Origin of the sequence: Cellulophaga sp. F20128 (genome assembly GCF_023015805.1) — a bacterium.
Classification (GTDB): domain Bacteria; phylum Bacteroidota; class Bacteroidia; order Flavobacteriales; family Flavobacteriaceae; genus Cellulophaga.
In genome coordinates, this window is record NZ_JALKBA010000007.1 from 115343 (window position 1) to 173013 (window position 57671).

The 57671-nt window shown below is 35.3% G+C and carries 46 protein-coding genes (2 of these 46 running past the window's edge); 22 read left to right on the forward strand and 24 right to left on the reverse strand.

All coding sequences use genetic code 11. The features are described from left to right. The 5 genes from MWU65_RS09005 to MWU65_RS09025 form a co-directional block, all read right to left on the reverse strand. A protein-coding gene (locus MWU65_RS09005; RefSeq protein WP_247077154.1) for a TolC family protein crosses the window boundary here: on the reverse strand, positions 1-898 show its 5' portion. It extends 476 nt beyond the left edge of the window; 898 of the gene's 1374 nt are visible here — the first part of the coding sequence; the start codon lies at positions 896-898; its stop codon lies off the left edge, out of view. Between the two features lie 20 nt (positions 899-918). Next, positions 919-4146 carry an efflux RND transporter permease subunit gene (locus MWU65_RS09010; RefSeq protein ID WP_247077156.1) on the reverse strand — a complete coding sequence of 1076 codons (3228 nt, stop codon included), beginning with the start codon at positions 4144-4146 and terminating at the stop codon, positions 919-921. Further along, complete coding sequence (locus tag MWU65_RS09015; RefSeq protein ID WP_247077158.1) at positions 4146-5273, reverse strand: HlyD family efflux transporter periplasmic adaptor subunit; 1128 nt, start codon at positions 5271-5273, stop codon at positions 4146-4148. Before MWU65_RS09015 ends, MWU65_RS09010 begins: the two co-directional genes overlap by 1 nt. Before the next feature lie 110 nt (positions 5274-5383). Further along, the gene (locus MWU65_RS09020) at positions 5384-6262 is read right to left on the reverse strand and encodes a leucine-rich repeat domain-containing protein (protein WP_247077159.1); all 879 of its coding nucleotides are present in this window, start codon (positions 6260-6262) and stop codon (positions 5384-5386) included. A gap of 155 nt (positions 6263-6417) precedes the next feature. Continuing rightward, the gene (locus tag MWU65_RS09025; protein ID WP_247077160.1) at positions 6418-8328 is read right to left on the reverse strand and encodes an ABC-F family ATP-binding cassette domain-containing protein; all 1911 of its coding nucleotides are present in this window, start codon (positions 8326-8328) and stop codon (positions 6418-6420) included. Between the two features lie 63 nt (positions 8329-8391). On the opposite strand from MWU65_RS09025, the gene MWU65_RS09030 reads away from it, so the two are divergent. Next, positions 8392-8775 carry a DUF983 domain-containing protein gene (locus tag MWU65_RS09030; RefSeq protein ID WP_247077161.1) on the forward strand — a complete coding sequence of 128 codons (384 nt, stop codon included), beginning with the start codon at positions 8392-8394 and terminating at the stop codon, positions 8773-8775. On the opposite strand, the gene MWU65_RS09035 is transcribed toward MWU65_RS09030, so the two are convergent. From MWU65_RS09035 to MWU65_RS09075, 9 genes are all read right to left on the reverse strand, one after another. After that, the gene (locus MWU65_RS09035) at positions 8756-9820 is read right to left on the reverse strand and encodes an FAD-dependent oxidoreductase (protein WP_247077162.1); all 1065 of its coding nucleotides are present in this window, start codon (positions 9818-9820) and stop codon (positions 8756-8758) included. The genes MWU65_RS09030 and MWU65_RS09035 overlap by 20 nt on opposite strands. 105 nt (positions 9821-9925) lie before the next feature. Next, entirely contained in the window at positions 9926-10825 is a 900-nt protein-coding gene (gene gldN, locus MWU65_RS09040) for a gliding motility protein GldN (RefSeq protein ID WP_247077163.1), read from the reverse strand. Positions 10826-10899: 74 nt separating this feature from the next. After that, positions 10900-12459 (reverse strand): gliding motility protein GldM, encoded by a 1560-nt coding sequence (gene gldM / locus MWU65_RS09045; protein ID WP_247077164.1) that lies wholly within the window; start codon positions 12457-12459, stop codon positions 10900-10902. 55 nt (positions 12460-12514) lie between these two features. Further along, positions 12515-13168, reverse strand: a complete 654-nt coding sequence (gldL, locus tag MWU65_RS09050; RefSeq protein WP_247077165.1) for a gliding motility protein GldL — start codon at positions 13166-13168, stop codon at positions 12515-12517. Positions 13169-13225: 57 nt separating this feature from the next. Continuing rightward, a complete protein-coding gene (gene gldK, locus MWU65_RS09055) occupies positions 13226-14587 on the reverse strand; it encodes a gliding motility lipoprotein GldK (protein WP_247077167.1) in 1362 nt (453 codons plus the stop codon). A 115-nt stretch (positions 14588-14702) separates the two neighbouring features. Further along, positions 14703-15860, reverse strand: a complete 1158-nt coding sequence (locus MWU65_RS09060; RefSeq protein WP_247077169.1) for a formimidoylglutamase — start codon at positions 15858-15860, stop codon at positions 14703-14705. Between the two features lie 2 nt (positions 15861-15862). Then, a complete protein-coding gene (gene topA / locus MWU65_RS09065) occupies positions 15863-18364 on the reverse strand; it encodes a type I DNA topoisomerase (protein WP_247077171.1) in 2502 nt (833 codons plus the stop codon). A gap of 118 nt (positions 18365-18482) precedes the next feature. Continuing rightward, positions 18483-19709 carry a hypothetical protein gene (locus MWU65_RS09070; RefSeq protein WP_247077173.1) on the reverse strand — a complete coding sequence of 409 codons (1227 nt, stop codon included), beginning with the start codon at positions 19707-19709 and terminating at the stop codon, positions 18483-18485. Positions 19710-19847: 138 nt separating this feature from the next. Next, positions 19848-20606: a hypothetical protein gene (locus tag MWU65_RS09075; RefSeq protein WP_247077175.1), complete on the reverse strand. Its 759-nt coding sequence runs from the start codon at positions 20604-20606 to the stop codon at positions 19848-19850. A 145-nt stretch (positions 20607-20751) separates the two neighbouring features. Between MWU65_RS09075 and miaB the strand changes: the two genes are divergently transcribed. From miaB to groL, 7 genes are all read left to right on the forward strand, one after another. Then, entirely contained in the window at positions 20752-22185 is a 1434-nt protein-coding gene (gene miaB, locus MWU65_RS09080) for a tRNA (N6-isopentenyl adenosine(37)-C2)-methylthiotransferase MiaB (RefSeq protein WP_247077177.1), read from the forward strand. 6 nt (positions 22186-22191) lie between these two features. Further along, a complete protein-coding gene (locus tag MWU65_RS09085; RefSeq protein WP_247077179.1) occupies positions 22192-23469 on the forward strand; it encodes a sigma-54 dependent transcriptional regulator in 1278 nt (425 codons plus the stop codon). Positions 23470-23471: 2 nt separating this feature from the next. Continuing rightward, positions 23472-23999, forward strand: a complete 528-nt coding sequence (locus tag MWU65_RS09090) for an LptE family protein (protein ID WP_247077182.1) — start codon at positions 23472-23474, stop codon at positions 23997-23999. A gap of 3 nt (positions 24000-24002) precedes the next feature. After that, positions 24003-24887, forward strand: coding sequence for a hypothetical protein (locus tag MWU65_RS09095; RefSeq protein WP_247077184.1), 885 nt, complete (start codon positions 24003-24005; stop codon positions 24885-24887). Between the two features lie 3 nt (positions 24888-24890). Next, on the forward strand, positions 24891-25247 hold the full coding sequence (gene secG / locus MWU65_RS09100) for a preprotein translocase subunit SecG (protein ID WP_247077186.1): 357 nt from the start codon (positions 24891-24893) through the stop codon (positions 25245-25247). 135 nt (positions 25248-25382) lie between these two features. Further along, the gene (locus MWU65_RS09105) at positions 25383-25661 is read left to right on the forward strand and encodes a co-chaperone GroES (protein WP_247077189.1); all 279 of its coding nucleotides are present in this window, start codon (positions 25383-25385) and stop codon (positions 25659-25661) included. Positions 25662-25692: 31 nt separating this feature from the next. After that, entirely contained in the window at positions 25693-27330 is a 1638-nt protein-coding gene (groL, locus tag MWU65_RS09110) for a chaperonin GroEL (RefSeq protein ID WP_247077191.1), read from the forward strand. A gap of 87 nt (positions 27331-27417) precedes the next feature. On the opposite strand, the gene MWU65_RS09115 is transcribed toward groL, so the two are convergent. The 5 genes from MWU65_RS09115 to MWU65_RS09135 all read right to left on the reverse strand — a co-directional run bounded on the left by MWU65_RS09115 (position 27418) and on the right by MWU65_RS09135 (position 32863). Next, positions 27418-28494 (reverse strand): DUF3179 domain-containing protein, encoded by a 1077-nt coding sequence (locus tag MWU65_RS09115; RefSeq protein WP_247077192.1) that lies wholly within the window; start codon positions 28492-28494, stop codon positions 27418-27420. A 5-nt stretch (positions 28495-28499) separates the two neighbouring features. Beyond that, complete coding sequence (locus MWU65_RS09120; RefSeq protein WP_247077193.1) at positions 28500-29465, reverse strand: hypothetical protein; 966 nt, start codon at positions 29463-29465, stop codon at positions 28500-28502. Between the two features lie 249 nt (positions 29466-29714). After that, positions 29715-30071 carry a heavy-metal-associated domain-containing protein gene (locus MWU65_RS09125; RefSeq protein WP_247077194.1) on the reverse strand — a complete coding sequence of 119 codons (357 nt, stop codon included), beginning with the start codon at positions 30069-30071 and terminating at the stop codon, positions 29715-29717. Between the two features lie 24 nt (positions 30072-30095). Beyond that, the gene (locus MWU65_RS09130) at positions 30096-32333 is read right to left on the reverse strand and encodes a TonB-dependent receptor (protein ID WP_247077195.1); all 2238 of its coding nucleotides are present in this window, start codon (positions 32331-32333) and stop codon (positions 30096-30098) included. Between the two features lie 119 nt (positions 32334-32452). Then, a complete protein-coding gene (locus tag MWU65_RS09135; RefSeq protein WP_247077196.1) occupies positions 32453-32863 on the reverse strand; it encodes a hypothetical protein in 411 nt (136 codons plus the stop codon). 115 nt (positions 32864-32978) lie between these two features. Between MWU65_RS09135 and MWU65_RS09140 the strand changes: the two genes are divergently transcribed. The 6 genes from MWU65_RS09140 to rodA all read left to right on the forward strand — a co-directional run bounded on the left by MWU65_RS09140 (position 32979) and on the right by rodA (position 40765). Then, positions 32979-33431, forward strand: a complete 453-nt coding sequence (locus MWU65_RS09140) for a GAF domain-containing protein (RefSeq protein ID WP_247077197.1) — start codon at positions 32979-32981, stop codon at positions 33429-33431. Between the two features lie 96 nt (positions 33432-33527). Next, complete coding sequence (gene purH, locus MWU65_RS09145) at positions 33528-35060, forward strand: bifunctional phosphoribosylaminoimidazolecarboxamide formyltransferase/IMP cyclohydrolase (protein WP_247077199.1); 1533 nt, start codon at positions 33528-33530, stop codon at positions 35058-35060. A gap of 56 nt (positions 35061-35116) precedes the next feature. Then, the gene (locus MWU65_RS09150) at positions 35117-36145 is read left to right on the forward strand and encodes a rod shape-determining protein (protein ID WP_247077201.1); all 1029 of its coding nucleotides are present in this window, start codon (positions 35117-35119) and stop codon (positions 36143-36145) included. A gap of 62 nt (positions 36146-36207) precedes the next feature. Then, complete coding sequence (gene mreC / locus MWU65_RS09155) at positions 36208-37020, forward strand: rod shape-determining protein MreC (protein ID WP_247077203.1); 813 nt, start codon at positions 36208-36210, stop codon at positions 37018-37020. Positions 37021-37525: 505 nt separating this feature from the next. Then, positions 37526-39406 (forward strand): penicillin-binding transpeptidase domain-containing protein, encoded by a 1881-nt coding sequence (locus MWU65_RS09165; protein ID WP_247077208.1) that lies wholly within the window; start codon positions 37526-37528, stop codon positions 39404-39406. 75 nt (positions 39407-39481) lie between these two features. Beyond that, on the forward strand, positions 39482-40765 hold the full coding sequence (gene rodA, locus MWU65_RS09170) for a rod shape-determining protein RodA (RefSeq protein ID WP_247077210.1): 1284 nt from the start codon (positions 39482-39484) through the stop codon (positions 40763-40765). Here the strand turns inward: rodA and MWU65_RS09175 are convergent. Both MWU65_RS09175 and MWU65_RS09180 read right to left on the reverse strand, forming a co-directional pair. Beyond that, positions 40762-41562, reverse strand: coding sequence for a DNA/RNA non-specific endonuclease (locus tag MWU65_RS09175; RefSeq protein WP_247077212.1), 801 nt, complete (start codon positions 41560-41562; stop codon positions 40762-40764). The two genes, rodA and MWU65_RS09175, sit on opposite strands and share 4 nt — an antisense overlap. 92 nt (positions 41563-41654) lie before the next feature. Beyond that, complete coding sequence (locus tag MWU65_RS09180) at positions 41655-43817, reverse strand: carboxy terminal-processing peptidase (RefSeq protein WP_247077214.1); 2163 nt, start codon at positions 43815-43817, stop codon at positions 41655-41657. 219 nt (positions 43818-44036) lie between these two features. Here MWU65_RS09180 and surE point away from each other — a divergent pair, with 219 nt between their 5' ends. From surE to MWU65_RS09210, 6 genes are read left to right on the forward strand one after another with little or no spacing between them, the layout of a single operon-like run. Further along, a complete protein-coding gene (surE, locus tag MWU65_RS09185) occupies positions 44037-44819 on the forward strand; it encodes a 5'/3'-nucleotidase SurE (RefSeq protein ID WP_247077215.1) in 783 nt (260 codons plus the stop codon). Continuing rightward, entirely contained in the window at positions 44809-45093 is a 285-nt protein-coding gene (locus MWU65_RS09190) for a hypothetical protein (protein ID WP_247077216.1), read from the forward strand. Before surE ends, MWU65_RS09190 begins: the two co-directional genes overlap by 11 nt. 12 nt (positions 45094-45105) lie before the next feature. Continuing rightward, complete coding sequence (gene lpxB / locus MWU65_RS09195) at positions 45106-46242, forward strand: lipid-A-disaccharide synthase (RefSeq protein ID WP_247077217.1); 1137 nt, start codon at positions 45106-45108, stop codon at positions 46240-46242. Between the two features lie 44 nt (positions 46243-46286). Beyond that, a complete protein-coding gene (locus tag MWU65_RS09200; RefSeq protein WP_247077218.1) occupies positions 46287-46826 on the forward strand; it encodes a C40 family peptidase in 540 nt (179 codons plus the stop codon). Between the two features lie 2 nt (positions 46827-46828). Beyond that, a complete protein-coding gene (locus MWU65_RS09205; RefSeq protein ID WP_247077219.1) occupies positions 46829-48838 on the forward strand; it encodes a ComEC/Rec2 family competence protein in 2010 nt (669 codons plus the stop codon). A 13-nt stretch (positions 48839-48851) separates the two neighbouring features. After that, entirely contained in the window at positions 48852-50426 is a 1575-nt protein-coding gene (locus tag MWU65_RS09210) for a glycerol-3-phosphate dehydrogenase/oxidase (protein WP_247077220.1), read from the forward strand. A gap of 59 nt (positions 50427-50485) precedes the next feature. Here the strand turns inward: MWU65_RS09210 and MWU65_RS09215 are convergent, their stop codons facing one another. Then, positions 50486-52063: a peptide MFS transporter gene (locus MWU65_RS09215; protein WP_247077222.1), complete on the reverse strand. Its 1578-nt coding sequence runs from the start codon at positions 52061-52063 to the stop codon at positions 50486-50488. A 251-nt stretch (positions 52064-52314) separates the two neighbouring features. Here MWU65_RS09215 and MWU65_RS09220 point away from each other — a divergent pair, with 251 nt between their 5' ends. Both MWU65_RS09220 and MWU65_RS09225 read left to right on the forward strand, forming a co-directional pair. Continuing rightward, entirely contained in the window at positions 52315-53634 is a 1320-nt protein-coding gene (locus tag MWU65_RS09220) for a hydroxymethylglutaryl-CoA reductase, degradative (protein ID WP_247077224.1), read from the forward strand. Beyond that, positions 53627-54550 carry a GYDIA family GHMP kinase gene (locus tag MWU65_RS09225; RefSeq protein ID WP_247077226.1) on the forward strand — a complete coding sequence of 308 codons (924 nt, stop codon included), beginning with the start codon at positions 53627-53629 and terminating at the stop codon, positions 54548-54550. Before MWU65_RS09220 ends, MWU65_RS09225 begins: the two co-directional genes overlap by 8 nt. A gap of 54 nt (positions 54551-54604) precedes the next feature. Here MWU65_RS09225 and MWU65_RS09230 read toward each other — a convergent pair whose 3' ends face one another. After that, positions 54605-56707, reverse strand: a complete 2103-nt coding sequence (locus MWU65_RS09230) for a peptidylprolyl isomerase (RefSeq protein ID WP_247077228.1) — start codon at positions 56705-56707, stop codon at positions 54605-54607. 91 nt (positions 56708-56798) lie between these two features. Further along, positions 56799-57671 carry the 3' portion of a hemolysin family protein gene (locus tag MWU65_RS09235; RefSeq protein ID WP_247077230.1) on the reverse strand. The gene runs 417 nt beyond the window's last position, so the window shows 873 of its 1290 coding nt (coding positions 418-1290); the start codon falls outside the window, past its right edge; it ends in the stop codon at positions 56799-56801.

Genomic DNA, 57671 nt, shown 5'->3' on the forward strand with positions numbered 1-57671 from the left:
AGTCTAAAGTTGGCAAGTAACCCGACTTGCTTACTTTGATATCATAATCGTTAATTGTTAAATTACTTTTTGCCTGCTGTAAACTCACGTTATTCACTAATGCATTTTCTACATAGGAATTAAATGTTAATCTGGGTAAAAAGGTAACAATGGTATCTGCCCTGAATTTGGTCTCCAAATCCTGATTTAAAATCACATTTAAATCGCGTTTCGCAGTGCTTAACTGCAAATTATTATTTAAAACATTAATGCTATCGTTGGTTAAATCTACCTGCGCATTTAAAATATCTAACTTGCTATTTTGTCCGTATTCAAAAGCGTATTCTGCTCTGGTTACACGCTGACTAGATATTTGTAGTGTTTCGGTTAAAACTTGTTCGTTTTCTTCCAAACGAGCTATTTCATAATACACACTAAACAATTGCAGCAATGTGTTTTCTATTGTTTCACGCGCTTGTAATTCACTTAATTTATACTGCTCCTTTAAACGCTGGTAGTTATAATGCCTTCCTAAACCATCAAATAAGGTGTAGGAGAGATTTAATCCCGAATTATAACGACGTGCCTCGGCCTCATTTATTTCAGCATCTGGTCTAGGCTCACCGCCTTCTAAAAACTGTCCAGGATATTCAAAATTACTATTGGTATTACTATAATCTGCAGCTGCCGTTGCTGATAATGATGGGAGGTAACCAGAATTTAAAACAGCGGCATTATTTTCAGCTATTTCAATATCATTAGCGGCCATTTGAATGCCAAAATTACTTTCTAATGCCAATGTGATAGCAGCCGACTTTGTAAGAATAGGATCTTGTGCAAAACCGATCTCGACCACAAAAAAACTCACCAGAGATAAGAAGTAATATTGAAATATGTATTTATTAAGTTTATTCATCATATTAAAAATTATGCTACAATCTATACGTCTTTTTTAATGTTAAGACCCTCTAAATGGGTGGCTTCTTTTTGTTCTTTGATTGCACGTTCTACTTCCTCCTTAGTAACATCTTCACCTGTTGCCAACCATTTACTACCCACTTTAATGGTATTGCTAAAGGACAAAAATAACGGTAACAAAATCAAGGTAAGCACCGTAGCAAAACCAATTCCATACGCAATGGAGATTGCCATAGGCTTTAAAAATTGTGCTTGCCTACTCTTTTCAAGCATCAAAGGCGCTAAGCCGGCTATAGTTGTTACAGAAGTTAAAAATATAGCTCTAAATCTTGTTCTACCCGCTTCGTACAAGGCATCATCAAACTTTAGACCTTCTCTAAGGTTATTGTTAAATTTACCGATAAGCACCAGTCCATCGTTCACCATAATCCCAATTAAGGCAATTATCCCTAAAGCAGAGAGCATATTTAATGGGAAATCATGAATCCAGTGTCCCCAAGCAACAGCTGTTAAACTAAATGGCACTAATAGCATTAATAATAAAGGCTGACTAAAGCTTCTAAATGTAAATGCTATGGTAATATAAATAAGAATCAGCACTGAAAAAGCCACAAAACCAACGGAGTCTGTCATTTTTTGACGCTCTCTATTTTGCCCTTCATATGAAACGCTCACTGTTGGGTATTTAGAAAGAATATCTGGCATCACATCTTTACGCAAACTAGCCATAATATCTACCGCTGTTGTTGTTTTATCATCTTTGATATCTGCAGAAACCTCAATTTCCCTTCTTCCATCCAAATGATTTATGGCAACATCACCCCTTTCAATAGTATAAGTAGCAATTTCTTTTAAAGGAATTTTATCTCCACTAGGCGTTTCAATTCTCATTTCATCCAAATTGGTAATGGAGGAACGATCTTCTCTATCATACCGTACCCAAACTCTAATCTCATCTTGCCCCCGTTGAAAACGTTGCACTTGTGCACCAAAGAATCCGGCACGAACTTGACTCATTACACTTCTTAAATCGAGCCCTAAGAGATAGGCATTATCTTTTAATTCTAATCGAATCTCTTTAATCCCTGCTGGATCATTATCCGCTACATCTTTTAAAAGAACATTGTTTAACAAGGCGTCCTTTACTTCTTTTTTAGCGCCTTTGAGTTCATTGATATTATTCCCCAACAAGGAAACCGAAACTGGACTCCCTCCAAAATTACCGCCAGAGCCATATATTAAACTCTCTACCCCTATTACAGGACCCACCAACTCTTCTAACCTGTTGGTAACAATATTAGATTGTATCGCATCTGGACGTTGTTCTCCTGGCAATAAGCTAATTTGCAATTCGGCACTAGAGGAACCAGGACCCAAGGTCTTAATGAGGTTTACAAAAAGTACTTTATCTGTTCCTTGCAAATATTTTTCAGTGAGTTCCTTATTGACAATTTTAGCCTTTTCTTCTATTAGACTAATAATTGAGTCTGTAACCTTCTCATTGGTGCCGTTAGGCATGGTCAAGGTTACCCGGGCAGAATCACTTGCCGTTCTTGGAAAGAACGCAACCCTTACAATATTCCCCATAGTAGACCCAATGGTCAATAACAACATGGCTACAAAAATTGAAAACGTCAAGAATTTATTTTTAAGAGAAAAGTGTAAAACAGGACTGTACAGCTTATCTCGAAGCCAAACCATTATTTTATCTCCAAATACATTAATGACCCTAAGTTTACTAAATAAGGCAGCAATGCCTTTCTTAGGTTCTTTATCTTCAGGTTTCAATGCTTTGGAATGTGCCAAATGCGCTGGCAAAATAATTAAAGCCTCCACTAAGGATACAACCAAGGTTAATATCACAATGATGGAAACCTCACCAAAAAACTGCCCTATTCTACCATCTAAAAATAAGAATATAGAAAAGGCTAAAATTGTAGTTACTACCGCTGCTATAATAGGAGGGATTACTTCCATAATCCCATCAATAGCCGCTTCAATTGGGTTTTTTCCTTTCTCGTAATGTTGGTAAATATTTTCTGCTATTACAATACCATCATCCACTAAAATACCAATTACTATAATCATCCCAAATAAGGATAGTACATTGATGGTTACATTAAAAAACCCAGCAAAAATAAACATCCCTAAAAAAGCAACAGGCAATCCAAAAGCAACCCAAAAAGCAAGTCTCGTATTTAGGAAAAGTGATAAAAATATCAAGACTAGAATGATACCACTTATGGCATTTTCTATTAAAAGTGTGGTCCGTTCGTTTAGAGTTACCGATCTATCATCAACCACATGCAATTGAATGTGACTATTTTTTTCGTTATACTCTTTAATATACGTCTTTATTTTTTCGGCCGATGTTAACAAATCTTCCGTATTGGTACTTGTAATCTCCGCGTAAACCGCTATTTCTCCATCAAAATATAAGGCATTAGGAGTTTCTGAAAATCGATCTCTAGTGGTAGCCACATCTTTTAAACGAATGGTAAGCCCAGATGGATCTGCTCTAACAATTAAATTAGAAAGTTCATCCCCGTAGTAGGATTTGTTATTGGCTCTAATTAAAAACTCTTCTGTACTGGTTTTAATAGTACCCCCAGTAGTAAGAATATTTGAATTAGCAACAGCTTGTGCTACATCATCAAAGGAAAGATTATAGGCCAATAATTTACTCTCATTTACGGCAATTTCAATTTCTTCTTCAGGATAACCTGATATTTCAATTTGAGATATGCCATCCATTCCCCTAATATCATTTTCTATCTGTCTCCCAATATGTTTTAAAGTCGTTAAAGGAACATTTGCTCCACTAATAGCAAAACTTATCGTTTCTCTTATTATTTCTCTTTTTGAAACTACCAAAGGTTCCATGCCCGTAGGAAAAGAGGGTACTCTGTCTACCGCGTTTTTAACCTCCAAGAGCATAAAGTCTACATCTCTACCCCTTTCAATTTCTACATTGATGGTTCCACTATTTTCTCTAGACGTAGAAGTTACCCTGTCTATGCCTTGCAAGCCTTTTAAATTATCTTCAATTTGTAGAACAATACCTTCTTCTACCTCTTGTGGAGAAGCTCCTGGGTAAGCAATACTAATCGTTATATTTTGAGTTTCTGATAATGGAAAATAGGACGATTTTAAGTTGAGCGCCCCTACCACACCAAAAATAAAAAATGCAATCACAATAACATTTACGGCAACGTGATACTTGATAAAATAAGCTACTAGATTTCTCATTATTTGGCAGCTTTAGTTTTTCCTTCATAAATACTCACCAACATGCCTGCATAAGCTCCTACCACAGGCTTAGAAACGATTACTTCTCCATCTGGCACATTTTTAAGTACTACTTTTTTATCCGTAAAATAAATAGGGTTTACATCTATATAGTCTAAAACAGAATCTTTTACAACATATATTCGGTTGTTTTCTAACAACAAACCGCGATCAATTTCAATAGCGTCTTCTTCTTCTTTAGCATTTAAAGTTGCTTCCAAAAACATTCCTTCGCGCAAACCATCATTTGCCACCTCTATAAAGGCAGTAATGGTCTGTGATGCCTGATCTACTCTTCCGTTTATTCTGGCAACTTTACCGGTGTAGGTTTCTGTTTTGTTCAGGTTGGTTAAAGCTACTGGTTTACCTATACGTAACAAATCGCTATAGGTTTTACCTATAGCTACTTCTAACTCATACTCATTGGTATTAATAAATTCACCAAGTTTTTGACCCGACCGAACCAAGGTACCTTCGGTAACTAAAGCTTCAATTAAAATACCATTATATGGTGCCTTTATCTGGTATTTTGCAAGGCGTTGTTCTAGGTTTTTAACATTGTAATAATTGGTGAGTATCCCTTTGCCCGAAATAAAGAACTTTTCCTTTTCAGAGGTCATTGCTGGCAATTCTGGTGTCCCTTTATTTATGTCAAAATCTGTGAGATATTTATTCCATTTCTCAAACACTAACGGATAGTCTAGCCTTAAGTCTGGCATTATAGACGTTATTAAATTATAAAGATTACTTTTTGCAGATTGTACACTGGCATAGTATTCCGCAGCATCGATACTAATAATTGTTTCTCCTTTTTTATACTCTTGCCCTTCTTTAAATAACTTTCTACCTGTTTTAAAAACACCTTGGACTTCGGAGTACAACGCCAACCTTCTTTTTGCAACTAAATTCCCATTGGCTTCTATCATAATAGGAATGGTCCCATTTTTAACAGTATCAACAAAAACAGTTTTTATTATTTTTTTTGGTTTTGGAATTTCTTTCTTACCTCCACCCGCAATTGAATAAGAAGCTAGAATAGCTAAAGCTAGAATAACTACTCCTAAAATTATCAATATATTTCTACGCATCCTTTTTTCAACAAAACTAGGGATTTTAGCCCCTATTAAATTGTTAAATTAATCATAAAAAAAGAGCACCATTACGTGCTCTTTTAAAATAACCAACTTATACTAACTAACTAATTCTCTTTATCCTCTTCAAATTCTGTTTCTGCAACACCCGTTTTTGCCGCATTTATATCTCTAAACTTAAACCCAGGCTCTTTACCATCAAAATCAAAAACTAAGATCTCTTTTGAGTTTATAAAGTCTAAACTTTTAAATGAATTGAATTTATTATTTTGTAGTTGTAACACCTGTAAATTTACCAACTGCCCAAATTCTTTTGGAATGTCTCCCATTAATTGATTATTGGCAATAACCAACTCTTTTAGTGCAACAAGATTCCCTATTTCTGAAGGAATAAAACCAACCAAGGTATTTTCAAAAAGTCCCAAACTTTCTAACTTAGATAAAAGCCCTAACTCATCAGGGATCCTTCCAACCAATTTATTACTAGAAACGTTGAGTTCTTTTAAATTATGTAATTCTCCTATACTTTCAGGAATTTCTCCGGTAATTAAATTGTTAAACAACACCAAACTTTCTAACTGGGTTAATTTTCCAATTTTTTGAGGCAATTCGCCACCGAGCAAATTCATTTCTAAATTTAACTTTTTTAATTCTGTTAATTTACAAATTGTTTCAGGGATATTACCCTCCAGCCTATTAAACGCTAGATTTAAACTCTCTAGGTGTTTTAATTTATGAATACTCTGTGGAATTGTACCTTGAAGATTATTGCGAAATAATTTTAAACCTACAACGCGATCCTCTTTTACAGTAACTCCTTTCCAAGTAGCTACAGGAGCATTTAAATCCCATGTATTATTCCATTCACTACCATTGGTAGCATTGTATAAATCTACTAAAGCTTGTTCCTCCTTATGACTAATCTGGCCAAACGCTTGAACTATACCAAAAAATAGCGCAATTAAAACTATAAATCCTCTCTTCATTTTTACTTAATTTAACAAGTATTGTTGTACAAAGAGAAGATATAATTAGAGAATGAGCAAAAATATTAGTTCAAATGCTGTAAAAACGGTAATATTTGTTGCGAAACACACAATTTAGGTGGTATATTTCCTACATGATAGGTGCTATTTAAGACCTATAGCCCTTCTAAATCTATTGTAAGGGTTTCCCAGGTACTCATTAATTGTTTCAGTTTTTTCTTTTTCGCTTCATACTGGTCAAAGAAATTAGGCTTTGCTATGGTGGCATCGTAATTTAGCAAAAGATCTTGGTCTATCTTTTTTATTTCTTTTTCCAAACTAGAAATATCACTCTCTACTGAACTTAACTTATTCTTCAAGGATTTAATCTTTTTTTGATCTTTATACTCTACCTTTTTGTTTTCGTCTTTTTTCTCAGCCTTCTTTACTTTTGTCTTTTTTTCAATAGCTCTAAAGTTTTCTACTTTACGCGCATCAAGGTAGTAATCAATATCGCCTAAGTATTCTTTGATTTTACGATCCTTAAACTCGTATACCTTGTTTGTTAATCCTTGTAAGAAATCTCTATCGTGCGATACCAAGATCAAAGTTCCTTCAAAGTTTTGCAAGGCTTGTTTTAAAACATTCTTCGACTTAATATCTAAATGGTTTGTAGGTTCATCCATAACCAAGACATTTAAGGGCTGAAGCAACATTTTAGCCAAGGCCAAACGATTGCGTTCTCCTCCTGACAATACTCTTACATACTTATCTGCTTCATCTCCTCGAAACAAAAAGGACCCTAAGATATCTCTTACTTTACTCCTATTGGTTTCATTAGCAGCGTCAATCATTGTATCCAAAACGGTTTTACTCCCATCCAAATACTCGGCTTGATTTTGAGCAAAATATCCTATTTGAACATTATGACCTAGTTTTAAATGTCCCGTATATTTGATATCCCCAACCATTATCTTGGCAAGCGTAGATTTCCCTTGCCCGTTTTGTCCAACAAATGCAGTTTTACTATCCCTCTCAATTAATAAATCGATGTTTTGCAATACATGGTTATCTCCATAACTTTTAGACAGGTCCTCAATCTCTGCAATTATTTTACCTGGGGTTACAGAAATAGGAAAGCGTAAGCTCATAACACTATTATCATCTTCATCAACCTCAATTCTATCTATCTTGTCTAATTTTTTTATCAACGATTGGGCCATTGACGCTTTTGAGGCCTTGGCTCTAAACTTTTCAATCAGTTTTTCTGTTTGTTGTATCTGCTTTTCCTGATTTTTCTGGGCACTTAATTGTTGCGTCTTTAATTCATTCCGCTGAATGAGATATTTAGAATACGGTTTGTTGTAATCATAAATTCTACCCAATGAGATTTCAATGGTTCTATTCGTGACATTGTCTAAAAACATTTTATCGTGTGATACAATAACCACCGATCCTGTATACCCCTTTAAAAACTGCTCCAACCAAATAATAGATTCTATATCTAAGTGGTTGGTAGGCTCATCTAATAGCAATACATCGTTAGTTTGCAGTAACAGTTTTGCCAATTCAATACGCATTCGCCAACCCCCAGAAAAGGTTTCCGTTTTTTTATCAAAATCCTCTCTTCTAAACCCCAGTCCTTGAAGTACTTTTTCCGTTTCTCCTTGGTAATTATACCCTCCTAATATTTCATAATGATGTGTGATATCATTTAAGTCTACTATAAGCTGACTATAACTTTCACTTTCGTAGTCTGTACGTTCTGCCAATTGATGGTTTATAGAATCTAGCTTCCCCTCTAACTCCTTAATCTCTTCAAATGCCTGATACGATTCTTCAAGTACAGACCTTCCTTCCACAAAGTCGATATCTTGTTTTAAGAATCCTATTTTCACATCCTTGTCTGATGCAATTGTACCACTATCCAAGGGCATTTCTTTAGATAGTAATTTTAATAAGGTGGATTTTCCAGCACCATTTTTTCCTATCAGTCCAACACGGTTTCCCGGGCTTAGTCGAAACGATATTTCTTCAAATAAATATTCTCCTCCAAAAGAGACAGATAGGTTGTGTATATTAAGCATATTTTATAACTATTATTAGCTTTTAAATTCATCAAAATGATACATTTGTAAAAACTTTTGCAAATGTTAAAAAAAGGAAACAAACTCTATAGTATTTTAACAGGAACTTGTCCAAAATGCCATCTAGAAAGTATGTATACGGACAAAAATCCGTACAGAATGGCAAATATATTTAATATGTTCGAGCGTTGCTCACATTGCAACACTAAATATAAAATAGAACCGTCTTTTTTTTATGGTGCAATGTACGTTAGTTACGGAGTAGGGATTGCTTTTTCAGTTGCCGCCTTTATGATTTCATTTTTATGGATTGAAACGAGCTTATTTGTCAGCTTTTTGTGTATTGTTGGAACCTTAGTCGCTTTTATGCCAGTCATTATGCGGTTATCAAGAAATATTTGGATTAATCTGTTTATTCATTATGATCCTACTGCTGTAAAGAAGTAATATATCTTTTCAGAAAGCGTTTACAATCTATTTCTGAAGCAATTGGGGTCTTCTGCTCTATAAAATTATACAACTGAAGGGCTGCATAAGGTCCGGTCATCACCCCTCGTGAACCAAAACCGTTTAAAACAAAGACATTTTTAAATTTTGGGTGCTCTCCAACCAATGGTTTACGATCTGCAACTGTAGGCCGTATACCAGCTTTGTGATCTACAACCTCATAGGAACACTTTAAAAATGTATCTAATTTTTTTAAGAGTTCTTCTTTTGCCTCCGCAGACACATTATTGGTTTTATCATCCCTATTATATGTAGCTCCAATTCGGTACAAATCATTCCCCATTGGAATAATAAAAACGGATGATTTTACCACCTTATTTTCTTTTAGCTCTGGTGCCTTAATGGTTAATAACTCACCCTTGGTTCCATGTAGCGGTAAATAATTAAAATACGGATTGCCTTGTAATCCAAAACCTGTGGCAAATACTATTCTTTTAGCTATAATACCTTTGTATGAAACACTGTGGTTTTCTACTTTTAATTCTGAAAACTCAAAAGTTTCATTGCACAACGCTTCCTTTCTTTCAAGGTATGCCTTATAGGCCAATAAAAGGGTCTTGGTATCTATCCTTCCTGTGTCTAAAACTTCACCGTAGCCAAAGGGAGCATCAATATTAGGGTTCTTATTTTGAATAATTTTGGGAGATAAAAAGTGATGTAATTGTGGCTTATCTAAAGCCTCAAACCACAAATTCTGTTCTTCTATGGAGGCAAATTTACGCAATACAGGAATCTTATAATCGAGCTGCAGCTGCAACTTAACTTCTAAATTTTTGTACAATGGCAAGGCAATGCTTAATTGTTCTTTGGCGTTCCAGGCCAGGGTAAACCTTTTTAGAATAACAGGATTGTATAAACCCCCTGCTACCACAGAAGACGTCTGAGATTCATCTGCAATTACTTTAAAACTATTTTGGTTCTTTTCTAAGGTCTCACACATTGCAATACCCGCCAAACCTAAACCTATAACCAAATAATCTACCATCCCGCAAAAGTATAGAAAGTAGCTGGATTTATACCATAAAAAAACTCTCTTGGAAAAATATCCAAGAGAGTTTAATTTTATTTTTGAATTGGAATTCTAAAACATTTAATAGCTCCACATATCTTGTTCTCTATCCCTGATAGCCTCTTTAATTCTTTTAGACTCAAGCAATTGGAACAAGGCATTGTCTGAAATATAATCTTTAATTTCACGATCGCCATGTACATTCTCTTCTTTGTAAATAACCGCATTAAACCTTCTAGAGTTTAACAACATATCAAACGATATTGGACTAGCGGTATTTCTTTGGTTAAAGACCTTTGCTTCATGCAAAATTTGCCGAGCATCTGGATACCATACCCAGAAAAGTGGAATTTTATTACCTTCCATAGCGACAGACTCATCGTCAATAAAGTTAACATCTGGTGCTACTGGAGCAATACCTAACAACCGGTATTTTAATTCTCCCTGTCTTTTGTCAAAATACCAAACTCCTTTAATTAGGTATTCTTCCAAATCGGCAGCAACAAGATCTCTTTTGTTAATATACTCTGGAGAAACTGCTTCACCTGCATTAAACTGATCGTAACCATAATCGGTAGTATCTACCTTTTGCATAGAGGCCTTAAGATCACTTAATTGTCTTTTTTCAGTAAAGTAAGAATCGGCATACACCTCTAATTTTCCTTCTTTAATGCCTTTCATAATAACATGGTACAAAGATCTTCTATCTTTACCTATGTCTATTGTATCTACGGGGTAATACAGTGGAAAATTCACACGCTCATCCAAGTCAATAACTTCCCATATGGTAGTTGACCACAACATATCTCTGTCGTCTACGTAACCGTATTTTAATGGACCGTCATTATCTTTCTTTATTTGAGCCTCTGTTTTAACTCCAATTTCTGATGGCTTTTTAGCATTCAAAATATTTGATTGCCCCATAGCCGATAGCGAAAATGTTGCTACAAATCCTACTAATAAAATGTTTTTCCAATTCATCTTTAAATTTTATTTTTTAAGCTAAATACAAGCTACTAGTTATCTAGTAGCTTGCATATAGTTCACTTATTATTCTAGTTTGTAATTTCTACAAGTACACTAGAAACTTTCTTCAACCTATAGCTTTTATTGTTTGTAATGTAGGCTTCAATATCAAAGATCTGAACCATATCACCTCTTTTTGCTCTTTTTAAAGCAGATATTGCTCTACTGTCTAATTTTCTTCCTTTTACAACTATTGTTGGTTGTCCAGGAACTTTAAATTTAAATCCGCTCACTCCGATGTTTAAATCGAAATCAAAATCATCCAAAATGGCACCGATCGTTGACACTTCTAAATTTGTACGAGGCATTTTAACACTACCTGTTTCTCCTCTAATAGAACCTGTTGGACTTGGTATATCTTTAATTCTAAATTCTGATGAAGAATTAATTGGCTTACCATCAGGCAATGTTCCAGAAGCAGTAATCTTTACCGTTCTACCAGTACCTGGCGTCATAACATACTTACTACCACTTACCGCTTTTAAACCAGGAGCAGAAGCTCTTACTTTATTGTTTGGTATACCAGGTATAGAGATTGTCATTGGGTTTGCAACACCACGGTAAACTACATTCATCTTATCAGCTGCAATAAGTGCTGCGTTAGGCATACTAATTGTAGCAAAAGAATTGTTTACATCAACCGGAATTTCAACACCATCTTGCATAAAAAACAACTGCCCTGCAATAGTATGATCTCCAGCAGTACCTGCACTGATCAACATTTTTACACCACCATCTTCTAAGGTATAATCTGTTCCTTCAGAAAGCTTTCTACCATCTAAGGTTAATGCTGCTTTTACTGGTTTCGAAGAATTATCAGTTTTACTAATAATGATCTTACCATCGTACTTTTCGCCTGTGTAATACGCAGACTTCGTAGCATCAAGTGAAGTAGCAAAGTTCTTTAACGAAACTTGACTTGTTAAATTACCTTCTAACATTGCTTTTAAAGCATCTTCCTCTGTAGATTTAATATCTGACTGTAAGGCAGTTATTTTTGTTAAAGAAGCAATTAAAGGGAAACCTTCATAATGATAGTTTATCCAATCTTGCTTGGTTTTGTCTTTCTTCTCTACCTTACCATTAGCATCACCAGTTTCAAACCTAGCAACTACGGATTCTTTTAAACCTGCAGGCACCAATAGTGATACTTCAGCACGGTAATCTTTAATTTTTTGCATGAATTCTTTACCGCCTTCTGCTAAACCCTCTCCATTGAAGAATTTTTGATCCAAGTAATCTGACTTATCCATTACTTGGTAATCTGTTGGATCTTCAACTTCTTTAGTCATCGCATTTTTAAGCGCTTCTAAATAATCATAATACTCTTGTGAAAGTTTCTGTACTTTCTGAGCTTTTTTATAATCTTCAGCATATTTAGCCGCATCTTCTGAAGCCTTTGTTTCAAGACCTTCTAAGAAAGCTATGTTGTTATCTGTTGTTTTCTTGTTAGAAACTTCCATCTTCTCATTCATTAGACCGAATGCTGCTAGAACTTCTTTACTCATATTTAACGCCAGCATACAAATGAAAACTAAGTACATTAAGTTTACCATTTTCTGCCGTGGAGAATCTTTTCCTGATGCCATATTTTCTAATTAGTATTAATTAATAATTTGATTTGGGGTTATTAGTATTTACTAATTAGTTTTTACTCATTGCTGATAACATACCACCATATACTCCATTTAAGGACGATAGGTTTGTTGCCAATGATGACATTTGGTCTTTCAATGCTGAAGAATTTTGAACTACCTCTTCATTTATTGATGCTTGTTTACTAGCACTTTCTAACTGTACTTTGTACAAGCTATTTAATGACTCCATTTGAGATGCAGCTTGCACCATTTCATCAGAATACTTTTTAGTAGATTCCATTGCATCAACAGTTGGTGCAATTCCTTTGGCAGCACCTTCAAAGTTCTTGATGCTATTACCAAGACTTCCCATTAATTCTGCATCTACTCCAGCTTCTTTTAACATTTCATCTAATTTTTTAGATAATGATGCTTCAGCTTCTTTCACTTCTTGAGCGTCACTTTTCTTTTTAGAAGAAGCTTGACCGCCTTCTAATTCAGGGTACACTAAAGACCAATCTAGTTCGTCTTCTAGAGGTTCAAATGCACTAATTGCAAAAATAAGTGCTTCTGTTATAAGACCAACAGCTAATAGTACCCCTCCATTTAAAGGTCCTAATTCCCAGTGAAGAATTTTAAATAATGCTCCAATAATTACTACTGACGCTCCAAGGCCATAAGCCATGTTAAATAATTTCTTTGTTGATTTTGATTGTGCCATAATTTTAATTTTAGGTTTAATATAAGTATTTAGGGTTAAATTTATTCGGATTGTTGTTTAGTTGGTAGAATCTTCTTCTCCCATATAATCTTGTACCGTTCTAAAGCCAATATAGCTTCTAGCTGAATCACGGTATTCATAATCTCTTGTTGATACTTGTAAGAAATACGCAACGTCTTTCCAAGAACCTCCTCGTATTACTCTTCTATCATTACTACTATCTCCTCCATTAGGATTCATTGTAGAAACAAAATCATAGGTACTTGGGTCAAAACTAGAGTTGGTCCATTCAGAAACATTACCAGCCATATTGTATAAGTTAAATTCATTGGGCTCAAAAGATTTTGCCTCTACTGTATACAATGCCGCATCTGCTGCATAATCTCCACGTTGTGGTTTAAAGTTGGCCATATAACAACCGGTGTCACTAATTACATAAGGACCTCCCCATGGGTACATTCCGCCTTCAATACCACCTCTTGCCGCATATTCCCATTCTGCTTCCGTTGGTAATCGAAATTTATTTACAAACTGTTTGCCTCTTCCTTTTTGATCGTCATTTTTAAATTTTGTTCTCCAATTACAAAACGCTGTTGCTTGATCCCAGGTTACCCCTACTACAGGATAATCACTATAGGCGTCATGCCAGAAATAATCGTTGTGCATTGGTTCATTGTACGAATATTCGAAATCTTTAATCCATACAGTTGTATCAGGGTAAATGGGTAATTCTACCTGTTTGATAAAATCTTTTCTACTGCCTTTACCTTTGGCTCTAGCTGCCGCTTCAATATCCATCCAACTGTATTTATATACAAGTTGTGTAACATCTATAGTACGTTGACCATTGTATGCCTCTGCTTCAGGGATGTATAACTTATCCATCACCTCAACATAATATTCATCGGGATATTCAGACGTATCCCAAACAAGACTTTCATCTCTGTTTAATGCTCTACCTTCATATCCTGTTGGACCACCACCACTGTAATTATCTAACATATATTTGTCATACTCAGACATTTTAGTAGTATCTGCATCTTTAAAAGCAAAATCTCCAATTCCTCCGTCTTCTGGACTCAAACCTAGTTCATCTGCTAATATTGCTAATTTGGTTCTTGTAATTGAATCTTTTACCCAATCAACAAATTGACGGTATTCACTATTTGTAATTTCGGTATCATCCATATAAAAAGAAGTCACCGTAACTGTTTTAGTTGGCGCGTTTAATGCTTGTGCTTGGTCTTCTTCAGACTTACCCATAATAAATGATCCTCTAGGGATCAATTCCATTCCATAGGGTTTCTCTGGATACCATTTTTTTCCTTGGGCTCCTACCAATTCTCCTTTTGCTCCCGACTTACCACAACTGCTAAGTAGAAAAACAAATCCCATGGATAGTAACAATAGTTTCTTCATAATTATAGGTTAAATTTCGATTTAAGATATTCTGGTTCTTAATCACAATTATTACTCATTAAAACTTCATTTTAAATGAATTATTGTATCAAGACACGTTAATTACACTAATTTTTTAATTAAGTCCTTTTTTAAAAGCCTTAAACCACCTTTCTGGTATGTCTTGGTTGGTAGCCTCAACATAATCATCCTTGGTGCAGGGTAATAACGCAGCGATTTCGCTTTTATTATATGAATCTAAAATTGATGGTACTTCTACCCACCACCTCTCGGTTAGATTACTTTTATAAAAGACTAATTCCTGGGAGTCTGTAGGAACGATATACTTTGTGAAGTCTTCTTTATTGATATAGGGTACTTCTTGTATTCTAAAATTATACCCTTCTATAAAATACCATATTATTTGTGCCATGAGCTGAAAGGACTGCCTAGAATTTTCGCTTTCAAACAAGCCAAACACAGCTACTTTATCGCTAATACCGGCATACCTGGCAATTGCACAGATTTCTCTTCCTGTAAAGCCGTTGGGTGAAAAATTATCCAACATACCTACTTCACTTGCCCGGATAGCCCTGGCATCTAAACTAACAATATTAGCATTTCTCAGTAGAGGCTCTATTAAAGCAATATTGGAGGTAACTTCTCCCAAACGATAGGCATCAAAAAAAAGACGCTCCATTAGATCTATCTCTTCTTGAGAGTTAAAATAACTTTGGTATCCTATATTAGAAAAGTTAAAAAGATTATTGGGCTTATCGGTTATAATCTTACTCATGTAAGAATGGGAAGATATCAACTCTTCATGATCTCCAAAATCAAACCGACTATCTATATTTACAAGATTAATCATTTTTTTAAGGCCGTCAAATGCCCTATAGCAAGGATAGGTAATATCTTGTGTTGGCCCTATTACGATTGGAATGATATTTTCTTCCAAAAGTTCAGCTATTATTTCCTTTACTACAAAATAAGTATCACTAACCTCTTGCCCGGCATTAATATCTCCTAAATCTACAATAGAGGAATTCCAATTCCCCATCATTAATTTATAGAATTCTAAGCGTATAGCCGAAACATCTAATTGTTCTGGTTTTTTTTCAAAGGCATTTCTGGATTCATTGACACCAATAATGGCAATATTAGCTAGTGCCAATACTGGTAAGCCATCTCTTTTAGTGTGTTTGTATATTTTCTTTCCCAGTGCCTGAGGAGGAAGCAACTCGCAATGTGCCAAAACCTTATCTGCCACTGGCACCAAAAAATCAAATGCCATAATTACTTTTTAGTCTTAGGTTTTGCTTTTGCTTTTGCCTTAGCTTTCTTCTTTGGTGTTTTTTTGGCAATCATTTCTTTGGCCTCTTCCAAGGAAATTTTAGTAGCATCAACTGTTTTTGCTAATTCTACTTTAATTTTTCCTTTAAGCACATTGTGTCTACCCCACCTCGCTTTTTCAATGCGAATACCTTCTTCTGGCCATTCTTGAATTAGCTTATCTATTTCCTTTTGTTTCTTGGCTTCTATCAACTCTTCTATATCTGCCTTGGAAAGCGTATCGTAATCGTATTTTTTATTCACATTGATAAACATTCCGTTCCACTTTATAAAGGGCCCAAAACGTCCAACACCTTTAGTAACCTCCATATCTTCATAGGAAGCAATTGGCGCATCTGCTTTTTGCTTTTCTACAATGAGTTCTACAGCTCTCTCTTTGGTAATATCTAAGGCGCTTTCTCCTTTTTCCATAGAGATAAACTTTTTACCAAATTTTACATAAGGGCCAAACCTACCCACATTAGCAGAAACTTCTTCGCCTTCATATTCTCCCAAATCTCTTGGCAATTTAAAAAGTTCCATTGCTTCTTCAAAAGAAATAGAAGCTAAAGAATGCTCTGGCAATAGGCTAGCAAATAAAGGTTTCTCTTCTTCTTCTGCAGTTCCTACTTGTACCATAGGTCCAAACCTACCCAAACGTACAGACACTTGTCTTCCTGACTTTGGGTCTGTACCTAAAATACGCTCACCACTGGCTCGCTCTGCATTTTGCTCTACATCTTCTACCTTAGGGTGAAAGTCTTTGTAAAAATTCTTCATTACCTTGCCCCAGTCTTCATGTCCGGCAGCAATCTCATCAAAATCTTCTTCTACTTTGGCCGTGAAATTATAATCCAAAATTGTTTCAAAATGACTCACTAAGAAATCGGTTACTATCATACCTATATCTGTAGGCACCATTTTACCCTTGTCAGAACCCACAGTTTCTGTGAGACCCTTTTCTTTTAATTTATCTGATTTTAAAACCAGTTGTGTGTATTTTCTTTCTACACCATCTATTGTTCCTTTTTCTACATATCCTCTGTTTTGGATGGTAGAAATTGTTGGCGCATAGGTTGACGGTCTTCCAATTCCTAATTCTTCTAACTTCTTAACCAAAGAAGCTTCTGTATATCGGTAGGGAGCCCTTGAAAAACGCTCCGTTGCCGTAATAAAATTATTCGCTAAAGATTCTCCTACTTTCATAGCAGGAAGCATTCCTTCTTGCTCCTCACCATTTTCTTCATCATCAGTACCTTCCAAATACACTTTTAAGAAACCGTCAAACTTGATTACCTCACCGTTGGCAGTAAATTCTTCTGAATGCTTATCTGCTTTAATTTTAACATTGGTTCTTTCTAGTTGTGCATCGCTCATCTGTGATGCCAACGTACGTTTCCAGATAAGCTCGTAAAGTCTCGCTTGATCCCTTTCTAAGGACGGAGATTGCCGTGTCATATCTGTAGGCCTAACCGCTTCATGCGCTTCTTGTGCGCCTTTGGTCTTGCCTACAAAATTACGAACTTCACTATATTCTTTTCCGTAATTATCTACAATCGCTTCTTTTGCTGCATCTAAGGCTTCTTGAGACAGGTTAACACTATCTGTTCTCATATAGGTAATCATACCAGCCTCATACAACCGCTGTGCAACTTGCATGGTTCTACCCACAGAAAAATACAACTTCCGAGCAGCTTCTTGCTGCAAGGTTGAGGTAGTAAATGGTGCTGCTGGAGATTTTTTAGCCGGTTTCTTATCTAAATTAGCAATGGAAAACTTAGCTCCAATATTCTTAGTTAAAAAATCTTCTGCTCCTTTTTTACTAGAAAAAGTCTTATTTATTTTCGCCGAAAAACTACTTCCTGATGCTGTTTCAAACTCAGCGACTACCTTATAAGAGGCTTCTGCGGTAAAACCTTCAATATCTCTTTCTCGTTCTACTATTAATCTAACCGCTACAGATTGTACACGACCTGCAGATAAGCCTGGCTTAATTTTTTTCCAAAGAACAGGAGACAACTCATACCCAACCAATCTATCTAAAACTCTTCGTGCTTGTTGTGCATTTACCAAATTATAGTTAATCTCTCTTGGGTTTTCTATGGCTTTCTGAATGGCAGACTTTGTGATAGAGTTAAAAACAATTCTTCTTGTCTTGCTTTTATCTAGTTTTAATTCTTCGGCCAAATGCCAAGAAATTGCTTCTCCTTCTCGATCCTCATCACTCGCCAACCAAATTATTTCTGCCTTATCTGCTAAATCCTTAAGTTTTTTTACAAGTTTTTTCTTTTCTCCATCTACAATATATTTAGGTGCAAAATCATTTTCTACATCTACTCCTAATTCTTTGGATGGTAAATCTGCGATATGCCCAAAACTGGACTCTACCTTAAAATCTTTTCCTAAAAATTTCTCTATCGTTTTTGCCTTTGCGGGTGACTCCACAATTACTAAATTCTTCGCCATTGATTGGTTTTTGGTTTAACAAAAGTATGTCAATTTTTTTATTCTACATATTATATAAGTAATAGGCATAAAAAAAGACCACCTAAAAATGGTGGCCTTTCTCATTCTGAGTTAGTAATTATTCTAAATTAAGCCTACTTAATAAGGCTATTCCATCTTCTAAATATTCGTATTGATATAAAATATCATCTCCAATCATAATTAAATTTTCTTCCCGAGGAATAACATCAAAGGTGATAATGTCTTTAAAATGATTTATTTCAACCAGATTATCAACATCTGTCTTATCAAACACCCGTAAACCAGAATCTCCATCACACACAAAAAGTTTTTCATCCTTTATTCCCAATCCATAAGGACCATCTAAGGCATACATTTTTGCCAAAACTGGTGTCGTTATATCAGAAATATCAATAATAAACAATCCGCTTTCCGTTGCCCCACAAGCATTACCTCCGCGCAAGGTAACATAGGCGTAATCCCCAGCTACAACAACAGGATCACAGGCTGTACCATGTTGAAATTCTGACACAAATTCTGGAATTGAAGGGTTTGTTATATCATAGATATACATTCCGCTTTTGCTTCCTAAAAACAAATGGTTATCCCTATTAAAAATAGTTTCAATATCAAAACCAGCATATACATCATCTAAATCTTTAGGGTTTTCTAGGTCTGAGATATCAAAAACATTGATGGAATGATTATCTACAGCATAGAGGTAATCTGAAACAATTTTAAACCGAGCTAAGGAACCTCCTTGTCCCACTGATGCATCGGCCATTGCCATAATATCAATATTTTCAAATCGGTTTTGCACTTCAACTTTTAACCTTCGCTCCGTAACAACCTTCCAACCAACTTGAATCTCTTTATTGGTATCGATATCTTCCCACTCATATATTTCTGCTGTAGGCCAAACAATATTATCCCGTAAAACACCTTTCAGTCTATTTACAAGCTTAATATTATCCATATTAGAAATATCAAACACCAATAAATCTTGCATACTATCGGCATATAAAAAATTGTCCTTTACCGAAATATCTACATTACCTGCAATATTGATAAATGCCCTTTTCACTGGATTTTTAGGATTGCTATTGTCTATTAAATGTATTCCCTTGTAGGCATCATTTACAAAAATATAGTCTTCATACGCATATATTTTCCCTGATTCTTCAATAGGTCTTGGCGCAATAATATCGCCACCTTTTTCAAATTCGGCAATGCTAATGGTCACTGGTTTTGCCACTAAATAATCTGCAAACTTACTGTCGTCTAGATCTTCACTACACGAAATAAAAGCAACAAAGACCAAAGCAAGCCATAGCATCTTATTCATAAAAAGTACTGATTGTTTTAACATAGATACAAAACAAGACAAATGGTTGCGTTGCTCTAAAGGGAATTGCAAACGCAACAGGCTAGGTATTCGTTTAAATGTATACTGAAAAACCCAAAACTAAAGCTCCAAAAAAGTTTAGAAATCCGTGGTAATGTTAGATGTCTCATCAGAATCCGCAGGGAAACCTACCCCCTTTTTATAAACATAATAGGCTGGAATTTTAGACAACATTGCTGTAAACAACAAGCCTACAAAACATAGGAAAACCCCAAGTTCTGCTAAAAGCCCCATTACAAACAATAAACCAAAAATGACAAACCAATGTTTATTGCCCAATGCAAAACTAGATTTTACAATTTCTAAGGCAGTCAATTCCTTATCAAAGGCTAAAAAAACAGGAAACAAGGCAAAAGGCACAATAAAGTAAAATAGCCCTATACCACAAGCCAGAAGTCCCACAATTGAAAGCCCTATACTGTAAAAGGATAATTTTAATATTTTTCCCCTATACGCCGTATTGAAAAAATAAAAATAGCTTTCAGTACCCACTATTTTTAAATCCTTATGCTTGCAAATTCTATAAAAACCCGCCGTTAAAGTTAAGGCCACATACATAGCCCCTACCATTAATAAAGGCATAAGCAAGGCCGACGCGATAATTAAAATAGCTGGAGGATCTTCACTTTTAACAAGTTCTGGATCTGTCACTCCCATAATAATAAGGGGGATGTAAAAAAGTACAATTAGAGGTATAAAACAAAGGAAATTTAACAAGACCACAATAAAGCCCTGCAGCCATACTTCTTTAAATAATGCTATAGAACTATTAATAATACCTCCAAAATCTAGTGTTTTTCTGGCATCAATTTTCTGACTTACAGTTTCAAAATTCATTTATATTTTACTTTTAGAGCCCAAAATTAAAATTCTTGATGAAAGACTCCTAAAAAAGTATTAAAAATAACTGTCATATTGTCACATTTTTATATTTAGTGCTATCTTTGCACATTAAATTGATGAAGACAGAAGAATAACGCAAATGGAGAAAGTTATAGACGAAACGGTTCAAGGAAACACCTTATCCATCACAAACAAAAAAGACAATACCCGTAAGCTTTATATAGAAAGCTATGGCTGTGCTATGAATTTTTCTGATAGTGAGATTGTAGCCTCCATTTTGGCTAAGGAAGGCTTTAATACCACCGATGTTTTAGAAGATGCTGATTTAGTCTTGGTAAACACCTGTTCCATTCGTGAAAAAGCAGAATTAACCATTCGCAAACGACTGGAAAAATTTAATGCGGTAAAGAGAACAAGACCCCATTTAAAAGTTGGTGTTTTGGGCTGTATGGCAGAACGTTTAAAAAATAAATTTCTTGAAGAAGAAAAAATTGTAGATATGGTGGTAGGACCAGATGCCTACAAAGATTTACCCAATCTAATAAAAGAAATAGACGAAGGCAGAAATGCTATCAATGTGCTTCTTTCCAAAGAAGAAACCTACGGAGACATTGCACCAGTACGCCTAAACACCAACGGAATTTCGGCCTATGTTTCCATTACTCGTGGTTGCGATAATATGTGTACATTTTGTGTTGTTCCCTTTACAAGAGGAAGAGAACGCAGTAGAGAACCACAATCCATTTTAGAAGAAGTAAATGACCTATGGAGCAAGGGATATAAAGAAATTACGCTTTTAGGTCAGAATGTAGACAGCTACCTTTGGTATGGTGGCGGACTAAAAAAAGATTTTGATCAAGCGACCGACATTCAGAAAGCAACCGCTGTAAATTTTGCTAAGTTATTAGAAATGACAGCAATTGCACAACCTAAAATGCGTATTCGTTTTTCTACTTCTAATCCGCAAGATTTAACCTTGGATGTAATTGAAACTATGGCTAGCTACTCTAACATTTGCAACCATATTCACCTTCCGGTGCAAAGCGGAAGTGATCGGATATTAAAAGCAATGAATCGCTTACACACAAGAGTGGAGTATTTTGAATTGATAGACAACATTCGGAAAATAATTCCAGATTGCGGAATTTCTCAAGATATGATTGCTGGTTTTCCTACCGAGACAGAAGAAGACCACCAAGACACTTTATCGCTTTTAGAACATGTAAAATATGATTTTGGTTATATGTATTCCTATTCTGAAAGACCAGGAACAATGGCTGCTAGGAAATTAGAAGATGATGTACCAGAGGCAGATAAAAAAAGAAGATTAGCAGAAATAATAGCCTTGCAAAGACAACATTCTGGCTACCGATTGGAACAGCGCATAGGTAAGATTGATGAAGTATTGATAGAAGGAGAATCTAAAAGATCTAATGAACATTGGATGGGTCGAAATTCACAAAATTCAGTAGTTGTTTTTCCTAAGGAAAACAGCACTATTGGGGAGTTTGTAAATGTAAAGATTGAAAAATGCACCACTGGAACATTACTGGGGAGCATTGTTAAAAAGTAACAGCATATGGAATCAGTACAAGCTATAAAACAACGATTTGAAATCATTGGAAACGATGTAAAATTAAATCGCGCCATAGAAAAGGCAATTCAAGTTGCTCCTACCGATATTTCTGTTTTGGTAACCGGAGAAAGTGGGGTAGGTAAAGAAGCCATTCCTAAAATTATTCATTCCTTGTCTCACAGAAAACACGCCAAATATATTGCCGTGAACTGTGGAGCCATCCCAGAAGGAACAATTGACAGTGAGCTATTTGGTCACGAAAAAGGGGCTTTTACAGGTGCAACTTCAACCAGAAATGGATATTTTGAGGTGACAGACGGAGGTACCATTTTTTTGGATGAAGTAGGAGAATTACCGCTTACCACTCAAGTGCGTTTGTTACGGGTACTAGAAAATGGAGAGTTCTTAAAAGTAGGGTCTTCCCAAACTCAAAAAACCAATGTAAGAATCGTAGCTGCCACCAACGTCAATATGTTTGAGGCCATTAAAAAAGGAAAATTTAGAGAAGATTTATATTACAGATTAAGTACAGTAGATATAAATATTCCACCATTGCGAGAACGGCAAGATGATATCCATTTGTTGTTTCGGAAATTTGCCTCAGATTTTGGGCAGAAATACAAAATGCCAACAATACGCTTGGCAGATGACGCCATTAATTTATTACAAAAATTTAGATGGGCTGGTAATATTCGTCAGCTGAGAAATGTGGCCGAACAAATCTCTGTATTGGAATCGGAACGAAACATATCACTTGCATGTCTTAATGGCTATTTACCAAATGCAGGAAACTCTAATTTGCCCGCCATTGTAAATAAGGAAAAAAAGGAAGGCGATTTTAGTAATGAGAGAGAGATCCTCTACAAAGTGCTTTTTGACATGAAAGCTGATCTTAATGATCTTAAAAAATTGACACTGGAATTAATGAAAAATAATGACAGTGAAAAAGTACAAGAAGAGAATGAACATCTCATTCAAAAAATATATGGGGATAATGATACCGATTATGAAGAAGCCGAAAATGAATCTTCGGATTTTTTACAATTGCCAAACGCTGAGCGAAAGCAGGAAGAAATTACACCTCCCGTTAAGCCACAAGATGATAAATACCATTTTGCTGAAGAAATAGAAGAAGAAGAAACCCTATCTTTACAAGATAAAGAAATAGAACTCATTAAAAAATCCTTAGACCGAAACAAAGGAAAAAGAAAAGCAGCCGCTACAGAATTAGGTATATCTGAACGCACCTTGTATCGGAAAATAAAACAGTTTGATTTATAATTATGAATACCATTAAAAAAATAGGCTTTCTAATGTTCACCATTTTAACCGTACAGGCGTGTGGGGTTAAAGTAAATTATAATTTAACGGGTGGTAGTACTGGTGATGCAAAAACATTTCAAGTAAACTTTTTTCAAAATTACGCTTCTCAAAGTGCTGGCTCAACAGTTGAACCAGGTTTAGATAGAGACTTTACACAGGCCTTACAAGAATTACTGACCAATCAAACGAGCTTAAGCTTAACAAATACCAGTGGTGACTTAGTCTATGAAGGCGAGATTGTAGAATATAGAATATCTCCAATGACAGCTACGGCTCAGCAAACTGCTGCACAAAACAGGCTAACAATGGCAGTAAAAGTACGTTTCTTTAACAATACAAAAGAAGATACTGATTTTGAACAACGATTTTCTTTTTATTTTGATTATCCTGCTAATTCATTGTTGCAATCTGTAAAAGACGAAGCACATCAAGAAATTTTTGAACGCATTACACAAGATATTTTTAATAAATCTTTAGCCGACTGGTAATTTATGAAAGTAACGGATTTCACATACCTCTTACAACAACCTGACAAGGTAAATTCTCCGGTACTCATCAACCAATTAGAGGAGATTATTACAGACTACCCCTATTTTCAGGCCGCACACGCATTACACCTAAAAGGTCTTAAAAATCTGAATAGTTTTAAATACAACAAAGCCTTAAAAGTTACAGCGGCTCACACGGCCAACCGCGATGTATTGTTTGACTTTATCACTTCTCCTGAATTTTTAAACAATACACTGGCAGCAAATGCCATTAATGAATTAGCCCAATTAAAAGAAATAAAGGTTGATGCGGAAGAATTAACAAAAGCAGACATCGACAAATCTTACGTGGTTCAAAAAAGCATAGATGATCCATTGCCTCAAAATGAGGATGATGCCGACAAAATCTTAGATGATAATCTTTTTGAATCTAAAGAACCTATTACAAAGGAAGAGACAGCTGTTACAACTGAAAAATTAAGTTTAGGTGAACCCCTAAATTTCACAAAAAAGGAAAAATTTTCTTTTACAAAATGGCTCGAACTAACTACGCCTGCAATAGAAGAAGATCCTGTTCAGCCTGCTCCAGAAAAAGTAAAGAAACCGCGCAAAAATAAAAAATTTGATTTAATAGATAAGTTTATTGCCAACAACCCTAAGATTGTTCCAACAAAAAACATTGAATCTAAAATAGACATTTCAAGTTCTGTAAAATTCAACAAGGACGAACTTATGACAGAGACCCTTGCCAAGGTATACTTAGAACAAAAAAAGTATAAAAAAGCAATTCAAGCATATAAAATTTTAAGTTTGAAATATCCAGAAAAAAGTAGTTTCTTTGCAGACCGAATAAAATCAGTAGAAAAAATTCAAAAAGAAAACATATAAAAGATGAGTACGTTTACAATATTTTTAATCCTTATTATTATAGTTTGCCTTTTACTAATGTTAGTAATTATGGTGCAAAACCCTAAAGGTGGCGGTTTATCGTCTTCATTTGGTGGTGGTGGAACCCAAGTAGTTGGTGGTGTAAAGAAAACAGGTGATTTTTTAGACAAAAGCACATGGACTTTAGCTGCTTTACTAATAGGCTTAATCCTTATGTCTAATATGGCATTACCAGGAAAATCAGGAAATGTTGATTCTAAGTTACTACAAGACTCAAATATTGAAGCAACAGCACCCTTAACGGCGCCGGAAAACACACCTGCAGCAACTGACACTGGGATATTGGACAGTATAAAATAACAACAAATTGAATTCTAAAAAATGCCAGCTTATGACAAGCTGGCATTTTTTGTTTTACAAAGTGTCAGTTTTATGCTATGGCACAATTTCTGACTATACTAAAGAAGATTATTAAATTTTAAAAAAATCAAAAATATGGCTAAAATTAACATTAAACCATTGGCAGACAGAGTGCTAATAGAACCAATGCCCGCAGAAACTAAAACGGCTTCTGGACTTATTATCCCAGATACCGCAAAAGAGAAACCTCAACAAGGTAAAGTTGTTGCTGTTGGTCCTGGTACTAAGGATGAAAAAATCACCGTTAAAATAGGGGACACTGTTCTTTATGGCAAATATGCTGGAACCGAACTAAAATTAGAAGGTTCTGATTATTTAATGATGAGAGAAAGTGACATTTTAGCAATCATCTAAGAAAAAATTAAGTTCAAAAATAAATTCAATTATGGCAAAAGACATAAAATTTGATATTGAAGCAAGAGACGGTCTCAAAAGAGGAGTTGATGCTTTAGCAAACGCAGTAAAAGTTACATTAGGCCCTAAAGGTAGAAACGTAATCATCAGTAAATCTTTTGGAGCTCCAGTAGTTACCAAAGATGGTGTTACTGTTGCAAAGGAAATAGAGTTATTAGACCCACTTGAAAATATGGGAGCTCAAATGGTTAAAGAAGTTGCTTCTAAAACTAATGATCTAGCTGGTGATGGTACTACTACGGCTACCGTTTTAGCACAAGCAATTGTAAAAGAAGGCTTGAAAAACGTTGCTGCCGGTGCAAATCCAATGGATTTAAAAAGAGGTATAGATAAAGCAGTTGAAGCAATTGTTATTGATTTAGCCAAACAAGCAACCAAAGTTGGGGATTCATCAGACAAAATAAAACAAGTAGCTTCAATTTCTGCTAATAACGACGAAACTATTGGCGACTTAATTGCAAAGGCATTTGGAAAAGTAGGTAAAGAAGGTGTTATCACTGTAGAAGAAGCTAAAGGAACAGATACTTATGTAGACGTTGTTGAAGGAATGCAGTTTGATAGAGGATACCTTTCTCCTTATTTTGTTACAGATTCTGAAAAGATGGTAGCTGAATTAGAGAATCCATACATTTTATTGTTTGATAAAAAGATATCAGCAATGAAAGACTTACTTCCTATTTTAGAGCCAGTAGCTCAATCAGGAAAGCCTTTATTAATTATATCTGAAGATGTAGATGGTGAAGCATTGGCAACTTTGGTTGTAAACAAACTAAGAGGTTCTTTAAAAATTGCAGCTGTTAAAGCTCCAGGATTTGGAGATAGACGTAAAGCCATGTTAGAAGATATCGCTATCTTAACAGGTGGTACTGTTATTTCTGAAGAAAGAGGTTTCTCTTTAGAAAGTGCAACAATTGATATGCTTGGTACTTGTGAAAAAGTAGCTATAGACAAAGACAACACTACTATAGTTAATGGATCTGGCGATGCTAAAACTATTAAAACTAGAGTAAACCAGATTAAATCTCAAATTGAGACTACTACTTCTGATTACGATAAAGAAAAACTACAAGAAAGACTAGCGAAATTGGCTGGTGGAGTTGCCGTACTTTACGTTGGCGCCGCTTCTGAAGTAGAGATGAAAGAGAAAAAAGACAGAGTTGATGATGCACTACACGCAACTAGAGCTGCTGTAGAAGAAGGTATTGTTGCTGGTGGAGGTGTAGCACTTGTACGCGCAAAAACTGTTCTTGCCAAATTAAAAGGTGAAAATGCTGACGAAGAAACAGGAATGCAAATTGTAGCTAGAGCAATTGAATCTCCATTGCGTACTATAGTTGAAAACGCAGGTGGCGAAGGTTCTGTTGTTGTTTCTAAAGTTTTAGAAGGCAAAGGTAATTTTGGTTACGATGCCAAAACAGAAACTTATACAGACATGCTTAAAGCAGGTATTATAGATCCTAAGAAAGTAACAAGAGTAGCATTAGAAAATGCAGCTTCTGTAGCTGGTATGATCTTAACTACAGAATGTGCTTTAATAGACATTAAGGAAGAAGCCGCTGCTGGTGGTGGTGGACATAGCCACGGAGGTGGAATGCCCGGAATGATGTAATACCATCATTGTACCAAATAAAAAGCTCGTTTCAATATCTTGAAACGAGCTTTTTTATTTCAACTCAAATTAATTCCATTATAGGCTTCAATTACCGGTATAAATTACTGTAGTATAAAATGCTGGAATAGAAAACCAATATGCCATAAAATAGGGTGCCGCCCCTAATTTTTGGCCCTTTCTGGGTCCCGAAAGGGCTTCCCCAAAAACATCCCATTCATTGCCTTCATCGTCTGTTAAAAGAACAGCAGCTGTACCATTATACACATATTCAAATTCAAGGAGATTGTGTTCGGCCTCAATTTTAAAAGCAACCATAAAACTTTCATTTCCAACGACCATATACTGCTCACCTAAAAAATCATCATAAATAATTTTGACAGCCTCAAAACTAGGAAACCGATATACTTTCGCTTGTTTACCAGAAACTAAAGTCAAAACCCTTTCTTTTGAGTTTAATCTTGCATCTTTTTCTACTGGGAAAAGAAAGAAATCATGTTCCTCTGCATAATTACCATAAGGTGATATTCCGTAATCTCTAGAATGCCCTGTACTTGTGCTTACTACTTTTGAATTTGGATACATTGCTTTCCAAGCTCCCCATTGCATTTCTACCAAAGGGATTAAAGCTGCCTTTTCTCCAATCAATTCCCCATTAACAGCTTCATTTAAAATTTGGGACCAATTGCTGCCTGTTTCCCTATCATATGGAATTAAATTTGTATTGTACAACAACCCAGAAACCCCAAAAGTTGTTTCTTTTCCCTTAACAATTCTATTCCATCCAATCCCTGTACCTGTTAGCGGACAGTAGGTTAAAGCCAAGGATACATTGCCAATATTATCATTAATTATTTCATGCCAATCCAGTACAATATGTGAATATGCCCTAACATCATCCCCTTTTTTATACCCTATGACCAAGTCGTCCTCAGACAAATACGTCGCTTCCTGGGAGCTAATCATCAAGGGGTTTTCTAAAGCCGGAATTCCATCCTTTCCAGGACCACCATCCAAGATATCTTTTACCGGGATACTCCAAACACCCGTAGTATTACCTCCACTCTCACCAGGATTCCCCACCACTGTAGCATCTGTCTTTTGGCTACAAGATAAGCTTACACTTACTACAATTACCAGGAAACTCATTACCGTTTTTTTCATAGTTTTTAGTTTAAAATAGTACCGTTATTCTTTCTCAAAGTAAAAAACACCCCAGCCGTAAATCGGATAGTTGGCGTTAATTGAGTGCCATCAACATTACTGTAGACTGGTATCTCTAAGCGTGCATCAAATGCCAGTCTAGGAGTGATTTGCACACCAAACTCTGGCCTCACAAAAATCCATTCCCCTCCCGTATTTGGGATATTAGACCCATCTATTTGATCACTTTTAGATTTTCTGTATTTAATGACAAGACCAGGATTAACAATAGTATTGGCTACTAAAATCTGATCAACATAACCAAGATTGGATTGTATAGCATTCCCAAATTCATATACTGCCGAATTATTTAGATAAGAATTATTTTTTCCTGTGAACCTATAGATAGTACTTGCAATTAACTGTGCCGATGGCCTAAACCCTAAATTTTTAGAAAACGACAGCCATGCTAAACCATCCCAAGCGCCACTCCCCGGTTGTAAATCGGCCGTATGCAAAATACCTTGTTCGTTTTTAGCATCAGACACGCCAAGAGGCGCCTTTATTCCCAAACCGGTTGTTAGTATCCCATTATTAGCAATAAAATTAGGAATGGCATATTTTAGCAAAAAAACAGCATCCCCTATTCCGGATGTTTCACTAAAATTTTTATTTCCAAATTGATTAATTGTCCTCGTCTGATGTACTCTTGTAAATAACAATTCTCCAGAAAATCGATCGGTTATAGAATACCCAATATTCAACAACATAGAATTGGTAATCCGTTGTCTTGAATCATCGTCTAATTTCTCAGAACCTGAATTGAGCGTACTTAAATTATTATAATCGTAATTAAGCCCTAAAAGCAAGGTTCCTTTTACTTCATTGGGTAGCCCCAAATTATTAGATAGGGGTACTCCCCCTGAACAACATGTTTGTGCTGAACCGGCACAAAACAATAATAAATGAACTACAACAAGTAGATTTCTCATTTTAAAAAGCTTAGGTATAGCTAATTAGTATCTACTTCTGCATTAACCTTACAAAAGGAAGAATGGAAAACCATTAACGGTTTGATTGAACAAATACAGACTAAGTCGTTGTAAAAGCTGTGAATACCACAAAGAACCTAAAGATTTCCACAGGGTTATAGGGTATAAACTGCTGATAAAAAAGCATAAAAAAAACGCTTCAAACTTATTTGAAGCGTTTTTATCAGTTCATTGAATAAATAATATCCCTTATTCATTTTTATGATCATCCTTTACCTTTTCATCTCTATACAAACAACAGGCATGTATACTATTATAGGCTTTATCCGTTGCCTTTAAATTTTTAGTATCATGGCCTGCAGCTGCCACATTTTTCTGAATACTATCTATACTCGTTTTTCGTTCATCAAAAATAAGTTTAAGCTCATGTGTTTTTACATTCCAAATGGCGCTCTTTACCCCTTTTGTTTTTACACATGCCTTTTCAATACGATCTTTACACATCATACATACACCATCTACCTCTAAAGACGCCTTTGCGTTTTTATTTTGAGCAAATGCCATTGTTGAGAATAAAATTGTCAATACGAGAATTGTTCCTTTCATAATTTCTATATTTATTATTACATTTTACTTTATTTTAAACCGCAAGCCTGCATAATACATACTCCCAAAAATTGGACCATACACAAATGTTGTATCAAAATTAGCTCCAAATGGGTCATCTGATGCTAAGATAGGGTTGTCTTGACGCACATTTGTTATATTTTCCCCACCCAAATACATCTCAAATTTTGAAGAAAAAACTTTTGTTACCTGCCCATTTAATGTTGCCACTGTTGGCGTACGTTCTGGCAATTGATATTGAGCAGGATTACCAACTGTTGATGAAAAACGCTGTTGCCCCAACCAATTAAAGGTGGCATCAAACTTCCATTTTTTAATAAACTCATGTCCAAGAGTTTCATAAGATGCATTCGCAAAAAAACGATGCCTAGGTATTAATGATTTTTCTAATTTTTCAAATTCATATTGTGTTTGTATGTCATACAGCTTATATGCCAAGCGCATATCAAAATTTTCAAATACATTCTGGTTTATTTCAACTTGAAAACTATTGGCATAACTCTCACCGTCTAAATTATAAAAATGAACTGCTTGTGGGTTTTCCCAATCTACAACAATTTGGTTTTGAAAATCAGTCCTATAAAAATCAAATGTAATATCAGACTTCCTTCCAAACAAATGAAACCCTTGCAAATAAGACACTCCATAATTCCATGCAATTTCCGGATCTAGTCCATAAATTTCACCTCCTGCATTTGTGATATTTATATTTCGCGCTGTTCCAAAGATACTTTGATTTTCGGCAAAAATGTTAGCACTTCGCTTTCCACGACCAAGAGAAACCCTAAATGCAGAATTCTCCCAAGGTGAATAACGGGCGTGAATTCTAGGTGTCACAAAAAACCCAAGTCTATTGTGGTTATCTGCACGCATTCCTGCGGTAAGGGTCAGCTTATCCAAATTATCGTAGGCATATTCCAGAAACGCACCTACAGAATTGTCTATTCGCTTAAAAGCCATCGCTGTAAGCAATTCATCATAATCATCATAGGTAAAATTAATACCCGTTTTTATTTTATGTCTGGAGTCACTTATGATAGAACTATAATTAACATTAGCATACACACTGTACTGTTCTATATCATACACATTCATTCCAAAATAAGAATCTTGCTGGTGATTACTTACGGCAAACTGGGCTCCCAAATTTTGCCAAGGCAGCTCTGGGTTCACATATCCAAATTTGGCAGAAAAATCGAAACGCTCGGTATTAATTTCACTCCCCCAAGCATTGGTGGTTAACTTATCGGTCTTAGGGTTAAAATCCATTTGTCCTGTTTGTTTTTCATCCTTCATATATCTAAAATTAAAAAAACTTACAAACCCCTTTTCATTATCGGTATATTGCCAACGATTCATTAAATTCACCTGACTATAAATAGGCATATCCATAAAATCATCGTCATTTACATCGTGTTTTTTATTGTGCTTGTTGCCGTGCAAATACAATCCCGTACTCCATTTACTACTCAACTGCTTATTGATATGCGTATTTAACTCTAAGCGCTCACTACTAGCCCCATATAGATTTAAAAAGAAGGCATGGTCTCGTGAGGGTTTTTGAAGTTCCGCATTAATTTGACCCGCAATACTCTCATAACCATTAACCACACTCCCCGCTCCTTTGGTAATTTGGATACTTTCTACCCAAGTTCCCGGTATAAAACTCAATCCATACGCCTGTGAAGCACCGCGAACCGACGGAATGTTTTCTGTGGCAATTAATATATACGGACTTGTTAATCCCAACATTTTTATTTGACGTGTTCCAGAAATGGCATCGGCAAAATTTACATCGATAGATGGATTGGTTTCAAAACTTTCAGACAAATTACAACAGGCTGCTTTTAACAACTCGTCACTGCTTACAATCATTGTATTTTGCGCTTGTAAGAATAATTTAGAAGTAGCCTCCCTTTTTGCAATTACTGTTACTTCATCTAAAGTACTTGTTGGTTCTAACACATGCCGAATGGACTTGGGTTCAGAAATTAACAATGTATCTGTTTTATACCCTACAAAACTAATCACTAGGGCTTTGTAATTTGATTTATAAGGGATTGTAAATTTTCCATCCACATCAGTCACAACCCCAATGGTTGTATTTAACCAATATACGTTTGCACCTAGCAAAGGCAAGTCTTTACTAGCTGCATTTTTCTCCAGGATGGTTCCACTAAGCGAATGCTGAGACAACACCACTATGGGAAATAACAAGAGTATAAATAATAATTTATGCATTTAACTGTATTGTTTTATAGCATAGTATTTTTAGGACTATACAAAATAATATAAAATAGTTTGATTTTTTTGTTGAGATCGCAGCACTGTTTATGGCTACAAACAGCGGTATTATATTCCTATATAATAAAAACCTGATCTAAGATATGAATCTCTACAATCCTTTCTGGAGGTGAATAATTTGCATACAGCTGCTTGGCGTGCTCAAAGTTGCTAAGAAAAGCTATAAAAGAACAAGGTGTGTTCGCCAAAAAATATTTTTGTTGAATATTAGAATGATCAATGGCTTTAGCAGTTAACCTATCCAATCCCTTTACCACATCTACCACTCCTTGACAACAATGATTTTCTACAACCTCATTTGCAGGCTCACAACCAATAGGAATACAGTCAAATTCATCCAAAAACAGCGTAACACCTACAAGTTCTCCTCCACAAAAATGTTTTTCAATGGCAAAAGACATCGTAGAAGCAAGCACTAGAAAAACTAATACTACAGAAAGCACCTTATGTACAAGTTGTTTTATCACATTTCAAATTTATAAAAAATTAGCGTAGTTCCATATAAAACTAAAGACAATAAACAGAAGAGGTGATAATTACAAAATAACTTATATTTTTACCTAAAATTTTCAAACCTAACAAATGCTTCAATCCCTTACCCCTAAAGTTTTAGACCTTATAAATAGTAACGTCCACAATACCGATGAGCGCCTTTTAAGTATCTGTGAATTATTAGAAAAAAATGTTCCACATTACAACTGGGTTGGTTTTTATTTTAAAAACGGCGATAAAAATGAATTAAAATTGGGACCCTATGTAGGTGCTCCCACGGATCATACTATAATTCCCTTTGGCAAAGGTATTTGCGGACAAGTTGCCGTTTCCAATAAAAACTTTATTGTACCCGATGTAAAAGCACAAGATAATTACATTGCATGTAGTATCACTGTTAAAGCAGAAATAGTAATTCCTATTTTTATCAATGGTGAAAATATTGGACAAATAGACATCGACTCCAACACTTTTGACCCTTTTACTAAGGAAGATGAAACGTTTTTAGAGTTTATATGTGCAGAAGTTGCTAAAATTCTTTAAAACTTTGTGTTTTTGTTAATAAACCATTGCTGTTCTTAAAATCAAAAAAATTACTTTTGTGCCCTTATTCAATCCTTTACTAATAAGTACAAAAAAATGAGTACCACAAAAAAAGCTACATCGGCATTAATTTCTGTTTTTCATAAAGATGGATTAGAACCTTTGGTAAAAAAGTTTAATGAACTTGGAATAACAATTTATTCTACCGGCGGCACAGAAAAATTCATTAAGGAATTAGGAATTCCTGTTATACCTGTAGAAGATGTAACGAGCTATCCTTCTATTTTAGGTGGTCGTGTAAAAACTTTACACCCTAAAGTTTTTGGTGGCATTTTAAATAGGCAAGACAATGAAAATGACCAAGCCCAGTTAGCTGAGTTTGAAATTCCACAATTAGATATTGTAATCGTTGACCTATATCCTTTTGAAAAAACGGTTGCCAGTGGTGCGTCTGAACAAGATATTATTGAAAAAATTGATATTGGCGGGATTTCCTTAATTCGAGCGGCTGCCAAAAACTTTAAAGATGTACTTTGTGTTTCTTCTATGGAAGACTACAGTGAGGTACTAGATATAATTACGGCCAGTAACGGCACAACAACCCTTGAAGATAGAAAGCGTTTTGCCGCTAAATCTTTCAATGTGTCTTCGCATTACGATACTGCAATTTTCAACTATTTCAATGCAGAAAAAGAAGAAACTGTTTTAAAAATAAGCGAAACCCAAGGAAAAGCATTGCGCTACGGAGAAAATCCACACCAAAAAGGATTCTTTTTTGGAGATTTTGATGCCATGTTCAACAAACTTCACGGCAAAGAATTGTCGTACAACAACTTATTAGATGTAGACGCTGCCATTAACTTAATGAACGAGTTTAAGAATGACGAGCCTACCTTTGCTATTTTAAAACACAACAATGCATGCGGACTAGCATCTAGAAGCACTTTACACCAAGCCTACGTTGATGCATTGGCTGGTGATCCTGTTTCTGCCTTTGGTGGGGTTTTAATTAGCAACAAAGAAATAGACAAAGCAACAGCAGAAGAAATCCACAAACTATTTTGTGAAGTGGTTATTGCACCAAGTTATACTGACGAAGCTTTGGAAATAGTTAAAGGAAAGAAAAACAGAATTATTTTAATACAGAATGATGTTGCCCTACCTGACACTTTGGTTAGAACCTGCTTAAATGGTGTTCTCGTGCAAGAAAAAGACCATAAAACAGATACCATAGAAGATTTAACGAACGCTACAGAAACAAAACCAACTGCATCAGAAATTGAAGATTTAATATTTGCATCGAAGTTGTGTAAACACACAAAATCGAACACCATTGTACTTGCTAAAGGAAAACAACTTTGCGCTAGTGGAACAGGACAAACTTCAAGAGTAGATGCCTTAAACCAAGCCATACACAAAGCAAAGTCGTTTAACTTTGATTTAGACGGAGCTGTAATGGCAAGTGATGCCTTTTTCCCTTTCCCAGACTGCGTGGAAATTGCTGGCACTAACGGAATTACAAGTGTTATTCAACCTGGAGGGTCTATAAAGGACCAATTAAGCGTAGATTATTGCAATGAACACAAAATTTCTATGGTTATGACTGGCACACGTCATTTTAAACATTAATTTTGTTACATTCATCGATTAAACTTACTTTTAGTCCAGAAACTAATTTTTAATACATGGGATTTTTTGATTTTTTTACAGAGGAAATAGCGATCGACTTAGGAACAGCTAACACTCTAATAATACACAATGACAAAGTTGTTGTTGATAGCCCGTCTATAGTTGCTAGAGATAGAATTAGCGGAAAAATAATTGCAGTTGGGAAAGATGCCAACATGATGCAAGGTAAAACCCATGAGAACATAAAAACAATTAGACCGTTGAAGGATGGTGTAATTGCAGATTTTGATGCATCGGAAAAGATGATCAATATGTTCATTAAAAACATTCCTGCCTTAAAAAAGAAATGGTTTCCACCCGCTTTACGGATGGTGATTTGTATTCCTTCGGGCATAACTGAAGTAGAAATGCGAGCGGTAAAAGAATCTGCTGAGCGTGTAAATGGCAAGGAAGTGTATCTTATACACGAACCAATGGCTGCGGCCATAGGAATTGGCCTAGACATTATGCAGCCCAAAGGAAATATGATTGTTGATATAGGTGGTGGTACCACAGAAATTGCAGTTATTGCATTGGGTGGGATTGTATGTGATAAGTCTGTGAAAATTGCAGGTGATGTTTTTACTAATGATATTATTTATTACATGCGTACCCAACACAATCTTTATGTTGGAGAAAGCACTGCTGAAAATATAAAAATAACGATTGGTTCTGCCACAGAAGATTTACAGGAACCGCCAGAAGAAATGTCTGTACAAGGAAGAGATTTGTTAACTGGTAAACCAAAACAAGTTTCTATATCATACCGTGAAATTGCAAAAGCATTGGACAAATCTATTTTAAGGATTGAAGATGCTGTTATGGAAACACTATCACAAACCCCGCCAGAGTTAGCTGCCGATATTTACAATACAGGTATTTATCTTGCAGGTGGAGGCTCAATGCTTAGAGGGCTAGACAGAAGATTATCTCAAAAAACAGACTTACCTGTTTATATTGCCGAAGATCCTTTGCGTGCCGTAGTTAGAGGTACCGGTATAGCACTTAAAAATTTAGACCGTTATAAAAACATTCTAATTAAGTAGCGACTTAATTAGAATGTTTTTATAATTTTTTATAGCGTTAACCTCGCCAATACGTAAAATGAATGCAACAGATTATAAACTTTTTAATAAAAAACAAGAATGGACTTCTTTATGTTTTTTTATTAACGATTGCATTAGGACTTACGGTTCAATCTAACTCATACCACCAGTCCAAATATTTTAATTCTACCAATTGGTTTGCTGGTAATATTTATCAAACGTCATCGAATATAACCACCTATTTTTCATTAGAACAAGAGAACAAAACACTCTTAGATGAAAACAAAAGATTGCGCCACCAACTTTTTAACCAAGCCCTAGAATTCATAGATAGTATTCCACTAGACACTACACTATCTTATAACCTTATCACCGCAAATGTTGTAAAAAATAGTTATTCCCTCAGCAAAAACTACATCACCATAAACGCAGGACAAAAACAAGGTCTTGAACAAGATATGGGTGTTATGACAGCCAATGGCATCATTGGAATTATAGAACGCACCTCCCCTAAATTTTCCATAATACAAAGCATTCTAAATACAAAGTCTACCATAAATGCCAAATTAAAAAACTCCAATTACTTTGGATCTTTGGTTTGGGATACCAAAGACTTTAATACAGTACAACTTACAGATATCCCTAGAATGGTAGAAATTAAAGAAGGTGACACTGTTGTCACAGGTGCTATGTCTAGTATATTTCCTGAAAACATTCCGATTGGAACAATAACAGACTACAGTTTAAATACCTCTGAAAATTCATACAATATCAACATCAGCTTGTTTCAAGATATGGCGAATGTTAAGAATGTTTATATCATTAAAAATGAAAATTTAACAGAGCTTAATGAACTAGAAAAAGGAATTGAATAAAGATGAACAGTAAGACAATAGTACATATCATTCGCTTTTTCTTTCTTGTACTTGCCCAAGTACTGGTATTTAATAATCTTAATTTTTTAGGGTTTATCAACCCTATGATATACATTTTATATTTTTATTGGTACCCTGTAAAAGAGAACAGGGCCATATTACTTCTTGCTAGTTTTATACTAGGGTTAACCATAGATTTATTCTCAGACACTATGGCCATCCATACGGTTTCATGTTTAACTATAGCCTATATGAGATCTGGGATTATGCGATTTTGTTTTGGCGTAAACTATGATTTTCAAAATTTTAAATTAGCATCGACAACCACACTACAGCAAATTACATTTTTAGCATTGCTCATTTTATTTCACCATTTTATATTCTTTTTCCTAGAAATTTTCAGTTTCAGTAATTTGTTATTAATTTTAAAGAAAGTTTTAATTGTTGGCGCCGCATCATTAGTGCTATCTTTGCTGATAAGATCATTGTTTAGTATTCAGAAAAAATGAAAAAAGTATTATTATCTTCAATAATAATCCTGATAGGTTTAACCTTTTTGGGCAGACTATCTTTTTTACAAATTTTTAGCTTTTCACCAGATCAAATCTTAGAAGACACTGCTATAAAACCGGTTTATGACTATCCCGAAAGAGGATATATTTACGACAGAAACGGCAAATTACTGGTAGCCAACCAAGCGGCTTATGACGTTATGGTTATTCCAAGAGAGGTAAAACCCTTAGACACTTTAGAATTTTGTAATTTAATTGGAATTGACAAGCTTAAGTTTATCGATAAATTAAAAAAAGCAAGAATTTATTCTCCTAGGTTACCTTCTGTTGTGGTATCTCAGCTTTCAAAAGAAGATTACGCTAGATTGCAGGAAAAAATGCGGAAATACGAAGGGTTCTACATTCAAAAAAGATCCTTACGGTATTACGACACCGAAAGTGCTGCCAACGCCCTTGGTTACATTAGTGAAGTTACCCCAGCCGATTTAAAGAAAAACCCCTATTACGCTCAAGGAGAATTAAAAGGAAAAACTGGTGTAGAGAAGTATTACGAAAATATATTAAGAGGTACCAAGGGTGTAAAATACATTCAAAAAGATCGATTTAACAGAGATATTGGCCCCTATAAAGATGGCGCTTTGGATACACTTCCTAAACCTGGAAAAGAGATTTACCTTACCATTGACAAGGAATTGCAAGAATACGGTGAAAGATTAATGGTAGGGAAACGCGGAGGCATTGTAGCCTTAGATCCTAGCTCTGGAGAAATTCTATCGTTAATATCAGGTCCAACCTACGACCCCGCTCTCTTAGTAGGTAGAGAACGTTCTGCAAACTATAGTAAATTGTATTATGACAGTATTGCGAAACCCACTTGGGATAGAAGTTTGGAGGCCCAAGAATCACCCGGATCTCCATTTAAGGTTATAAATGCCCTGATTGCGCTACAAGAAAATGTCATGACCACAACAGACAAAATAACTTGTTACAATGGTTTTTATGTGGGTAAAAACAGAATAAAAAGAGGTTGCCATTGTGGAGGTGGCTTTCGCGATATGAATACCGGTATATACAAGTCCTGTAACGCCTATTTTGCAGGGGCTTTTAAAAAGATATTTGAGAATTTTGACAGTACTGATGATGCTATGGATATTTGGCAAAATCACGTAAAAAGTTTTGGACTAGGTAGTTATTTAGGAACAGATTTACCTGCCGGTAAACCAGGCAGAATTCCAGGAAAGGAGTATTACGATAAAATTTATGGTGACAATAGGTGGTCATGGTCCTATATTGTATCCAATTCTTTTGGGCAAGGTGAAGTATCAACAACACCTATTCAATTAGCAAATATGACTGCAGCAATTGCCAATAAAGGCTTTTATTATACGCCTCATATCCTTAAAAAAGTGGATGGTGAAATGATTACAGACCCGCAATACACTTTGCGAAAATACACCACCATAGATGCAAAGCACTTTGAACCCATTATTAAAGGAATGGAGAATGTATACAAACTTAGTGGTGGTACCGCACACTGGTTGCAAGTACCTGGCATAAACATTGCCGGAAAAACAGGTACTGTAGAAAATTTCACGAGAATAGATGGTGTACGAACGCAACTAACAGACCACTCAATATTTGTGGCTTTTGCCCCTGTAGAAAATCCAAAAATAGCATTGGCCATATTTATAGAACACGGGTATTACGGCGGTCGATTTGCAGGTCATATTGCTTCATTAATGATAGAAAAGTATCTAAAAGGAGAAATCACGCGAAAAGATCTTGAGAAAAAAATGCTTGAAAAAACATTAGAAAAAGAATACGCAAAACCCTATAGTGGCAAACCGTTTATTATTAATGAAAAAGTTTGGTAATAGATGAATAAACCCCACTTCCTATGTTTATTACAAATCAATAACAAAAAGCAACAACTTTTAAGATAAGCCTATATGTCTGGTAAAATGCTTTTAAAAAGAATTGATTGGCTTACTGTTTTCATATACTTTGCCTTAACCGCAATTGGTCTATTAAGCATTTATTCAAGCTCTTATTCTGAAACAAATCCTTCAATTTTAGACTTTAGCACCCTATACGGAAAGCAATTTTTCTTTATTTGCATTAGTTTACTAGCCATAATATTCATTTTTGCCATTGAAGCCAATTTATTTGAGCGCTTTTCAAGTGTTGCCTATGTCATTGGTATTGTATTACTCATTGGTTTATTCCCCTTTGGAAAAACCATTTCTGGGGCTACATCTTGGTATAACTTAGGCTTTTTTAACCTGCAACCCTCAGAGCTTGCCAAAGTAGCAACAGCACTTGCCTTAGCCAAATACCTCAGTGATATTCAAACAGACATAAAAAGAACCAAAGACCAGTTATATGCTTTTGGATTACTTCTTATTCCTGCCTTTCTAATTGTTTTACAACCGGATCCTGGAAGTGGTATTGTTTTTCTTGCACTAACCTTTGTTTTGTTTCGAGAAGACCTCCCCATTTACTATTTAGTAGTAGGTATGGTTATGCTCTTAATATTTATTGCGACCCTAAAGTACGGTACCATATGGGTAGTTATTAGTATAAGTATATTAATTGCCCTATTCTACCTTACAAAAAGAGCGAGTTTAAAAGTTTCAGCAATTCCTATAATTCTATTTTTTGTCACCTCCGTTCTAATTTCCATTTCTGTACGGTTTGTATTTGATTCTGTTTTTGAACAACGTCATAGAGACCGATTTAGTTTATGGCTTCGATTGGAAAAAGATCCTAAAAAACTTGAAGAAATCAGGAAGACTATTGGTTACAATACCTACCAATCTGAAAAAACCATTGAATCTGGTGGTTTTTTTGGAAAAGGTTTTTTACAAGGAACACGAACAAAAGGAGATTTTGTACCAGAACAACATTCCGATTATATTTTTACAACAATTGGCGAAGAATGGGGGTTTTTAGGCACAGCCACGGTTATCTTACTATTCTCCTTCCTATTATTGCGCTTAGTAGCAATTGCAGAACGACAAAAAAATGCCTTTAGCAGAATTTATGGTTATGGCGTAATATCTATTCTATTTGTCCATTATTTAATAAATATAGGAATGGTTATAGGATTACTACCTACCATTGGCATACCCTTACCCTTCATGAGTTATGGAGGCTCTGGCCTACTTGGTTTTACCTTGCTATTGTTTATTTTTCTAAAATTAGACGCAAATAGATTAAAGGAATGGGATTAAAATTTCCATGAATTTGTGTCCACTTTTTTTTCTAGAATAGTTTCTCTTTCTTCGGCTAGGTTTTCAAAAAAATCGATACCCGTTAATTTTTCTATACGATCTACAGAAACCATAAAAGAGACTAAAGATTTTGTACTTTCCTTATGTGGGAATAAAAAAGCGGCTACTTTTAGGTTGTTGGGAGTTCCTTTCGCTACTATTTTATAGAAATAATTGGGCACTGCCACATCTTCCTCCCCTATTTCTTCCAGGCCTTTTTCTAAAATACCACCTGTAATGACATAAATTTCTTTTTCTTTTTTTGCCCAAGTCCGCACTTGTATCTCCAACTTGTTCCAAATCCCCGCATTGAAATCATTTTTTTGAGGAGTAATATTGCTTGTATAAAATGTTTCATTATAGGCGTATTCCGAAAATCTACGATCACCCGCAGGGCAAAGATGCCCCCTATCAAAACCCGACCCTTTGTAATTGCGCCAGTCTGCCGATTTCGTTTTCACTTTAGGGTCTTCAATAAAATAAGGTCTTTTTCTATCATCATAGGTTAAATGCTCTTTTTTTAAGACATAGGCAACCCACTCGGCTTGCTCGTATTGTTCGTTATAAGACAGGGTATAATGATTATGACTAACAACATCTCCAGTGGTTGAACTCGCCTTTAGATAGCTTGCAATGTCTGTTGTTGAGCCTTTAGCTGCTGGGGCAGTATACAATGCCGGAGTATAAAAATTTTCAAACAACCAAAAACCTATAATGCAAAGTATAGAGAGTATGGTAAATACCTTTTTCTTATTCATACAACAAAGATAATCTTCCCAAACAAAACAGGACCAAATAAAAAGGCTCGGTTTATTTCTAAACCGAGCCTTTTTATTTTATGTTCAATCCATTAGCCTTTAACCGCAGCTACCTTATTGCTTTTAATATTATTCATCTTTAAATCTTCTAAGACACTTAACGCCTCTTCTACATAGACATCTCTAGATAGATCTTTATGCCATCGATCTCTTTTTTCTTTAAGAACAGAATCCTTAACAAAGAGATTTTTTTCATAATCCAAAGACTCAAAGCTCAAATTGGTTTTATAATCAAAAATACCTTTGAAGTGTTCCGCTTTTTTAATCAATTTATCTTTATCAACCTTGTAATCATTATAACTTAAAGAGACCACATTCTCATCTTGTTGCTCTTTTATCCATTTGGCATTTTCCTCTATTAATTTTAATTGAGCATTCGTAGACATACGCTTAGCACTATTTGCTATGGTTTCTTTATAATCAATATAGCCATCCCAAGGGGTATAATTTGCAGGACTTATTTTATCCCAAGCCAAAGGGTTTTGTTGCCCTCTTTCTCCTATGTCTATATAGCTATACTTGTCTGGAACTACCACATCACTTTTTACACCTTCCAATTGGGTAGAGCCTCCATTTATTCTATAAAATTTTTGAGTCGTAACTTTTAATGCGCCTAAATCTCCATGTTCATTACTACGAACAATATTTGACAAGGACCATACATTCTGAACCGTTCCTTTTCCAAAGGTTTGCTTGCTACCAATAACAACACCACGCTTATAGTCTTGCATAGCTGCCGCCAATATTTCTGAAGCTGAGGCAGACAATTCATTTACCAACAACACTAATGGTCCATCCCACTGAATACGTTCGTCTTTGTCTTCATGCACTTCTTTTTCATCAGTACCAACAGACGACTTAACTTGTACGATAGGCCCGTCTTTAATAAAAAGTCCAGCCATTTCTACAACCGTACGCAAAGAACCTCCTCCATTATCTCTTAAATCTAAAACCAAGCCTTCCATTCCTGCCTGCTTTAGTCTTTCTATTTCTTTGGCTACATCTGAAGCAGCATTACGATTGTTGTAATCCTTAAAGTCTACATAAAATTTAGGAAGATTAATTATTCCGTATTTATGATCATCTTTGGTTACCGTAGCCGTTTTAGCATAAGATTCTTCCATCTCTACTAAATCTCTCGTAATTTTCACTACTTCTACAGCACCATTTACTTTTTTAATTGTTAAATATACTATAGATCCTTTTGGACCTTTTATCAATTTAATAGCATCCTCTAACTGCATTCCCTTAATATCAACAGGCTCTTCATTGGCTTTCTGCCCGACCTTCACAATTTCATCGCCAACCTCTATACTTTGATCTCGCCATACGGGTCCACCAGAAATAACTTCTACAATTTTAACCTGGTCTTTCTTTTTTTGTAATCTAGCACCAATTCCTTCAAATTTCCCAGACATGCTAACATCAAATTTATCCTTGTCTTCTGGCGCAAAATAATAGGTATGAGGATCAAAACCTTCAACTATTGTATTCACATATTGCCCAAACCAATCCTCACGATCTAGCTCGTTATTGATAAAATCGAAGAAATCATCTAAGGTCGTTTTGGTTACTTCTCTAGCCGCAGCTTCTGCCTCTTTTTTAGATAATTTATGCTTAATCTTCTCTTCTACAAATGCTTCAGCATCTGCAGAAGAAACATCTCCATCTGTAAGCTTACTATCATACGTACCTATGGTAGCATATTTTAGCTGCTTGCGCCATCTTTCTTTAAGCTCCTTTTTTGATGCCGCAAAAGTTTGATCTTCATAATTAATATCTATTGACTCAGAAACATCGTAGTCAAAAGGCTCACTTAAAATTTCTTTGTAGATGACTTCCACATCTGCCATACGTTTCATCAACCTTTTATGAACAATGTCGAAAAAGCTAATATCCGTATTCTTAATCTGGTCATCTATTTGAAACTTATATTTTTCAAACTCCTTAATATCGCTGTCTAAAAAATATCTTTTAGTAGGATCCAAAACATCAATAAATCCTTCAAAGACTGTTACTGAGAAGTCGTCATTAATATCCTTTGGCTCATAATGTCCTTTCTCTAACATATATGCGATGATCTCTATCAGTAATTTGTCTTTATCATTCGCAGTATCAAAAGATTTATTTGTAAAGCTACATGAAGCAACCGCAAACAACATTCCTAATAACACAACTATTAAGTTCTTTTTCATCTATTTTCTATTTTACTTTTAGCAAGAGCTAAAACTTACTTTAATTAAGTCTTTGTATGTAACTTTTATATATTCTACCAATATACTGAAAAAACTATGCCAGTTTATAAATAGTGGCTGTTTTTTAACCAATTTTAAGATATTTATGCCCTTTCAATTTTAAAAAGCATTTCGGTAAACATATTAAAAACGTATTTTTACGGTATAAATTATACATGCATGCAAAAACCGCTAATACTTGTTACAAATGATGATGGCATAACGGCACCAGGCTTACGATCTTTAGTAAAGTTTATGAAAGAAATTGGGGATGTCGTTGTCGTTGCTCCTGATAGTCCACAATCTGGAATGGGACATGCTATCACTTTAAATAACACCTTATCTGCTAACTTAGTCACCATTGATGCAATTAATGGCGTTGAAAAGGAGTATAGTTGTAGCGGAACGCCTGCCGATTGCGTAAAAATGGGCTTACAAGAGCTTCTAGAACGCAAGCCAGACATTTGTGTTAGCGGTATAAATCACGGATCTAACTCCTCTATAAATGTGATCTATTCTGGCACTATGAGTGCCGCTATTGAAGCAGGAATCGAAGGAATCCCTGCCATTGGTTTTTCTTTATGTGATTTTTCTTGGGATGCTAATTTTGAAGACACAAAAGAATTTGTCCAAAAAATAGTACAACAATCGCTTTTAAACGGTATGCCAAAGGGAGTTGTCCTCAATGTGAATATACCTGCCAAACAGAATGAACCCATAAAAGGAATAAAAATTTGCAGACAAGCACGTGCCAATTGGAAAGAAAAATTTGACAAACGTGTAAATCCAATGGGACAAGATTATTATTGGCTTACGGGAGAGTTTGAACTCTTAGACAAAGGGGAAGATACCGACGAATTTGCGTTGGCAAATAATTATATTTCAGTAGTACCTACTCAATTTGATTTAACAGCACACCATACCATACATCAACTTAACAATTGGAATTTAAATGAACACTAAAAAAGAAGTCATCATAGGTTTTATCGTAGGAATTATTGCAAATACCTTTGGAACATTGGCGTATATTCTATTGTTTTCTGACTACGGTATTCTAGAAACATTTAAAGCGGCAATAGCTCAGGAACATGTAGGAAGTATTTTAGCGCTTGGCGCCATCCTAAATTTAGTCGCTTTTTTTCTCTTTTTAAGAGTTAAAAGAGACCACAGAGCAAGAGGTGTCCTTATTGCCACCCTATTAACAGCCCTTTTAATTCTTTACTATAAGATTTTTTAAAATCACAGCCATATGAAATATTATATAATTGCTGGTGAAGCATCTGGTGACTTGCACGGATCCAATCTAATTAAAGCATTAAAAGCTAAGGATACTTCTGCCGATATTAGATGCTGGGGAGGCGATTTAATGCAACAGGCTGGCGGCACTTTGGTGAAGCATTATAAAAGTATGGCTTTTATGGGATTTATTGAAGTCCTTGCTAATATTTCTAAGATTTCTAAAAATCTAAAATTTTGCAAGGCTGATATTGAGGCCTTTCACCCTGATGCCATAATTTTTATTGATTATTCTGGATTTAACCTGCGTATTGCAAAATGGGCAAAACAACACAATTACCGCACAAATTACTATATTTCACCGCAAATCTGGGCTTCTCGAGAAAGTAGAATAAAAAATATAAAACGAGATATAGATGCAATGCACGTTATTCTTCCCTTTGAAAAAGATTTTTACGAAGGCAAGCACAATTATCCAGTACATTTTGTAGGACATCCATTACTAGATGCTATCCAACTGATAAAAGTTCCAAATACCACTACCTTCAGAACTAAAAATAAATTAGATTTAAAAAAACCCATCATTGCGCTATTGCCGGGAAGTAGGAAACAAGAGGTTGAAAAAATGTTACACACTATGTTGTCCGTTACCAAATCATTTCCCGATTATCAATTTGTTATCGCCGGAGCCCCTAGCTTGGATTTAGATTTCTACGAGCCGTTTCTAAAAAATCCACAAGTGGGCTTTGTGGCGAACCAAACCTATGATTTATTATCCTTATCAACTGCAGCCTTAGTTACCAGCGGAACCGCCACATTGGAAACAGCCTTATTTAAAGTTCCACAAGTTGTTTGCTACAAAGCGCATTGGCTCTCTTATTTTATTGCCAAACAAATCATCACCTTAAAATATATTTCATTGGTGAATTTAATTATGGATCGCGAAGTGATTAAAGAACTCATTCAGTCTCATTTAACTACTAAAAACCTACGTTCAGAATTAAAGAACATTCTATCTGAGGAGAAGCGAAAAATAATGTTTGAGGATTATTATCTGCTTGAAAAAAAATTAGGAGGAATAGGTGCTAGTGAAAAAGCAGCAGCCCTGATTTTTAGCCACACAACCTTAAATAACAGCAATACTCAATAAAATTTACTAATTTTGATACCCAAGGGTCCTTAATTTCACTTGGAATGATTCGAAAAGCAACATTTATTCTCCTTATTCTAACACTTAGTAGTAGCTGTGTTTCAAAAAAGAAAACAACCTATGCCAAAGAACGCAAGGTAACTGTTGCTGGCTCTAGTACAACGAACCCGGAAAGCAAAAGAGAGGAATCCGAAGCCAACCAAACCGCTGATCAAATTATAAACTCTGCCCTTGCCTTTTCTGGTGTTCCTTATAAGTTTGGAGGAACAACAAAAAAAGGAATGGATTGTTCTGGCCTTTTATTTGTAGCTTTTGGTGAAAATGATGTTCCCTTGCCACGGGTATCCTACCATATGGCAAATGAAGGCAAGCAAATACGCGTACGTGATGTAGCAAAAGGGGATTTACTCTTTTTTAAAACCACAAAATCTGGAAAAAGGATCAACCATGTTGGTTTAGTGGTCGCTATAGATGACGATGATATAAAATTCATCCACTCTAGTAGTTCTAGAGGTGTTATTGTATCTTCTTTACGAGAAGGTTTCTGGAACTCCGCCTTTATAAAAGCAACCCGGGTCTTATAACGATGAAACCTTTCCATTACATTTCAGTAAAATTAGCGTTGTGCTTAATTACTGGAATACTCCTTGGTAATTTTTTAAAGCCATCCCTCTTTAACAGTATGCTCTTTTTGGGAGTGTTTTTAGCACTACTTACCTTTGCATTTTTTAAAGCCAAGAGAAACTCCATTGCTTTTGGTGTTATCAGTGGCCTTACTGTCATTGTGTTAGGCCTATTTCTAATTACAAAATCTAATCCAAAGAACAATCCAAATCATTATACCAATACGGAAAATAAACATCAGAATGTATGGCATGTTAAGATTTCCGAAGTACTACGGCCAACCAATTTTTCTCAGCGCTATATAGCAGAAATTCTTAGTATTAACCCAACTAAGGAAGTTGGAAAATTACTACTAAGCATACAAATAGATAGTAGTACCCAAGTATTACATATTGACGACCAAATACTAATTAACAGCACTCTTGAAGAAATTCACAAACCTTTAAACCCCTATCAGTTCAATTACTCAGATTATATGAATGGATTGGGAGTGTATCATCAACTCCAATGCACGGCTAAAAACATCACCCTAACCCAGAACCCGTTTATTACCAGTAAAGGTATTGCCGCTAACACCAGAAACAATATTATAGGGAAACTTGAAGTAGCTAACTTTGGCAACGAAGAACTAAGTATCATTAAAGCCCTGCTCCTAGGTCAACGCCATGATATTGATCCAGAAATAGTATCAGCCTATAAAAATGCAGGAGCCATCCACATCCTTGCTTTGTCAGGACTTCATATAGGCATACTCTTGTTATTGTTGCAGTTTTTACTGAAACCTTTGGAACGATTACCCAAAGGAAGAACCCTAAAATTAGTTGTCATTGTAGTCCTTTTATGGGGATTTGCAGTTTTAGCCGGACTGTCAGACTCCTTAGTAAGAGCGGTAACAATGTTTACTTTTGTGGCCTACGCACTATATTTAAACCGGCCAACAAGTACTTTTAACATTCTTGCCTTATCCTTGTTTTTTATTTTACTTATTAAACCAATCCTTTTATTTTCAGTTGGCTTACAAATGAGTTATGCTGCTGTTTTCTCTATTGTACTTTTTATTCCCTATTTTCAAAAATTATGGCAGCCAAAGTATTGGATAACTCGTAAAATATGGCAATTAATGAGCGTTAGTATTGCTGCACAATTAGGCGTTCTACCCATTAGCCTCTTTTATTTTCATCAGTTTCCAAGTTTATTTTTTATTTCGAACTTACTTATTATTCCTTTTCTTGGACTGATATTAGGATTGGGAATCCTGGTTATTTTTCTATCGATATTTAACATTCTTCCGCCTTTTTTAGCCAATTGGTACAATGCTATAATTCATGTCATGAATGGTATTATAAAATGGGTATCTACACAAGAAACCTTTCTCTACAGTGAAATTTCTTTTGATAGGCCACAATTAATCTTAGGGTATGTAATTCTTATATTACTACTATCCTTTTTGGCTAAAAAGAGTTTTAAAAGGGTTACGCTTTTATTAGCTAGCCTTATTCTTTTTCAAGGGTGGATTGTTTATTCTCATTGGAAAGCAAGCACAAAAGAATCTCTTATCCTATGGCATCAAAATAGAAATACAATTTTGATACACCAGTTAGGTAAAAAAATAACAAGCTTTTCCAATCATGACCAAATCCATAAAAAAGTTCTACGAGATTATCGGATTGCAGAACGTATTGACACCATAAGACAAAAAAAATTGCAAAATAATTACACTTACAAAAACAACAATTTAGTCCTAATAGACAGTCTTGGTATCTACCCTAAGAACTTGAGTTCCATCACTGTTTTACTGACCCAATCGCCAGAAATAAATTTAGATCGCTTTATTAAAGAAACAAACCCAAAATTGATACTAGCTGATGGCAGTAACTACAAAAGTGCTATTGCAGGTTGGAAGCGAACATGTGCAAAAAGAAAAATCCCTTTCTATTATACTGGTACCGAAGGGTTTTATACTTTTGATTAATATATAACTTACAGTGAGCAACAACCTATTTAGAAGAGAAGTAATACTAGCACAATTACAAAGTACAAAAAACTGGGATGTAATTATTATTGGCGGAGGTGCAACGGGTTTAGGGACTGCTCTAGATAGTACAACCAGAGGGTACAAGACCCTTTTATTAGAACAGATAGATTTTGCCAAAGGCACTTCTAGTAGAAGTACAAAACTGGTTCATGGCGGCGTACGTTATTTAGCACAAGGCAATATTGATTTGGTTCGGGAAGCTTTGCACGAAAGGGGGCTTCTGTTTCAAAATGCACCACATTTGGTTAGCAACCTCACTTTTATCATCCCAAATTATAAATGGCGGGGAACTTTCCTATACACAATTGGCCTAAAGATTTATGATATGTTGGCCGGAAAATTGAGTTTAGGAAAATCTAAAAGAATTTCCAAAAAACAAACCATTTCTAAACTTCAAACAATTAAAACCAGAGGATTAAAGGGTGGTGTTTTGTATCATGACGGTCAATTTGACGATGCGAGGTTGGCAGTAAATATTGCTCAAACCTGCATAGAAAAAGGGGCTACCGTTTTAAATCATTTTAAGGTAATTGAATTACTTAAAAACAATAAGGGCTCCATAAACGGTGTTGTTGTTCAGGACACTGAAACCAAAGCAACATACCGCCTAAATGCAAATGCCGTTATTAATGCCACGGGAGTTTTTACCGATGATATTTTACAAATGGACAATCCATTGTCTAAAAATTTAGTACGTCCTAGCCAAGGTATTCACTTGGTATTGGACAAATCATTTTTACCTGGAGAATCGGCTATTATGATTCCAAAAACAACTGATGGTCGCGTATTATTTTTGGTGCCTTGGCATAACAGAATTGTTGTAGGCACAACAGACACCCTTTTAAATAGTCATAGTTTAGAACCGAAACCATTGGAGGAAGAGGTGAATTTTATACTGGAAACCACCAATCACTATTTAAACAAAAGCGTTGGCAGAAAAGATGTACTAAGTATCTTTTCAGGACTAAGACCACTGGCTGCTCCAAAAGATAAATCAGCCAAAACAAAAGAAATTTCGAGAAGCCACAAAATTATTGTTTCAAATTCTGGTTTAATTACAATTACTGGTGGAAAATGGACCACCTACCGAAAAATGGCACAAGATACCATTGACAAGGCTATAAAATTAGGAAAGTTAAACAAGCAACCGTGCATCACACATCATTTAAAACTGCATGGAGCTACGGCCAATCCTTATAAAAAAAACCACCTGTCTTTTTATGGCACTGATGAAACAGGAATTCTTAAACTAATCCAAGAAACACCCAGTTTAGCAGAAAAATTACACCACAACCTGGAATTTCTAAAGGCAGAGGTTGTTTGGGCTATTAGAAATGAGATGGCAAGAACTGTTGAAGATGTTTTGGCTAGACGGGTGCGCCTATTATTTTTAGATTCACACGCCGCCCTAGAAGTCGCTCCACTGGTTGCCGATATTTTAGCAGTAGAATTGCATAAGGATGAAATATGGAAACAACAGCAGCTAGAAGAATTTAAAACGGTAGCAGCAAATTATATGCTATAAAAAAATCCTTTTTACCGCGAACAGTAAAAAGGATTTTCTAATCTTAAAAAGAATCTTTTTTATCGAATACCGTGCATCATTTTTATTAATGTTTTATTCAAAATCAACATTAATATTCCAGCTCCAATAGGTATTAAAGTAAATATCATAAAGAAAAAGGCCAACCCTTTTTCTTCAAGAATTGGATCCATATAACTCCCTGTAATACCAGCTGCTGTATTTGCAATAAAATTTGCTACAAACCATACCCCAAACATTAAACCTACAAGTTTAACAGGAGCTAGCTTGCTAACATAAGAAAGTCCTACTGGAGACACACAAAGTTCTCCTAGCGTATGGAATAGGTAAGCAAAAACCAAGAACATCATACTCACTGAAGCTGTTTTAGCCCCTAAAGGTATTGTTGTTGATCCATATGCCAAAATACCAAAACCAAGTCCTAGTAAAATAAGGCCAATTGCAAATTTCACTGGTCCGGTAGGATTGTATTTACTTTGCCATAATTTAGAAAACAATGGCGCAAATGCGATAATAAAGAAAGAGTTTAATATCCCAAACCAAGATGCCTTAACCTCTGCAACATCTGCATTAAATTCTCTAACCAACATCCAAATTACAATACCCCAGATAATAACAAAACTGGTCCCGAGTAGCAAATTGGAAAGTGAATATTTTGAAAAAGTTTGTTTAAACAACATTCCCAGAACCCACGTAATAATTATCATTGGTACTATAGTAAGTATGGTATTAAACACTTTAAACATCATAGCTCCGTCACCTACTAATAGTCTATCTGTATAGTCTGCAGCAAAAATGGTCATAGAACCACCTGCCTGCTCAAAAGCCCACCAAAAGAAGATTGTAAAAAAGGCGAGTACGCCTATTACAATTAACCGATCTCTAGTAACCTTTGAAGATTGTACTTCTTTCACAACCTCCTTAGTATCTTCTAAAGAACTTTCTAAGGCATCATCAAAATCTTTGGTTTTAATAGGCGAAAGTCCTATTCGTCCAAAAATCTCCTGAGCGAAATAAAATTGTAACATCCCAAAGAACATAAAGATACCTGCCAAACCAAATCCATAATGCCAACCAACAGATTCTCCAATATAACCACATAATAAAATTCCTAAAAAGGCCCCAGCATTTATCCCCATATAGAAAATAGTATAACCCGCATCCTTTTCTTTTCCTTGGTTTTTATACAATTGACCAACCATCGAAGAAATATTAGGCTTAAATAATCCATTACCTACAATCAAAAGTCCTAGTCCTACGAAGAAAAACGGATCTGAAAATACTTCTAATGCCATAGAGGCATGCCCTAAGGTCATTAACAAGGCACCTAATACTACCGCGTTACGATACCCCATAAGCTTGTCAGCAATTAATCCTCCAAAAATTGGTGTAATATATACTAGCCCTGTATACCAACCGTACAAAACTAAGGCCTCAGCCCTTTCCCAGCCCCAACCTTCATCTAAAACTGAAGAAACTAAGAATAAAACTAATAAGGCACGCATTCCGTAGTAAGAAAAGCGCTCCCACATTTCAGTAAAAAACAATACAAATAACCCAGATGGGTGTCCTAATACTGTTTTTTGGTTGGTTTCAGATCCTCCGTATTTAAATTCCATAATTAAGTTTGGTTTATATTTTTAATTAATATCTATTGAAAAAGTATTTTCAACTTACATATGTTCCTAAACATATTTGAAAGTCTTACAGACTGACTATTTAAATAGCCTTCCAAGTTTACTAATATTTTTGCTAAAATAGCAAACTTTTTCTCTAAAATACTGAAATTAGCCCACCAACTATAGTATGAACTTCAAACCAAAAACATTAATGCATAATGTTTATCTTTGAATCTTGAAACAAACCATATATGATTACCCCAATTGAAGGATTTTCAAAACTCACCAAAGAAGAAAAAATAAACTGGATTGCAGCCAATTACACCACTAATCCCGAAAACACAAAAGCTTTTTTAAAAGTGTATTGGAACAGTGATTTGCAATTGCAAAAGTTACATGATGAATTTATAGAAAACACCATTTCCAATTACTATCTTCCTTTAGGTATTGCACCCAACTTTTTAATTAACAACAAATTATATGCCATTCCAATGGCTATTGAAGAAAGCTCTGTTGTTGCAGCCGCTAGTAAAGCCGCTAAATTTTGGCTGGGTCGTGGCGGATTTAAAACGACAGTTTTAGGTACAGAAAAAGTGGGTCAAGTCCATTTTATCTATACGGGTGACGCTAAAAAATTAGAACGGTTTTTTATCCTCATAAAACCAGTGCTATTTAGTGAAACGGCCGAACTTACAGCAAGTATGAAAAAGCGGGGTGGCGGAATTACTAAAATAGAACTGCGAAACAAAACCAATGAGCTCGCTAATTATTATCAACTCCATTGCACTTTTGAGACCTTAGATGCAATGGGCGCCAATTTTATAAATTCCTGCCTAGAACAATTTGCCAAAACTTTAAAAAAAGAAGCTTTACTTTTTTCAGCATTCGATGCAACTGAAAAAAACATAGAAATTGTAATGAGTATTTTATCCAACTACGTACCCAATTGCCTTGTTAGGGCAGAGGTTAGTTGTAAAATTGAAGAGTTACAAGAAAACCCAAATATATCTTCGGAGAAACTGGCCCAAAAAATAGTACAAGCGGTTACTATAGCTAAAGTAGAGCCTTACAGAGCCGTAACCCATAACAAAGGGATTATGAATGGCATTGATGCCGTTATATTAGCAACGGGTAACGACTTTAGAGCCATTGAAGCAGGGATACATGCATATGCAAGCAGATCTGGCAGCTACACAAGCTTAACAGATGCGAGCATTGAAAATGGTATTTTTAAATTCTGGATAGAAATCCCAATGGCATTAGGAACTGTAGGTGGTTTAACCAATCTACATCCCTTAGTAAAAATAGCTTTAGAAATATTACAAAAACCAACAGCAGAGGAGTTGATGCAAATAGTTGCTGTAGCGGGCTTGGCTCAAAACTTTGCTGCCTTACGCTCCTTAGTAACTACAGGAATACAAGAAGGGCATATGAAAATGCACCTCCTAAACATCCTTAACCAATTGGGCGCCACTGAAACTGAAAAGGAACAGTTAACCACCTATTTTAAAACACATACAGTTACCCATAGTGCCGTGGCTTCTGCTTATAACAAATTAAAAAATGACTAAGGAGTTTTACAGCAATGGAAAATTATTACTTACTGGAGAATATGCTGTGCTTGATGGTGCACTTAGTTTAGCAGTACCTACCAAGTATGGACAATACATGACTGTCACAAGAAGAGCAGATAAGCTCCTTTTGTGGAAAAGCTATGATCATAAAAATTCGATTTGGTTTGATGTTGGTTTTGACCGGGACACCATAGCCTTAGTTCATCAAGAAAATAGGTCGTCAGTTTGGCATGAAATAGCAAAAACACTACAGTCCATTCTTAAAGAGGCCAAGAAATTAAATCCCAATTTTTTACAAGACAAACAAGGTTATACCATAGAAACAAAATTGACTTTCCCTAGAAATTGGGGACTGGGATCTTCATCTACCCTAATCAATAATATTGCACAGTGGGCAAAAGTGGATGCCTTTTTATTGGTTAAAAACACCATGGGAGGCAGTGGATATGATATTGCTTGTGCGCAAAACAACGAGCCTATTTTTTACCAAAAACAAGGGGACATACCTAGCGTAACAATTGCTGCGTTTAAGCCTGAATTTGTTTCAAATCTCTTTTTTGTACATCTGAACAGAAAACAAAACAGTAGGGAAGCGATTGCGGCCTACCGACAGTGCTTATTTGACAAAAAAGAACTACTTACAGCTATTAGCGCTTTAACAAAAAAAATTGCAAGTGCAGAGAATCTAAAGCAGTTTGAAACTCTTATAACGGCACATGAGGAAATCCTATCTGAGGTACTACAAATTCCAACGGTAAAAAAACAATTGTTTCCGGACTATAAAGGAAGCATAAAAAGTCTTGGCGCTTGGGGAGGCGACTTTATATTAGCTACAGGTGCCACAGAGGCAACTGCTTATTTTAAAGGCAAAGGCTACCCAACCATACTTAGTTATGCTCATATGATTAAATAAAAAAAGGCCTCACTAAGTGAGGCCTTTTTTTTATTTAATCCTTATCGCTATCAATTAGTAAAATATAGCTCTATTATCTTCAATGGTTGCTGCATCTTTTAATGCAGTATACACATCACCATTTACTCTACTTGCAGCGGTTGACTGTACCATATTTGCGTAGGTACTATAGTTCTCTAATATAGGAGCCTCCAATTTTTTTGTTACGGTCACAATAAAAACACCTGTTTCACCCTCTAACAAACCGGTTGATTCACCTTCATTCAATCCAAAGGCATTTCCAATAACAAAAGCCTCTCTACCCGCACCAGGTATTGTTGGGGATTTCATTGTTATTGCACTTGCTGTTGACGCTGAAACCTTATTATCTGTAGCAAATTCTTCTAATGATTTTCCAGTGTTTGCCGCTATTATCTGTGCCGCCTTTTTCTGTTTTCTTATTTTAGGCAATACCAAAACTGAAGCATCTTCAGCAGACATAACTCCTGCTGCATATTTACCAGTTAATTGCACTACTGCATATCCATTATTCACAGAAAAACGCTTGATATCTCCAACCTTAGAATCATCGTTAAAAGCCCATTGAACAATTGCTCTCTGTGCCGATAAGCCAGGTAGGCTTTCATCCAATTCTTTAATTTTATTTACAGGTCTCGCGATATAATTTCTTTCCTTTGATAATTCTAAAAATGATTTATCCGCAGCTTTGGCGTCTACTTCAAATTTAGAAGCATCCGTAAACAAACCGTTAATAGTTTCTTCTGAAGAATCAATCTCTCTAGCCAATGTTGCTAGCTGAACAACATCTTGCTTAGCATCTACTTTTACAATATGAAATCCAAACTCAGTTTCAATTAATCCAATATGCCCTACCTTATTTCCAAAAGCAAAGTCATTGAATACAGGAGTCATTGTCCCTTCTTCAAAATATCCCAAATCTCCACCTCGTGGTGCCGAAGGTCCATCTGAGTTTTCACGTGCTAAAACAACAAAATCAGCTCCTGCTTTCTTTGCTTCTCTTAACATTTCATCTGCTACCTTCTTTGCTTCTTCTTTAGTTCTTGTCACCTTAGGGTCTACTCTTTCAGCACCTTCCCATGCAATTAAAATATGGCTAGCCTTTACAGAACCATTTTCCTTTTTGTTGACCATTTTTGAAACCTTAAAATAATCACCATCTCTATATGGCCCATAAACTTCACCTACACCCAAGGTCATTAGGGTATCTGCAAATTTAGCGGGTAAGCTATTTTTTGCTTTATAAATAGAATCAAATTTTATATCTGAATTACGATCTAAAAAGGCAGCAACATCTGTTGTATTTTTAAACCCTAAAATAGTATCATTGTATTCTACTTTATCATTCAAAAGACTTACTACCATATCTTTTACAGCATTTTCATCTTCTAAAGATGCCTTTTCTTCAAAGTAAACAAATTGAAAATCTCTAGCATTATCTTGCTTGTATTCTTCCTTATGTTGATTAATAAAGGCCGTAATTTCACTTTTACTTACTGCAATAGAACTATCTGCAATAGAAGTATAAGGTACTCTTGCATATTTAATGTCTATTTTATCATTTGCCAATTTGTAATCTAACTCTCCTTCTTTTAAAGTAGCGCCTAAACCAGCTTTAACTAAATTAAAATAAGTCTGTTCCTTTGCTATTTGCATAATAGCTTGCTCTTGTTCTAACCACAAAGCATATTGACCAGGACTATTGTCCTTTAATGTGCTAATAAACTCTCTAAATTTAAATTCATCAAAAGCCCCATTTTCATTTTGGTATTGTGGGTTTTGAGCAAAATTAGGATTAGATGCAATAAAGTTGATAATTTGATCTTGCTCTATACCAATGCCCAACTCATCAAATTCTTCGCTTAAAATAGCACTTCTTACTTCTTGATCCCAAACACTATTAACAACCTGCATAGAAGTTGCTCCAGACCCAAATCGATTCGAGGCACTTTCTACCTTTCGTCTAAAATCGTCTATAGAAATATCGGTGCCATTAACTTCGGCCACGGTAGATCCTGTTTTTGCACCAGAAAAACCATCTGCTGTAAATATCCCAGATACAACAAATGCAAATAATGCCATCCCAATAATTAAAATAAGTATTGTTGTTCTTTTTCTTATGTTCTCTAAAATCGCCATTCTATAAAAGGTTTAAAATCAGTGCGCAAAATTACCATTTCTTTTTGGGAATTAAAATTTAAATTTTATCGAATTTTAATTCCCCGAAAAACTACTCTTTTTCAAGTATATGTAGGCTTACCAAATCTATTTTGGTATTGGACACTTCTAGTATTTTAAAATTGAAGTTTTCTATTTTAATTTCTGAATCTTTTTCAGGTATTTTTCCGGTTTCATTAACGATTAAGCCACCAAGCGTCTCATATTCATCACTTTCTGGAAGCTCTAATTTGTAGTTTTCATTAATATAATCTACATCCAAACGCGCTGAAAATTTATAGGTAGTTTCATCAATTTGATGCTCTACTAAATCTGTAGAATCATGTTCATCTTCTATTTCTCCAAACAATTCTTCTACAATATCTTCTACGGTCATTATCCCAGAAGTACCTCCATACTCATCCAAAACAACCGCTACGCTTTTTCTTTTTTTAATTAAAACATCTAATATATTACTTACCAACATCGTTTCTGGAACAAATTCTAAAGGCAATAAAATACTTTTAATGGTTTTTGGTTTTTTAAAAAGCTCAAAAGAATGTACATAGCCTATAATGTCATCCACGGTATCTTTATAGACCATTATTTTAGACAATCCGGTATCTGTAAATAATTTTGTTAAGTTTTTTGGTGTTTCATGCAGTTCTACGGCTATAATTTCTGTTCTTGGCACCATAACCTCCCGTGCCTTCACCGCCGCAAATTCCAATGCATTTTGGAAAATCTGAATTTCCGAATCAACCACATCTTCCATAGCAACTGTTTCTAGTTGTTCTGTAATATAATCGCCCAACTCAACCTTACTAAATGCAAGCTGACTATGATCACCATCCGTTTTAAAGAATACTTTCAATACAAAGTCTGACACCCTTATCACAAAGTTGGAAATCCAAGAAAAAATAATATAGAAAAAATAGGCAGGTAT

What these genes read in the sequence shown, in the direction of transcription:
- MWU65_RS09010 (WP_247077156.1), bottom strand. Translation starts at nt 4,146, where the DNA reads ATGAGAAATCTAGTAGCTTATTTTATCAAGTATCACGTTGCCGTAAAT.
- MWU65_RS09015 (WP_247077158.1), bottom strand. Translation starts at nt 5,273, where the DNA reads ATGCGTAGAAATATATTGATAATTTTAGGAGTAGTTATTCTAGCTTTA.
- MWU65_RS09020 (WP_247077159.1), bottom strand. Translation starts at nt 6,262, where the DNA reads ATGAAGAGAGGATTTATAGTTTTAATTGCGCTATTTTTTGGTATAGTT.
- MWU65_RS09025 (WP_247077160.1), bottom strand. Translation starts at nt 8,328, where the DNA reads ATGCTTAATATACACAACCTATCTGTCTCTTTTGGAGGAGAATATTTA.
- MWU65_RS09030 (WP_247077161.1), top strand. Translation starts at nt 8,392, where the DNA reads ATGTTAAAAAAAGGAAACAAACTCTATAGTATTTTAACAGGAACTTGT.
- MWU65_RS09035 (WP_247077162.1), bottom strand. Translation starts at nt 9,820, where the DNA reads ATGGTAGATTATTTGGTTATAGGTTTAGGTTTGGCGGGTATTGCAATG.
- gldN (WP_247077163.1), bottom strand. Translation starts at nt 10,825, where the DNA reads ATGAATTGGAAAAACATTTTATTAGTAGGATTTGTAGCAACATTTTCG.
- gldM (WP_247077164.1), bottom strand. Translation starts at nt 12,459, where the DNA reads ATGGCATCAGGAAAAGATTCTCCACGGCAGAAAATGGTAAACTTAATG.
- gldL (WP_247077165.1), bottom strand. Translation starts at nt 13,168, where the DNA reads ATGGCACAATCAAAATCAACAAAGAAATTATTTAACATGGCTTATGGC.
- gldK (WP_247077167.1), bottom strand. Translation starts at nt 14,587, where the DNA reads ATGAAGAAACTATTGTTACTATCCATGGGATTTGTTTTTCTACTTAGC.
- MWU65_RS09060 (WP_247077169.1), bottom strand. Translation starts at nt 15,860, where the DNA reads ATGGCATTTGATTTTTTGGTGCCAGTGGCAGATAAGGTTTTGGCACAT.
- topA (WP_247077171.1), bottom strand. Translation starts at nt 18,364, where the DNA reads ATGGCGAAGAATTTAGTAATTGTGGAGTCACCCGCAAAGGCAAAAACG.
- MWU65_RS09070 (WP_247077173.1), bottom strand. Translation starts at nt 19,709, where the DNA reads ATGAATAAGATGCTATGGCTTGCTTTGGTCTTTGTTGCTTTTATTTCG.
- MWU65_RS09075 (WP_247077175.1), bottom strand. Translation starts at nt 20,606, where the DNA reads ATGAATTTTGAAACTGTAAGTCAGAAAATTGATGCCAGAAAAACACTA.
- miaB (WP_247077177.1), top strand. Translation starts at nt 20,752, where the DNA reads ATGGAGAAAGTTATAGACGAAACGGTTCAAGGAAACACCTTATCCATC.
- MWU65_RS09085 (WP_247077179.1), top strand. Translation starts at nt 22,192, where the DNA reads ATGGAATCAGTACAAGCTATAAAACAACGATTTGAAATCATTGGAAAC.
- MWU65_RS09090 (WP_247077182.1), top strand. Translation starts at nt 23,472, where the DNA reads ATGAATACCATTAAAAAAATAGGCTTTCTAATGTTCACCATTTTAACC.
- MWU65_RS09095 (WP_247077184.1), top strand. Translation starts at nt 24,003, where the DNA reads ATGAAAGTAACGGATTTCACATACCTCTTACAACAACCTGACAAGGTA.
- secG (WP_247077186.1), top strand. Translation starts at nt 24,891, where the DNA reads ATGAGTACGTTTACAATATTTTTAATCCTTATTATTATAGTTTGCCTT.
- MWU65_RS09105 (WP_247077189.1), top strand. Translation starts at nt 25,383, where the DNA reads ATGGCTAAAATTAACATTAAACCATTGGCAGACAGAGTGCTAATAGAA.
- groL (WP_247077191.1), top strand. Translation starts at nt 25,693, where the DNA reads ATGGCAAAAGACATAAAATTTGATATTGAAGCAAGAGACGGTCTCAAA.
- MWU65_RS09115 (WP_247077192.1), bottom strand. Translation starts at nt 28,494, where the DNA reads ATGAAAAAAACGGTAATGAGTTTCCTGGTAATTGTAGTAAGTGTAAGC.
- MWU65_RS09120 (WP_247077193.1), bottom strand. Translation starts at nt 29,465, where the DNA reads ATGAGAAATCTACTTGTTGTAGTTCATTTATTATTGTTTTGTGCCGGT.
- MWU65_RS09125 (WP_247077194.1), bottom strand. Translation starts at nt 30,071, where the DNA reads ATGAAAGGAACAATTCTCGTATTGACAATTTTATTCTCAACAATGGCA.
- MWU65_RS09130 (WP_247077195.1), bottom strand. Translation starts at nt 32,333, where the DNA reads ATGCATAAATTATTATTTATACTCTTGTTATTTCCCATAGTGGTGTTG.
- MWU65_RS09140 (WP_247077197.1), top strand. Translation starts at nt 32,979, where the DNA reads ATGCTTCAATCCCTTACCCCTAAAGTTTTAGACCTTATAAATAGTAAC.
- purH (WP_247077199.1), top strand. Translation starts at nt 33,528, where the DNA reads ATGAGTACCACAAAAAAAGCTACATCGGCATTAATTTCTGTTTTTCAT.
- MWU65_RS09150 (WP_247077201.1), top strand. Translation starts at nt 35,117, where the DNA reads ATGGGATTTTTTGATTTTTTTACAGAGGAAATAGCGATCGACTTAGGA.
- mreC (WP_247077203.1), top strand. Translation starts at nt 36,208, where the DNA reads ATGCAACAGATTATAAACTTTTTAATAAAAAACAAGAATGGACTTCTT.
- MWU65_RS09165 (WP_247077208.1), top strand. Translation starts at nt 37,526, where the DNA reads ATGAAAAAAGTATTATTATCTTCAATAATAATCCTGATAGGTTTAACC.
- rodA (WP_247077210.1), top strand. Translation starts at nt 39,482, where the DNA reads ATGTCTGGTAAAATGCTTTTAAAAAGAATTGATTGGCTTACTGTTTTC.
- MWU65_RS09175 (WP_247077212.1), bottom strand. Translation starts at nt 41,562, where the DNA reads ATGAATAAGAAAAAGGTATTTACCATACTCTCTATACTTTGCATTATA.
- MWU65_RS09180 (WP_247077214.1), bottom strand. Translation starts at nt 43,817, where the DNA reads ATGAAAAAGAACTTAATAGTTGTGTTATTAGGAATGTTGTTTGCGGTT.
- surE (WP_247077215.1), top strand. Translation starts at nt 44,037, where the DNA reads ATGCAAAAACCGCTAATACTTGTTACAAATGATGATGGCATAACGGCA.
- MWU65_RS09190 (WP_247077216.1), top strand. Translation starts at nt 44,809, where the DNA reads ATGAACACTAAAAAAGAAGTCATCATAGGTTTTATCGTAGGAATTATT.
- lpxB (WP_247077217.1), top strand. Translation starts at nt 45,106, where the DNA reads ATGAAATATTATATAATTGCTGGTGAAGCATCTGGTGACTTGCACGGA.
- MWU65_RS09200 (WP_247077218.1), top strand. Translation starts at nt 46,287, where the DNA reads ATGATTCGAAAAGCAACATTTATTCTCCTTATTCTAACACTTAGTAGT.
- MWU65_RS09205 (WP_247077219.1), top strand. Translation starts at nt 46,829, where the DNA reads ATGAAACCTTTCCATTACATTTCAGTAAAATTAGCGTTGTGCTTAATT.
- MWU65_RS09215 (WP_247077222.1), bottom strand. Translation starts at nt 52,063, where the DNA reads ATGGAATTTAAATACGGAGGATCTGAAACCAACCAAAAAACAGTATTA.
- MWU65_RS09220 (WP_247077224.1), top strand. Translation starts at nt 52,315, where the DNA reads ATGATTACCCCAATTGAAGGATTTTCAAAACTCACCAAAGAAGAAAAA.
- MWU65_RS09225 (WP_247077226.1), top strand. Translation starts at nt 53,627, where the DNA reads ATGACTAAGGAGTTTTACAGCAATGGAAAATTATTACTTACTGGAGAA.
- MWU65_RS09230 (WP_247077228.1), bottom strand. Translation starts at nt 56,707, where the DNA reads ATGGCGATTTTAGAGAACATAAGAAAAAGAACAACAATACTTATTTTA.